This is a genomic window from Paenibacillus favisporus, from assembly GCF_040545415.1.
Taxonomy (GTDB): Bacteria; Bacillota; Bacilli; order Paenibacillales; family Paenibacillaceae; genus Paenibacillus_AQ; species Paenibacillus_AQ favisporus.
This window is the reverse complement of the sequence record NZ_JBEPLV010000002.1, coordinates 922743-980413: the sequence shown is the minus strand read 5'-3', so window position 1 is coordinate 980413 and position 57671 is coordinate 922743. Positions and strand designations below refer to the sequence as shown.

General features: G+C 56.9%; 50 protein-coding genes (2 of these 50 cut by a window edge). 6 read left to right on the top strand and 44 right to left on the bottom strand.

All coding sequences use genetic code 11. The annotated features are described in order from the left end of the window. The 7 genes from ABID47_RS12420 to ABID47_RS12390 all read right to left on the bottom strand — a co-directional run. Positions 1 to 2189, bottom strand: the 5' portion of a protein-coding gene (locus tag ABID47_RS12420; RefSeq protein WP_354497061.1) for a beta-galactosidase. It extends 661 nt beyond the left edge of the window; the window shows 2189 of its 2850 coding nt (coding positions 1-2189); its start codon is at positions 2187 to 2189; the stop codon falls past the left edge of the window. A 129-nt stretch (positions 2190 to 2318) separates the two neighbouring features. Continuing rightward, on the bottom strand, positions 2319 to 3818 hold the full coding sequence (locus ABID47_RS12415) for a glycoside hydrolase family 30 protein (RefSeq protein ID WP_354497059.1): 1500 nt from the start codon (positions 3816 to 3818) through the stop codon (positions 2319 to 2321). Positions 3819 to 3830: 12 nt separating this feature from the next. Beyond that, entirely contained in the window at positions 3831 to 4676 is an 846-nt protein-coding gene (locus ABID47_RS12410; protein ID WP_251674288.1) for a carbohydrate ABC transporter permease, read from the bottom strand. After that, positions 4669 to 5556, bottom strand: coding sequence for a carbohydrate ABC transporter permease (locus tag ABID47_RS12405; protein WP_089546390.1), 888 nt, complete (start codon positions 5554 to 5556; stop codon positions 4669 to 4671). Before ABID47_RS12405 ends, ABID47_RS12410 begins: the two co-directional genes overlap by 8 nt. Positions 5557 to 5631: 75 nt before the next feature. Then, positions 5632 to 6918 carry an ABC transporter substrate-binding protein gene (locus ABID47_RS12400; RefSeq protein WP_354497056.1) on the bottom strand — a complete coding sequence of 429 codons (1287 nt, stop codon included), beginning with the start codon at positions 6916 to 6918 and terminating at the stop codon, positions 5632 to 5634. Between the two features lie 201 nt (positions 6919 to 7119). After that, positions 7120 to 8148, bottom strand: coding sequence for a LacI family DNA-binding transcriptional regulator (locus ABID47_RS12395; RefSeq protein WP_116231404.1), 1029 nt, complete (start codon positions 8146 to 8148; stop codon positions 7120 to 7122). A gap of 321 nt (positions 8149 to 8469) precedes the next feature. Then, complete coding sequence (locus ABID47_RS12390; RefSeq protein ID WP_354497053.1) at positions 8470 to 9948, bottom strand: alpha-N-arabinofuranosidase; 1479 nt, start codon at positions 9946 to 9948, stop codon at positions 8470 to 8472. A 118-nt stretch (positions 9949 to 10066) separates the two neighbouring features. Here ABID47_RS12390 and ABID47_RS12385 point away from each other — a divergent pair, with 118 nt between their 5' ends. Together ABID47_RS12385 and ABID47_RS12380 are read left to right on the top strand one after the other, a co-directional pair. Continuing rightward, a complete protein-coding gene (locus ABID47_RS12385; RefSeq protein ID WP_116231406.1) occupies positions 10067 to 10846 on the top strand; it encodes a helix-turn-helix domain-containing protein in 780 nt (259 codons plus the stop codon). Between the two features lie 81 nt (positions 10847 to 10927). Then, positions 10928 to 11962 (top strand): FUSC family protein, encoded by a 1035-nt coding sequence (locus ABID47_RS12380; protein ID WP_354497051.1) that lies wholly within the window; start codon positions 10928 to 10930, stop codon positions 11960 to 11962. Here the strand turns inward: ABID47_RS12380 and ABID47_RS12375 are convergent. From ABID47_RS12375 to ABID47_RS12320, 12 genes are all read right to left on the bottom strand, one after another. Continuing rightward, a complete protein-coding gene (locus ABID47_RS12375; RefSeq protein WP_354497049.1) occupies positions 11911 to 12558 on the bottom strand; it encodes a nucleotidyltransferase family protein in 648 nt (215 codons plus the stop codon). The two genes, ABID47_RS12380 and ABID47_RS12375, sit on opposite strands and share 52 nt — an antisense overlap. Next, positions 12545 to 13591, bottom strand: coding sequence for an XdhC family protein (locus ABID47_RS12370; protein WP_354497047.1), 1047 nt, complete (start codon positions 13589 to 13591; stop codon positions 12545 to 12547). Before ABID47_RS12370 ends, ABID47_RS12375 begins: the two co-directional genes overlap by 14 nt. A gap of 14 nt (positions 13592 to 13605) precedes the next feature. Continuing rightward, positions 13606 to 14124, bottom strand: coding sequence for a (2Fe-2S)-binding protein (locus ABID47_RS12365; protein WP_354497045.1), 519 nt, complete (start codon positions 14122 to 14124; stop codon positions 13606 to 13608). Then, positions 14121 to 14954: an FAD binding domain-containing protein gene (locus ABID47_RS12360; protein ID WP_354497043.1), complete on the bottom strand. Its 834-nt coding sequence runs from the start codon at positions 14952 to 14954 to the stop codon at positions 14121 to 14123. Before ABID47_RS12360 ends, ABID47_RS12365 begins: the two co-directional genes overlap by 4 nt. Next, positions 14941 to 17214, bottom strand: coding sequence for a xanthine dehydrogenase family protein molybdopterin-binding subunit (locus tag ABID47_RS12355; RefSeq protein WP_354497041.1), 2274 nt, complete (start codon positions 17212 to 17214; stop codon positions 14941 to 14943). Before ABID47_RS12355 ends, ABID47_RS12360 begins: the two co-directional genes overlap by 14 nt. A 580-nt stretch (positions 17215 to 17794) precedes the next feature. Then, on the bottom strand, positions 17795 to 21328 hold the full coding sequence (locus ABID47_RS12350; RefSeq protein WP_354497039.1) for a putative Ig domain-containing protein: 3534 nt from the start codon (positions 21326 to 21328) through the stop codon (positions 17795 to 17797). A 330-nt stretch (positions 21329 to 21658) separates the two neighbouring features. Beyond that, entirely contained in the window at positions 21659 to 22828 is a 1170-nt protein-coding gene (locus ABID47_RS12345; protein ID WP_354497037.1) for a glycoside hydrolase family 88 protein, read from the bottom strand. A gap of 7 nt (positions 22829 to 22835) precedes the next feature. Then, entirely contained in the window at positions 22836 to 23666 is an 831-nt protein-coding gene (locus ABID47_RS12340) for a carbohydrate ABC transporter permease (protein WP_354497311.1), read from the bottom strand. A gap of 2 nt (positions 23667 to 23668) precedes the next feature. Then, on the bottom strand, positions 23669 to 24604 hold the full coding sequence (locus ABID47_RS12335) for a carbohydrate ABC transporter permease (RefSeq protein ID WP_354497035.1): 936 nt from the start codon (positions 24602 to 24604) through the stop codon (positions 23669 to 23671). Positions 24605 to 24634: 30 nt separating this feature from the next. Then, positions 24635 to 25972: an ABC transporter substrate-binding protein gene (locus ABID47_RS12330; RefSeq protein WP_354497033.1), complete on the bottom strand. Its 1338-nt coding sequence runs from the start codon at positions 25970 to 25972 to the stop codon at positions 24635 to 24637. 371 nt (positions 25973 to 26343) lie between these two features. Next, positions 26344 to 27936: a response regulator gene (locus ABID47_RS12325; RefSeq protein WP_354497031.1), complete on the bottom strand. Its 1593-nt coding sequence runs from the start codon at positions 27934 to 27936 to the stop codon at positions 26344 to 26346. Continuing rightward, on the bottom strand, positions 27908 to 29692 hold the full coding sequence (locus tag ABID47_RS12320) for a cache domain-containing sensor histidine kinase (protein WP_354497029.1): 1785 nt from the start codon (positions 29690 to 29692) through the stop codon (positions 27908 to 27910). Before ABID47_RS12320 ends, ABID47_RS12325 begins: the two co-directional genes overlap by 29 nt. 213 nt (positions 29693 to 29905) lie before the next feature. Here ABID47_RS12320 and ABID47_RS12315 point away from each other — a divergent pair, with 213 nt between their 5' ends. The 3 genes from ABID47_RS12315 (at position 29906) to ABID47_RS12305 (ending at position 32704) form a co-directional block, all read left to right on the top strand. After that, positions 29906 to 31087, top strand: a complete 1182-nt coding sequence (locus tag ABID47_RS12315; RefSeq protein ID WP_354497027.1) for a DUF4272 domain-containing protein — start codon at positions 29906 to 29908, stop codon at positions 31085 to 31087. 234 nt (positions 31088 to 31321) lie between these two features. Continuing rightward, positions 31322 to 32026 (top strand): YwqG family protein, encoded by a 705-nt coding sequence (locus ABID47_RS12310; RefSeq protein WP_354497025.1) that lies wholly within the window; start codon positions 31322 to 31324, stop codon positions 32024 to 32026. A 24-nt stretch (positions 32027 to 32050) separates the two neighbouring features. Continuing rightward, positions 32051 to 32704 carry a hypothetical protein gene (locus ABID47_RS12305; RefSeq protein WP_354497023.1) on the top strand — a complete coding sequence of 218 codons (654 nt, stop codon included), beginning with the start codon at positions 32051 to 32053 and terminating at the stop codon, positions 32702 to 32704. A gap of 49 nt (positions 32705 to 32753) precedes the next feature. Here ABID47_RS12305 and ABID47_RS12300 read toward each other — a convergent pair whose 3' ends face one another. The 18 genes from ABID47_RS12300 to ABID47_RS12215 all read right to left on the bottom strand — a co-directional run bounded on the left by ABID47_RS12300 (position 32754) and on the right by ABID47_RS12215 (position 49516). Continuing rightward, on the bottom strand, positions 32754 to 33152 hold the full coding sequence (locus ABID47_RS12300; protein ID WP_354497021.1) for a VIT1/CCC1 transporter family protein: 399 nt from the start codon (positions 33150 to 33152) through the stop codon (positions 32754 to 32756). Then, entirely contained in the window at positions 33043 to 33453 is a 411-nt protein-coding gene (locus ABID47_RS12295) for a VIT1/CCC1 transporter family protein (RefSeq protein WP_354497019.1), read from the bottom strand. The genes ABID47_RS12300 and ABID47_RS12295 overlap by 110 nt, the downstream gene beginning before the upstream one ends. Before the next feature lie 253 nt (positions 33454 to 33706). After that, complete coding sequence (locus ABID47_RS12290; protein WP_354497017.1) at positions 33707 to 34960, bottom strand: C40 family peptidase; 1254 nt, start codon at positions 34958 to 34960, stop codon at positions 33707 to 33709. Then, a complete protein-coding gene (locus ABID47_RS12285; protein ID WP_354497015.1) occupies positions 34960 to 36060 on the bottom strand; it encodes a mandelate racemase/muconate lactonizing enzyme family protein in 1101 nt (366 codons plus the stop codon). Before ABID47_RS12285 ends, ABID47_RS12290 begins: the two co-directional genes overlap by 1 nt. 16 nt (positions 36061 to 36076) lie before the next feature. Next, a complete protein-coding gene (locus ABID47_RS12280; protein WP_354497013.1) occupies positions 36077 to 37072 on the bottom strand; it encodes a S66 peptidase family protein in 996 nt (331 codons plus the stop codon). Then, positions 37069 to 38649 (bottom strand): peptide ABC transporter substrate-binding protein, encoded by a 1581-nt coding sequence (locus ABID47_RS12275; RefSeq protein ID WP_435530621.1) that lies wholly within the window; start codon positions 38647 to 38649, stop codon positions 37069 to 37071. Before ABID47_RS12275 ends, ABID47_RS12280 begins: the two co-directional genes overlap by 4 nt. Before the next feature lie 237 nt (positions 38650 to 38886). Beyond that, entirely contained in the window at positions 38887 to 39927 is a 1041-nt protein-coding gene (locus ABID47_RS12270; RefSeq protein ID WP_251674253.1) for an ABC transporter ATP-binding protein, read from the bottom strand. Between the two features lie 6 nt (positions 39928 to 39933). Then, complete coding sequence (locus ABID47_RS12265; protein ID WP_163877306.1) at positions 39934 to 40851, bottom strand: ABC transporter permease; 918 nt, start codon at positions 40849 to 40851, stop codon at positions 39934 to 39936. 3 nt (positions 40852 to 40854) lie between these two features. Further along, positions 40855 to 41787, bottom strand: a complete 933-nt coding sequence (locus ABID47_RS12260) for an ABC transporter permease (RefSeq protein ID WP_354497008.1) — start codon at positions 41785 to 41787, stop codon at positions 40855 to 40857. Between the two features lie 100 nt (positions 41788 to 41887). Beyond that, positions 41888 to 42712: a M55 family metallopeptidase gene (locus ABID47_RS12255; RefSeq protein WP_116231420.1), complete on the bottom strand. Its 825-nt coding sequence runs from the start codon at positions 42710 to 42712 to the stop codon at positions 41888 to 41890. A gap of 420 nt (positions 42713 to 43132) precedes the next feature. After that, positions 43133 to 43471, bottom strand: a complete 339-nt coding sequence (locus ABID47_RS12250) for a DUF3870 domain-containing protein (protein WP_145157466.1) — start codon at positions 43469 to 43471, stop codon at positions 43133 to 43135. Between the two features lie 192 nt (positions 43472 to 43663). Next, positions 43664 to 44197 (bottom strand): DUF6220 domain-containing protein, encoded by a 534-nt coding sequence (locus ABID47_RS12245; RefSeq protein WP_354497006.1) that lies wholly within the window; start codon positions 44195 to 44197, stop codon positions 43664 to 43666. A 16-nt stretch (positions 44198 to 44213) separates the two neighbouring features. After that, positions 44214 to 44738 (bottom strand): DUF2269 family protein, encoded by a 525-nt coding sequence (locus ABID47_RS12240; RefSeq protein ID WP_354497004.1) that lies wholly within the window; start codon positions 44736 to 44738, stop codon positions 44214 to 44216. 173 nt (positions 44739 to 44911) lie between these two features. Further along, positions 44912 to 45604 carry a response regulator transcription factor gene (locus ABID47_RS12235; protein ID WP_354497002.1) on the bottom strand — a complete coding sequence of 231 codons (693 nt, stop codon included), beginning with the start codon at positions 45602 to 45604 and terminating at the stop codon, positions 44912 to 44914. Continuing rightward, the gene (locus tag ABID47_RS12230; protein WP_354497000.1) at positions 45601 to 47064 is read right to left on the bottom strand and encodes a sensor histidine kinase; all 1464 of its coding nucleotides are present in this window, start codon (positions 47062 to 47064) and stop codon (positions 45601 to 45603) included. The genes ABID47_RS12235 and ABID47_RS12230 overlap by 4 nt, the downstream gene beginning before the upstream one ends. A 12-nt stretch (positions 47065 to 47076) precedes the next feature. After that, positions 47077 to 47820 carry an ABC transporter permease gene (locus ABID47_RS12225; RefSeq protein ID WP_354496998.1) on the bottom strand — a complete coding sequence of 248 codons (744 nt, stop codon included), beginning with the start codon at positions 47818 to 47820 and terminating at the stop codon, positions 47077 to 47079. Further along, positions 47789 to 48547 carry an ABC transporter ATP-binding protein gene (locus ABID47_RS12220; protein ID WP_354496996.1) on the bottom strand — a complete coding sequence of 253 codons (759 nt, stop codon included), beginning with the start codon at positions 48545 to 48547 and terminating at the stop codon, positions 47789 to 47791. The genes ABID47_RS12225 and ABID47_RS12220 overlap by 32 nt, the downstream gene beginning before the upstream one ends. A gap of 63 nt (positions 48548 to 48610) precedes the next feature. Then, positions 48611 to 49516 carry a hypothetical protein gene (locus ABID47_RS12215; protein ID WP_354496994.1) on the bottom strand — a complete coding sequence of 302 codons (906 nt, stop codon included), beginning with the start codon at positions 49514 to 49516 and terminating at the stop codon, positions 48611 to 48613. A gap of 298 nt (positions 49517 to 49814) precedes the next feature. On the opposite strand from ABID47_RS12215, the gene ABID47_RS12210 reads away from it, so the two are divergent. Next, a complete protein-coding gene (locus ABID47_RS12210; RefSeq protein ID WP_354496992.1) occupies positions 49815 to 50747 on the top strand; it encodes a carbohydrate deacetylase in 933 nt (310 codons plus the stop codon). 103 nt (positions 50748 to 50850) lie between these two features. On the opposite strand, the gene ABID47_RS12205 is transcribed toward ABID47_RS12210, so the two are convergent. From ABID47_RS12205 to ABID47_RS12175, 7 genes are all read right to left on the bottom strand, one after another. Further along, positions 50851 to 53190 carry a X2-like carbohydrate binding domain-containing protein gene (locus tag ABID47_RS12205; protein WP_354496990.1) on the bottom strand — a complete coding sequence of 780 codons (2340 nt, stop codon included), beginning with the start codon at positions 53188 to 53190 and terminating at the stop codon, positions 50851 to 50853. A 91-nt stretch (positions 53191 to 53281) separates the two neighbouring features. After that, positions 53282 to 54187, bottom strand: a complete 906-nt coding sequence (locus ABID47_RS12200) for an AraC family transcriptional regulator (RefSeq protein ID WP_354496988.1) — start codon at positions 54185 to 54187, stop codon at positions 53282 to 53284. Between the two features lie 251 nt (positions 54188 to 54438). Then, positions 54439 to 55779: an LLM class flavin-dependent oxidoreductase gene (locus ABID47_RS12195; RefSeq protein ID WP_354496986.1), complete on the bottom strand. Its 1341-nt coding sequence runs from the start codon at positions 55777 to 55779 to the stop codon at positions 54439 to 54441. Beyond that, complete coding sequence (locus ABID47_RS12190; RefSeq protein ID WP_076168781.1) at positions 55776 to 56321, bottom strand: OsmC family protein; 546 nt, start codon at positions 56319 to 56321, stop codon at positions 55776 to 55778. Before ABID47_RS12190 ends, ABID47_RS12195 begins: the two co-directional genes overlap by 4 nt. Before the next feature lie 259 nt (positions 56322 to 56580). Continuing rightward, positions 56581 to 56769 carry a hypothetical protein gene (locus tag ABID47_RS12185; RefSeq protein ID WP_116231432.1) on the bottom strand — a complete coding sequence of 63 codons (189 nt, stop codon included), beginning with the start codon at positions 56767 to 56769 and terminating at the stop codon, positions 56581 to 56583. A 229-nt stretch (positions 56770 to 56998) separates the two neighbouring features. Beyond that, positions 56999 to 57403 (bottom strand): nucleoside-diphosphate kinase, encoded by a 405-nt coding sequence (gene ndk, locus ABID47_RS12180; RefSeq protein WP_145022465.1) that lies wholly within the window; start codon positions 57401 to 57403, stop codon positions 56999 to 57001. Positions 57404 to 57465: 62 nt separating this feature from the next. Continuing rightward, positions 57466 to 57671 carry the end of a sensor histidine kinase gene (locus tag ABID47_RS12175; RefSeq protein WP_354496983.1) on the bottom strand. 916 nt of this gene lie beyond the right edge of the window, so 206 of the gene's 1122 nt are visible here — the last part of the coding sequence; its start codon lies beyond the right edge, outside the window — the gene reads right to left on this strand; the stop codon is at positions 57466 to 57468.

Below are 57671 nucleotides of genomic sequence, written 5' to 3'. Positions count from 1 at the left end.
GCTGCCCCGTCTTTGCCGCGCCAATCCCGGCGAAGGTCCAATACGCGGCCGCCCCGATACACCGGGCCGGTGAGCCCTTTGGTTTCGCCAAGATAAGGCGAGAAGTTTAACCGTCCCATGTGCTGCACCAGAATCTGCAGCCGGTTGGACCCTTGGACCGTCTTCAACGGGACGGCCGCAGCCCCGACCTGGCGAACGAGCGCCTGCTCCTCCCCGTTGTTGTACACCCGCGCCGTGTCCTGAAGGTCCGGCAGGATCAGGCAGTCTTCGCCCGCCTGTTCACTGTCAAAATCGCAGGCATACAACAGGTAGCCGTAGTCCTGCCCAAACCGTCCAAAATCCAGCGGATCCCCCGTAAGGACAGCGCCCTCCTCTGCCACCACCGTCTGCAGCTCAATCGGCGAACTCTCCCATACAGCAGCAGGGAGCTGGGGCAGACCGGACCCGGACGGCTCCCGCATCTGGAGCTCACCGGCGGTGACACAGCGCTCGCCACCGGCCCAATGCCCCAGCAGCAGCACGCTGCTTTCCGGATCGGCTGCGGTGCCTTGAACCCGGCCGTCCTTGCCAACATCGATATCGTCAAGGCCGACGGCATAACGAACACCTTCGCCGGAACGCCCCTCGATCCGCCACGTCCGGTCGAGAACATCGCCGGTCAGCACAACAAAGCGGATGCTTTGTTCCCCCGCCGAGATGCGGATGATGCCAGGCTCTTCGAAATGGCACATATCGAGCCGCAGCCCTCTGCCGTCGGCAGTGCTTTCGCTCAGGGCGTTAGCACCGTTATCCGTGATGGCGACGGGTTCGGCCGCCTCAATCACGACACAGGAGCGCTGGCCCCGGTCCGCCGCAACGAACAAGGTCAGCTCCTTCCCTACGATTTCGTTTCCTATGATGAGAGAACCCGACGTGAGATGAATCGCCTCGCCAATCGGGATCCGGTCCAGCACTGGGGCGATTTCTCCAGGATGGACAGAAACCGGGACAGTGACGCCTCCTTCCAGCGTCATATGTACCGTTTCCCGCTCTTCCTGATGGCTTTCCACAAACCACATGTTCCCCTTGCTGGAACCCCGTCCCCGGACCAAATACCCGCCGGGATGCCGCGGAAACGTAACCTCCTGCTCCGTCAATGCTTCGGCCTGCAGCAGAAATGCGCGGAAGGCGTGCAAAAAGTAAGATAGCTTTTTGACCGAGGCATACTTCTCCGTGATTCTGCCGTACTCATTCAGCGGGGCATCATAGTCGTACGAAGTAACCATATAAATATCGCTGGCACCTACCGTTCTTCCGCCATATCCGCCGAAGTTGGTTCCGCCGAAAAACATGTAATGGCTGATTCCCGTAAAGCCGGCGCGGACAATTTCCATTATCCGCTTTTCGAGCAGCGGAGCGGTTTTCTGCGTGGCCGACGGCCCGCCCCAATGCTCGAACCAGCCTGTCCAGAACTCCGTCACCAGCTTCGGTGTATCGGGCTGCTTTGCCCGCAGTTCCGCATAATGCCGGTCCGCTCCCGACCAGAAATTGGCTCCCTCGACCGTGCCTTCCGTCCCGCCCACGCAGGTGATCAGCGGCACGTCTATGCCCCGTTTGAGCAGGCCATTTCGCAAATACTGCATGTGTGCCCTGCCCTGCTCATCGTCCGCCAAGTAGCCGTATTCATTCTCCACCTGCACCAGAATTACCGTTCCGCTGCGGCTGATCTGACGGTCCCGGATGACCGGTACGATGCGGTCGAAGTACAGGTCGGTGTAGTGCAAATAGGTTTCGTTAACCTGGCGGAACCTTATCCCTTCCTTCGTGCCGAGCCACCACGGATATCCGCCGAAGTCCCATTCGGCGCAAATAAAAGGACCCGGCCGTGCAATGACCCACAGTCCAAGCTCGGCGCACAGGTCCAAAAATGCCCCGCAGTCGCGGTCGCCCGCAAAATCCCATACCCCTTCCTGCGGCTCATGCACATTCCAGGCGAAATACGTATCGATACAGTTCATGCCGGCGAGCTTTGCCTTCATCAGCACCTCCCGCCATTCGCTGCGGGGCATGCGGAAATAATGCACGGACGCGCTGTTTACAAATATCCTCTCCCCGTTCAGCATAAAGCTGCGCCGGTCATACACCAGCTCCGGCGCAGCCGCTTTGCGCCGCGGATCGGTCAACCATGCGGTCGATTGTTCTGCCACCATAAACCCCTTCTTTCTTCTAGCTTCTCTTCTATAGATGCTGTCACTGTTCTGACGCTAGCCGGGTTTCTTTTCGCATGATGAAGTCCCCCGGCATCCTCCGCGGCAATTCGTTCGGGCCGGAAATATCCGTTACGGGTTCAGCTTGGGTGAAACGCCGTCAATCACGACGGTGGTAACGGAGTTATCCGCTGCGGTGATTTCCAGACCGGCGGCTGATGTCTTCAGGTCATCAAGCCGCTCCAAATTGCTGTCCGCCGAGGTTTGGTATACTTCCGCCACCGCTGATGCCGGATAGGAGTATCCGCTCAAGTCAAATACTACTTTCTTCTCCGAAAGCTCGTTGCGGATGACAAGCACCAGCCTGCCGTGCTCAGCGTCGTAGGCGGCCAGCGTCCGGCCGTCGTCCGTCGGAATGACCGCTGCTCCCGGCCGGATAAACTTACTGAATTGGGCCATGCCATAATACTGTTTGGTCATCGCATACTGCTCTTTGCCGGTGAAGCCTGCATGGATAAATCCCCAGTTATTGCCCGCCCCTTCGTCCTCGACCGCCTGCCAGTACACCCAGGCTGCAGGCTTCATTACTTTCAAGTCGAACATGATGCGCTCCGCCAGCTCCTGCACCGAAGACATATCCTCATGGCTGTGCGGCTCGCTGCCCCCGGTCCCGTATTCGGACATCCATAGCGGTTTGCCCAGCTTGCCGGCAAGCTCCCGCAGCTCCTCCATCCGGCTCCCGTTATAGGAGTGGGTGTTGATCTGCGAGATGGCATCCAGCGTCTCCGGATCATAGGCCAGCAGATTTTCTACCGTTTCGTCGATGCTGTTGTCGTCGGCGGCGCTGACGCCGGTCCCGGTCAGCCCTTTGCTTGCCAGGGACGCCGCGACTTTGCGGATAAGCAGCGCCTGCTTGTCGGTTGTGAAATGGGCACCTTCCTGAATGTTCCCTTTTTTCCACCAGTTCGAAGATGGCTCGTTCAGCGGGTCGAGCGTCCGGAACGTAATGCCCCACTCGTCGCGGTACCTTTTCACCACTTCGGTCAAATAGTCCGCAAAGGCGTCGTACTGATCATCCTTCAGATTGTTGCCCCCGTCGACGGCTCCGGTCACCGATCCGCTGACCGTCATCCAGTAAGGCGGCGAATTGGAGAACGCCTCGGCGATCGTCACCCCGCGCTTCAGCGCTCCCTGCAGCACCGACCGCTGGTTGGCGTCGGCCTCCCAGTCCCACTGCCCCTTTTCCGGCTGAAAACCAGGCACGTCGCCCCCTGGGCGAAGCTCCTTCAATTCCGGATTCTCTCCGCCGCCGATGTTATAACGAACGATTGTGAGGCCAAGCCCCCGATCCGGATCGAAGAGCAGGTCCATCACCTCGTTTTCCTTCTGTTTGTCCTTCCAGCCGCCGAGCACGTTGGCCCACCAGGCCAGCGACGTTCCCCAGCCTTCAAAACCTTCGTATGCTTCCTCCGGCTTCAGATGCACCGGCTCGCTTTCAAACGCTGCCGGCTGCGTGCCGCCGATTTCCTTTGCCGACTTCATCAGCATGCCTCCTCCCGCGATGACCGCCAGCACCAGGCCGGCGGCTGCCAATCCTATCATTCGTTTTCTTTTCCAGCCGGGCTGTGGCACACGCCTTCCCCCTTACTTGATGCCGCTGCTGCCGCCGCTGATGTTAGCCTCGTACACGAACCGCTGGCCGAACAAGTACACCAGCACCATCGGAATCGTCAGAAACAGCGAGGCGACCATGACCAGGTTCCACGGCGGCATCTGCCCGCCGCCAACCGTCGTCAGCAGCTGCACGCCCAGCGCGAGCGGCATTTTTTCCGGATCGTTGATATAAATGAGCGGGCCCATGAAATTCCCCCAGTTCCAGGAGAACGAGAAAATGGCGATGGCCGCCAGGATCGGGTAGGTCAGCGGCATAATGATTTTCCAGTAGATGCCCGGATGGCCCATACCGTCGATCATCGCCGCTTCGTCCAGCGATTTGGGAATGCCCATCACGAACTGCCGGATCAGGAACACATTAAACGCCCCGGCGAAAAAGCTCGGTACGATCAGCGGATAGAACGTGTTAACCCAGCCCAGGTTGCGGAAAATGATAAACTGCGGGACCATCGTCACTTCGCCCGGAATCATCATCGTGCTCAGCAGCACCACGAACAGGAGTTTGCTGCCCTTCGCCTTGATCCGCGCAAAGCCGTAAGACACGACCGAGGCGGACAAGACCGAGCCGATGATCGTAATCACCGTAATGATAAGGGAGTTTTTCAGATACAGGCCCAGATTGTTATTGGAAAAGATCGTCACGAAGTTCGACCATTCGAACTCGGCCGGGACGAACGTAAAAGCCGATTTGACCGTCGTCTCGTCGCTCGCCAGCGCAATCGAGATCATGTACAGAAACGGAGAGGCCAGCAGCACGCCCACAACGATCAGAAAAACGTAGGCTATCGCTTTTTCTATATGGGATATCTTACTCATTGGCTTTCCCCTCCTCGTAATGCACCCACAGCGCCGATGAGCGGAAAACGAGCAGCGTCAGCGCCATGATCATAATGAACAGCACCCAGGCGATGGACGAAGCGTAGCCCATTTTGTAGAACTGAAAGGCGTTCTGGAACAGGTACGGCACCACCATCTGGCTTGAGTTGTCCGGTCCCCCGGCGGTCGTGATGAACACCTGGGCAAAGGTCTGCAGCGCCCCGATGATCCCGGTCACCAGGTTGAAGAAAATCACCGGCGTCAGCATGGGGAACGTAATGTGGAAAAAGGACTGCGTGCTGCGCGCCCCGTCGATCGCGGCCGCCTCGTACAGCTCCTGGGGCACTCCTTTCATGCCAGCCAGCAGCAGCACCACGCCGCCGCCCACGCCCCACAGCGACATCACGATCAGCGCGGGCTTGACCCAATGCGGGTCCAGCAGCCAGGCCGGACCGTGGATGCCGAAGATCGCCAGCCCCTTGTTGATCAACCCTTCGGTCGGCGCAAGCAGATGGATGAAGAGCAGCGAGCTCGCTACCACTGGCACGACGGACGGGAGATAGAACAAGATGCGGAAGAACGTAATGCCTTTCAGCTTTTTGTTGAGGTAATAAGCAATCCACAGCGAGATGGCCATCCCGACCGGTATCGAGATCAGCGCATAGAAGAAGGTGTTCCCTACCGATTTCCAGAACAGCGGATCGTCGGTCAGCAGCGTCTTGTAGTTGCCGAAACCGATAAAATGCGGCGACTGGAACAGGTCCCAATCCGTGAAGCTCATGTAAATGGAAAATAAAATCGGGCCCAGGGTAAGTCCGATGAACCCGATCAGCCATGGCGAAATGAACAGGTAAAACCATTTTCCTTCCCGTTTTCCCACGTCAAGCCCTCCTGTGATGAAGGGAGAAGGCTGCCCCGGCGGCTGCCGGAACTTGCCTGCTCCCCAGCTGTCTTTCTACTTGTAAATTTTCTCAAGGCCGCTCTGAATCGAGGTCACTGTGTCGTCCAGCGAAGCTTTGTTGTTAAAGTACACGCCAAGCTTGTCGTTAATGACCTTCATCATTTCGTTCCACTGCGGATTGAGAGGCTCCGCGTAAATTTTGGATTCGCTGAAGGCCGCCATGTTGATCTTCTTGCCGCCGTATTCGGCGTTCAGGAATTTGTCGCTGGACAGCCCAGCCTTCGTAGCCGGAGCATCCTGGCCTTTTTCGATCATCGGCATTTGCGCATCGAGCGTGGTCAGCGCCTCGATCACTTTGAAGGCTTCTTCCTTATGCTTGGATGCGTTCGTGATCGTAAAGCCGTTGAAGAAGGCGTTGGTCTCACCCCAGATCGGCGCGATATCCCAGTTGTTGCCCTGCACCTTGGCAAGCGAGCCGATGTTCCAGAAGCCGGTCGTTTCCATGGCGATTTTGCCTTGGGCGAACAGCGGATCTGCACCGATATTGCCCATGTCGGCGATCTCGGTCGGCGTCGGGCCGGCGCCATACTTGAAGGTCAGGTCATTCAGGAATTGCAGCGCCTTGCGTACCGGTTCGCTGTCAAAGGTCGGCTTGTTGTCGGCATCCAGCAGCGAGCCTCCATTCTGGTAAATCAGCTGCATCCACTGCGGCCACCAGGAACCTGGGTAGTAACCCCACTGCACGGTTTTGCCGTTTTCCTTGATGGTCAGCTTCTGGGCGGCGTTCAGGAGGTCTTCCTGCTTCCAATCCTTCGTTGGATAGGAGACACCGGCTTTATCGAACATGTCTTTGTTGTAAAAGAGAACCATGGCTCCTGCCCGGTCCGGCATGCCGTACTGCTTGCCGTCGTATTTCATCAGGTTCGCAATATCGTCTGTGTACCGCTCGGACATATTGACGTTGTTTTTCTGAATCAGCTCATCCAGCGGAATGATTTGATTCTTGGAGGCATAGGCCTGGTAGTTCTCCGCGATCATCATGATGTCCGGTGCGGTTCCGCCCGCAATCATCGTCTGGACCTTCTGGTCGTAATCCCCGGCCACGAGATTCAGTTTGACGTTAATGTCGGGATAGGTTTTCTTCACGATATCGAGGCGTTCCTGATAAATCTTCTTCTCATCCTCGGAGCCCCAGATCGTCATGGACAAATCGACCTTCTTGCCGCTTGTCCCAGCCCCGCCCTCCGCCGAAGTCCCGCTGTCCTTGCTTCCGCACGCGGTCAGACCGATCAGCATCGACAACACCAATAAAGAAATGATTCCAAAGCTTCTTCTTTTCACCCGTTACTCCCCCTCAAATAAAGTTCAACGACAACAGACGGAACAAATGACCACATTGAAACCCATTTCATGAAATGGGTTTCATAAAGCCTGAATAGAAAACCCGATCCAATTTAATGAAAGGGGTTTCATTCCTCGATCATTATATTCCAGCATTTCCCCGGATGTCAACGCTTTCTTTTTGAGGGCCATTCGCGAGCGTTACCGGCGGGCCGGCCCGGTGCTTTGTCTGATGATCAATTCCGGCTGAAGCGCTGTCTGCTTTTTGGTCTTACCTCCGCCTATGAGGTCATGAAGCAGATCGACCGCCAGCTTACCCAGCTGATACGTGTTTTGAGAGACGGTTGTCAGCTCCGGTATGACTGCGCTCGCCAGCGGCGTGTCGTCATATCCGACGATGGATATGTCGCCCGGGATGGACAGCCCGTGCTCAATCGTCGCCTTGATTGCTCCGATGGCTGTATAGTCGTTGACGCAAATGACCGCCGTCGGCGGATTTTGCTGTTCCAGCAGCCTGGCCATTTGCTCTTTTCCCGAATCGATGGAAAAGTCGCCAAGCAGCAGCCGCTCTTTCGGGATTTCCAGCCCGTGCTCCTTCAGCTTTTTCTGGATGGCCTTCACTTTGACCATGGTGGTAGCCATTTCCTTCAGCCCGCCTACAAAGGCGATTTCCCGGTGCCCGAGGTCAAGCAGATGCTGGGTAGCCAGGACGGCTCCAGCCGCTTCGTCGGTGTATATACGGTGCAAGCCGCTCTTGGCAATGTTTCCGTTCACGAGCACAATCGGCAGATGCTTGCCGGCTTCAATCAATTCCTGCGCCATCTCTTCAGGACAGTGCTGCAAATTGATCCTGCCGCCGAGAAAGATGATGCCGTCGACCCGCTTTTCCCGGAGAATCGTCAAATACTCGGATTCCCTGCTGTGATCCCCGCCGGTATTGCACAGGAAGAACGTATACCCTTTGTCCCGCGCCTCGTTCTCCGCTCCCCAGAACACTTCCGGAAAAAACGGGTTCGTGATGTCCGGCAGAATGATCGCAATCGTTCCGGTCTCTTTCTTGATCAAGCTGCGGGCAAGCGCGTTCGGCTGAAACTGATGCTTCTCGATGATCGCCATCACCTTTTCCCGTGTGCTGGCACGCACCGGCGCGGTATCGTTTAGCACCCGGGATACGGTGGATACCGATACGTTGGCTTCTTTAGCGATATCGTAAATGGTGATTGGTGTCATATGCGAAACCTTCCTCTTTCTGAAATAGTCAATGCGATATGGAATGAACTAAAGAAATGAATGATATTGCCCGTATTGGTCCGTTATAAAAGGGAAGCTCAATGCTTAACTTTAGTTCAACCTATGTAATCATAACAGATCCCTCACACCGATGAAACGGATTTCATCAACATCCCTGATCTCAGCCGCCAGGGCTCCCTGCAATGCAAAAAAGGCCGAATTTCCGAACATATCGGAAAAATCGGCCTTGATTTTAATCTTGAATGTCGTTATTGGTCCTTCTTGGACCCTTTATTCGCGGCAAGCCCAAAGCAGATTTACTTAGACCAGTTCGAGCACAGTCACCGACTTGGAAGGCAGCTCGACGACCAGGTGCGTCCCATCCGTCTTGAACGCATCGAACGGCTTCGGCGCGATCCGGTCGGGCTGTTCAAACGTGTTATGCGCATCCAGCTCCTCCGAGGTCAGCGTCGTTCCGGTCACCGTCAGCGATGCCGCCGAAATGCCGCGCAGGTCGATCGTTACGGTCGAAGCGCTCTCGTCGTTCAAATTGCACAGGCTGATATGGATTTTTCCTTCGGCGTCCCGCGAGGCGGTTCCCGTCACTTCCGGAATGGACCGGCCGAAGGCGCTGTATGTACCGCTCTCCAGATTCAGATCCAGCAGCTCCGCATCCTGATGCACTTTATACATATCGAACACATGGTACGTCGGGGTCAGGGCGATTTTTTCGCCTTCGGTCAAAATGACCGCCTGCAGCACGTTGATCGTCTGGGCGATGTTGGCCATCCGCACCCGGTTGCAGTGCTTGTGGAAAATGTTCAGTGTTAGTCCAGCCACGAGCGCGTCCCGCAGCGAGTTTTGCTGATACAGGAATCCCGGATTGGTTCCCGGTTCCACGTCATACCAGGTTCCCCATTCGTCGACGATCAGTCCGATCCGTTGATCAGGGTCATATTTGTCCATAATCGTGCTGTGCTTGGTAATGAGCTCATCCATAAACAGCGCCTTTTCCAGCGTGGTGAACCATTCTTCGCGGCTGAATCCGGTAGCCGGCCCCTTGTTCCCCCATGTTCCCGGGACGGTATAATAGTGCAGCGTAATGGAATCCATATACCGTGCAGCCTCGCGCATCAGCACGTCCATCCAGTTGTAATCGTCCGAGTTCGGGCCGCAGGCGATGCGGTGGATGCGGTTGTCCCCGTAGTTGCGGACATACGTCTGGTACTGGCGGTACAAATCCGCATAGTATTCCGGCCGCATGTTGCCGCCGCAGCCCCAGTTTTCATTGCCTACGCCAAAATAGGTGACCGACCAAGGCTGTTCGCGCCCGTTCTCTTCGCGCAGCTCTGCCATCGGCGATACGCCTCCGAAGGTCAGGTACTCCACCCATTCCGACATTTCCTGCACGGTACCGCTTCCAACATTGCCGTTAATATAAGGCTCACAGCCGATTTGGGCACATAATTCCATGAATTCATGCGTACCGAAGTGATTGTTCTCCACCACACCGCCCCAGTGGGTATTAATCATCCGTTTGCGGTTTTCCCGCGGTCCGATGCCGTCCTTCCAATGGTACTCGTCCGCAAAACAGCCGCCCGGCCAGCGCAGCACCGGTACCCGGATTTGCTTCAGCGCATCCACGACGTCATTGCGGATGCCGTTCGTGTTCGGAATCGGCGAATCCTCCCCGACCCAGATGCCTTCGTAAATGCACCGCCCCAAATGCTCCGAGAAGTGTCCGTAAATGTTTTTATTGATTTTGCCTTTAATCGTGTCCGCGTTTAATACGCTGCTCATCCAATAGCCTCCTCTTTCCCGGTTTTCTCCCACACAGTATAGTAGCTTGTACGTTCTGCCACAATGATTTATACTGGCCAAAAACTGACCTATCGTGCTTTTTATGGAGGAGGCATATATGATTCAATTAGTCAGCTGCGGGCACAACTTCGTTCACTCGGACGGGATCCGGATCGACCGCAGCAGCGGAGCCGGAAATTACGCTTTTGTCCTTTTTCGGAGCAAGGCGGAAGTGGTGATTGACGGCACGGCTTATACCGTGGATAACAATGCCTACATCTTGATGCAGCCCAGCACGCCTTACATGTACCGGGACTTGGAGAAGCCCTTCGTCAACGACTGGTTCCACTGCGAAGGAACGGAGCTAGGCGCATATCTGCAGCAGCTTCAGCTTCCGCTTGACCGTCCGGCCGAAGCGGCTTACCCGGCGTCCGTGTCCCGGGGCATCATGGAGCTTCAAAACGTGAACTGGCTGGGCGGGCCCCACCGTTTGGAAATTATCGACCTGGACCTGCGCAGCCTGCTGATGAAGCTCGCCAATTGGCGGCATCTGCCCCCTGCCCAGGGAAATGCCGGCCGGTATTTGCACCAGCTGTCGGAAATCCGCAGCGAGCTGTACCGTTCACCGCAGACGTCCTACTCCTTGGACGAGCTCGCAGCAAGCGTCAACCTGAGCAAATCTTATTTTCAGCATCTGTACAAGGATTTGTTCGGATGCTCCGTCTCGTCCGACATGATCAACAGCAGGCTGGAGTATGCGAAGTATTTGCTGGATAACAGCTCCCTCTCCATTGGCGGCATCGCCAAAATGTGCGGATACGAGAACGAAACCCACTTCATGCGGCAGTTCAAAAAATTCGTATCAGCCACTCCGAGCGGCTATCGGAAAAGAAAGTAGCGCACCTGCCTTGCGAGTTTACTCCCCTGATTCCATGGGAACAATAGCAGGAACAATAAGGAAAATGGGGCTGCACAACGAATGAGTAACAATCTATGGAATACGATCAAAAACAGTGGTGTCGTCTGGAAAATGCCGCTGGCTGCGGCGCTGTCATGGGAGGCTGCAAAGTGGGCGGGCTCTTCACATCCTTATCTCGCCCCGCTGACCGCGATTTTGTCCGTACAGGCCACGGTCAGCCAATCGATGCAGTTCGCCTGGCAGCGAGTTCTGGGAACGGTTGCCGGCGTCCTGCTGACGCTCTGCGTAACGCCCTGGCTCCCCCTGAACGGATGGAGCATCGGGGCGTGCCTGTTTGTCGCAGCCTTTGCCATCCAGCGCCTGAAGCTGGACCATACCATGGTCACACAGGTGGCCCTCAGCATTCTGCTCGTGCTGTTCTTTCAGCACAAAATGCCCAGCTATTCGCTCGACCGGATCCGGGATACGATCATCGGCGCCGTGTTAGCGGTACTGGTCCAGGCGCTGCTGTTCCCGCCGGATTCCATCCCATCCGCCAAGCAAAAAATGACCCGCTTCGCGGACCATTTGGCAAGTCATTTTATCAAAGCCGGGCAATGGGTGGAGAAGGGATGTCCTCCAAGTGAAGCGCAAACGCTGAAATGGACTTGGCAGGCGCTGTTTCAGGAGCTGCACCAAGCGACCACCGAGCTGGACAAGGCGGCCCAGAGCTTGCGGTACCACCCTTTTGCCGCCAAGAAGCGCGATCTGCTGAACCGCCTGACCCGGCAGATGGAGCAGCTGCGTTCGGGCTACGCCAATCTGTCGGATATGATCCGGGTGCTGGGGCAGTGGTCGCGGACCGGCCATTTTACCCGGGAGCAGCAGCAGCAATGGGCCGCTCACCTGCAAGAACTCGCCCAGGTGATCAAGCGGTGGCATACAGGCCCCGGCATCTCCACAGACGGCAGCGCCGGCAAGGTCAGCTTGAGCCTTCAGGCCCCGGCGCATTGGGAGCAGGAGCAGTACCCTCTCGCCCTGTATATGAATGCCGGGCAGCTGCTTCAGGATTTTGGCGGGGAATCCGCGTTCTCCTTGTCCCGCAGCAGTCCGTAGTCCTCCGGCGTGTCCACGTCGAGGAACAGATCCGGCGATCCGAAAGGGACAGAGATCCCCGGCCTTCTGTGACGGATCAGCTGCCGGGCTCCCTGGTCCCCTTGCAGCCGGAGCAGCTCCGGAAACATCCGCCGGTGGCAAATGACCGGCGGTCTCGCCAGACCGCCGAACTCCGCGGCGGCGAAATGAATCTCTTCCTGTTCCGATGCCTGATCGTAGCGGCAGAGCAGTTCGTTGATCATTGCAGCCGTGACGAAGGGCTGATCTGCGAGCAAGATCATAACCGCTTCGGCCCCCGTGGTCATCACCGCCTTCACCCCGCACCGGATCGAATGCGCCTGTCCTGAATGCGCATCCGGACAGCGGACAAGCGTCCATTTCGCTCGAAAGCAGTCATTGCCAAGGGCTGCGTCCAACCAATCCGCCTTCCCTTCGGCGGTCACGATCCATACATGCGCCAAACCGGCCTGCAGGGCGGCAAGCAGAGCGTGATTGCCAAGCGCAATCCCCCTCAGCGGCAGACCAAGCTTATTCGTTCCCATCCGGCTGCTTTGTCCCGCCGCCAAATATATGCCGTGGATGCTATGTCGCTTCATAAGATAAGCGCCTCTTTCGGGAAGTCCGGTACACCTGAATTAATTCGGCCACAATGCTGAAGGCGATCTCTTCCGGACCTTCTGCCCCGATCGGCAAACCTACTGGGGCGTGCCAATGCTCCGGCAGGGAGCCGCCTTCGAGAAGCCGCTCCGTTCTGCGTTTCGAGCCCAGGAGACCGACATAAGCCAGGTTTTGGCCAGAGAGGATCCGGATGAGCTCCCGGTCCCTCTGGAAGTGATGCGTCATAATGACCACGTAATCGTTTGGCGTCCACCGCATCCGCCCGGCCGTTTCCTCCGGGAAGCCGTCAAGCAGCGTGTGGGCATCCGGAAAAAAGCTTCGGTCGCACAGGGCTGCCCTCCAATCGGCGACGGCGACCGCGAATCCGGCGGCGGCCGCAAAGGAGGCCAATGGCCTGGCATCCGGCCCGGCACCGAACAGGGTCAGCCGGGGTTTGGGGAAATACGTGTGGACGAATACTTCCTCCGCCTCTCCCGGCACGATCTGCATCCCGCTCCGCCGCCCCATCCGGGCAGCAGCCCAATCCAACAGAGCCTCGGAAAACGCCCCCGGCCATTCGCCAAACCGGAGCCCGGAGCTGGTGACAAAGCTGTATCCGGCAGCCAGGGGGTCCGCGCTATTTTTTAGAATCAGCATGACTTCGGTCTGATCGTCCAAATAATCCTTCAGCATCAGCAGATGCCTCCGCAGCGAGTCGCCGACGGCCACAGCTGTAACCTGGATCACGCCTCCGCAGCCCGGCCCTTCCCCCCAGGACAGCGGATCGGCAGCGTCCAGGTCGAAAGTATAGGTGTGCGGGACCCCGGCTGCCAGAAGCTCTGGGACGCGGGCAGCGATATCCGCTTCCATGCAGCCGGCGCTCAGCACGCCGACCTGTGTTCCGTTCTCGAACAGCAGCATGGATGCGCCCTCTTTACGGTAGGCGCTGCCCTCCACCCGGGTAATGGTCGCCAGCACGCTGCGCTCTCTGCACTGCTGAAGTGCTTCCAGAATCCGATGAATGTCTTCCAAGCGCGTTCCTCCTTTTAGCTGCTGCCGGCTGCCGGGCCGCCTTCCTTGTTCGCTGCCAGCGCCGCCATGATCGCCCCGTGAATTTCTTCATACGAGGTGCAGCGGCATATGTTCGATTCCAGCCACAGCCGGATAGTCTCCGGATCCGCGTCCGGATGGGCGCTCAGCAGCCCGTGACCGTTCATGATAAATCCCGACGTGCAGTAGCCGCATTGAAACGCCTGCTTCAGGACAAATTGTTCCTGGACCGGCGAATGCTTCAGACCTTCGATCGTGGTGATGCGCTGTCCGTCCGCCTCTACGGCGAGCATCAGGCAGGACTTCATCGGCAGCCCGTTCAGGATGACGGTACAGGCGCCGCAGTCCCCATTCTCGCAGCCTGGCTTGCACCCGGTTAAGCCAAGGTGGTCCCGGAGGGTATGCAGCAGCGTCTCCGCCGCACGGACCCAGAGCCACCTGCGCTCCCCGTTGATCTCCAGCTCCAGCGGGTAGATCGCATTCGAGTTCGAGCTTGCGCTTTCCAGGACGTTCACCTTCCTTCCAAAGCATGAATGGCGTCTTTGACGGTTTGCTTAAATAAAAAGAGCCGGTAATCGGCCGTGCCTTCCGTATTGGTCAGCGGCGGGGCCGGGAGCTGTCCCGCTGCCTGGCGTGCCCGCTCTTCTGCAGAAAGCCCGGGGGTGTTCAGCACCTGCTCGATGGCGGCTGAACGGAACGGGAACCCGCAGACCCCGCTGAATGCCGCGCGGATGCGGCTTCCCTTTCTCACGGCGACCAAGGTCACCAAGGGGTAACCGACATTACCGATCTGCCGCTTCTTCACATGAACGGACGTCAGAGATACGAATTGACGGTCCGTCACGGTCTGCAGCAGAAACTCTCCGGGCTCCAGACGGATCTGCCCGCGGAAGACTTCATGGATCGCAGCCTCCCTGACGCCGCCTTTCCCAGCGATGACCAAACGGCTGTCGGCCACAAGCAGCGGGAGTACCGCTTCCCTGTAATAGATCCGGCCGCACAGGTTGCCGCCGAGCGTAATTTTGTTGCGGGACGTCTGGTCGGCGACGCCCTGGGCCGCCCTGCCGAGCAGCGGGAAGAGGTTCGCGCCAGTAACGGCGGACAACGTGACACAGCCGCCGATGATCAGGTCATTTTCGCGGAACTCCATCACATTGCATTCAGGGATCGCTTTTAAATCGACGACCGCACCCGGGCAATCCTTGTTCAGCCTGGCCATCGTAATGATTTCCGTCCCTCCGGACCAATACATCGGATGCTTGCCCTGGGCTTGCAGCGCCTGAAAGGCGTTGACCGCCTCTTTCACCGAAGACGGCCGGTAATAATCAAAGTCAAAGGATATCATGGGCCGTCCTCCAGATCCGCTCCGGGGTAAGCGGAAGCCGATTTAGCGCGATGCCCGTTGCTGCCGACAAAGCGTTTGCCAGAGCAGCAGGCATGCCGATCACGCCATGCTCGCCGATGCCCCGCAGGCCGAAGGGCGCCTCCGCGTTCGGCGTTTCGACGAAATCGACGAAATACGCTGGCTGCTCTCCGTATCGCAACATGTGATAAGTCCGGAACTGCGGATTCAGCACCCGGGCCTCTTCATTGAACGCAAAGGCCTCCCTGCTGGCAAGGCCCAGCCCCATGCTCATGCCTCCGGTGATTTGGCCGCGGGCGAAAACCGGATTGATCACCCTGCCGGCATCAATAACGGTTGCCGCCTGCAGGATTCGGTAGCTAAAATCCCTCGTATCCAGCTCCACCTCCACCATCTGTGCGCCGACAGTCCATTCCGGGCCCGGTTTTCCTTTGCCGGTCATCGGATCCAGCTCCTTAATATCCCGCATCGCATAGCTACCGCGGCCGATGACCTGGCTTCCAATCGTTCCCCCTTCCGGAAGTTTGTATCCAAGGGCAATCTTGGTGATCTCTATGCCGATCCCCGGATCCCGCTTGCTGTAAACCCTTCCGCCTCCGATTTCCAGCTCGGCCGGCGGGAGCTGAAGTACCCGAGCGGCCGTGTTCTTCAGCTGTACGATGGCATCGTGCGCCGCCGCCCGAATCGCGTTGCCGACCAGAAAAGTGCTGCGGCTTGCGACGGTTTTCCACAGCTGCGGCTCGGTCTCTGTATTGACGTCAGTGCTGATCGATACTTTGTGCACATCCATTCGGAGCAGCTCGGCTACCATTTGAGTGAGGGACGTCCGCGTGCCCTGCCCGATCTCCACAGCGCCGCAGAGCAAATTCACGCTGCCGTCGGCATTGAAAATGATGACCGCCCCCGCACCGGCATCGGCTGGGGTATTGGAATTTTTCCACATACAGCATACGCCTCTGGCTTTGACAAAGTGGCCTTTTGCTTCAATCAAGGGCTGCTCATCCCATCGGATCATATCTTTCAGCTTGGCGATACACATCGGGAGATTGCCTACCGTACTCCGGTCCAGCAGCGTTTGCGTCGGCGTCGTGTCACCGGGCCCGATAGCATTCAGAAAGCGGAACTCCAGCGGATCCATGCTGAGGCGTGCGGCCATGACATCCATTGCCCGCTCTATGGCAAACGTCAGCTCGGGATGTCCAAACCCGCGAAATGAAGTGGAATACGGATGATTCGTATACATGCAGAGCGAATCGCACTGCAGATTGTCGATTCGGTACGGACCCGAGCAGTCGCTGGCTCCCGCCTTGCTCATGATCGGTCCCCGGTCCGAGTAGGCTCCCCCGTCATACCAGTGCGTAATTTCCGCGGCGGCGATTTTTCCATCGGCGGTACAGCCGAGCTTGACTCTCGACTCCAGCCCGATATGCACCGGGGAAGAGACCATGTCCCGCTCCCTTGAATTGACCAGCTTGACCGCTTTTCCCCCTACGGCCCTGGAAGCCAGAAAAGCGAGAAATTCCAGCTGAACGGCCGCCTTCCCGCCAAACCCACCGCCAACGAGCGGGGTGTGAACGATGATTTGCTGCAGCGGGATATGAAAGTATCTGTTGATTTGGCTGCGGATGATGTAGGGGGACTGCGACGCGGAATGGATGACGGCTTTGCCGTCCGGCAGCAGCTCCGCCGTACTGCAGCGCGGTTCCATCGCGGCATGGTCGGATTGCGGCATGCTCACCCGGACCTCGATCGTGTGGACGCTGCGGCTCCATCCTTCCTCCATGTTTCCTTTGCGGATCCGGTTGCGGCTTGCAACGTTGGTGCCTGGATCCGGATACACCTCCTCATAGTGCTTATACTCGGCCAGACGTTCATGAATGAGCGGGGCGCCCGGCTTATAGGCCTCCAGCGGGGACTGAACAAGCGGCAGCGTCTCGTATTCCACGCGGACCTGCAGCGCCGCCATTTCCGCGATATATTCCGCATCCGCCACCACCACGGCGACCGGCTCGCCAAAATATCTCACCTTTTCTAAGGCCAGCGGCGGCCGGTCTTCCAGCGGAGAACCGGTGAGCACCGGGAAATCCTCTCCTGTGATGACCGCACGGACGCCCGGAATACTCCGGGCCGCGGAGGTATCGATCGACAGCATCCGGGCATGGGCATGCGGGCTGACAGCCAAGGCGGCGTGAAGCAGACCCGGCTTCGAGGTATCTCCCGTGTAACGGGCCGCCCCGGTCACTTTCTGCCCGGATTCCTTTCTCAGAACTCCTTTTCCGATGGACGAGGCGATTTCGGCTCCCTCCTTTCATCCCCATAGTTGTGATAGATGCACATCCTCTACTGCCTATTTATATGGGAAATGCATTGTCCCTAGTATTCGGGTTTATCGCACACCCTCAGTAAAAAAGGTCTATCGATGCACATTCAATGAAGACAGACCGCGTATAGCGGCAGTTTTCCTTGCGAAATTAGGAAGCTCAGCCGCTGAAGCTTATACGTCTTATACCTAAAAAAACTGCCCGACGGACATGCATTGTCCGTCGGGCAGCGGCGGGTTCATTCCCATCCCTGTGTATCGTGATTTGCTTTCGGGCTCAGAGCTCTACCCTCGGAGCGTCCCCATCTGCTCCAATGCTTTCTTCTGTCCCATCTGGATTCGGCGGATCGCCGGACTGATCATGCGGCACCGTGACGGTGACCGTACGATCTGTTTGATTGCCCGCTAGATCGGTCGCCGTATACGTGATGGTATACGTGCGCGACTTTTCGGCGCCAGGCGGAATAACGTGGCTGCCGAACCGATTTCGGCTTCGATAAGCTCAACGCCCGAGCGAGGACTGCACCGTGCCGTGCAGCCGCAGCTCCGCCATATTGCCAAACCAGGTGCCGGCGTTGTACATCCGGATGTAGCGGTAGGCTTCCTTTCCGTTGACCGGCAGCACCTGCCAATCTGCGGTAGATTGCGCCGGCGACGTCAACGCCGTCCACTCCGTCAGGTCGTTCGATCCTTGGACGACCGTCCCTTTGATGCGGGAAAAGTAACTGTCCTGTCTTGCCATCAGCTCCACGCCGGTAAGCTGTGCTTGATAGCCCTCTTTCAAGTCAAAAACGATATATCCACCGGCCCCGCCCCCGTTCAGGCGGAAGTCGGAAATAGTGCCGGCATCGGCATCGAACAGATTCGCGACATTTTTCAGGGTGTCTGTCACCGCCCGCCCGGTAGAATCGATGAAATCGGCAGCTTGCTGGACATCGATGACGTCATCGTCCCGGCTGACGAACAGCTTGGAGTTATCCGTCGTCAAAACCTGCGGTGTTCCCGGCGTTCCGTCTGCCTTGGTATAGGTAATGTTAAACTTGACGTTCCCCATGGGTGCGTCATCCGATAACACGGTGTTCGCCGTCCAATGGCGCTGATCATCCGTACGGACTTCGGCCTCCTTACCCTGGATACTGACCTTAACTTGGCTGATTGTCTCCTTGGAAGTAAAGGATAGTTGAACCGGGTCGCCGGGAACGACCCGCTGCTTCAGGGCATGCTCCGATGCAATCGACACCGAGTCCAGATCGTTGTGGATTTCGTGGCGCTGTCCCTCGATCCGGAATTCGCTCACTTCAAGCATGGTGCTCTGCGGTGCGATCATCTGCATTTTCAAAAAGCGGAACGGCTCTTGACGGTAGGCCTCGTCTACCTCCAGCCTCTGCATATCCTCTGTGAGCCCGGTCATTGCGGACGTTAAGCGGGTCCAGGTTTCGCCGTCGTTGGAGCCGAACACCGCGATGCCCGCAATCCGCTCCGGAAAGCTTCGCCGTCCCCGGATCTGGAAGGCGTCTGCGGACACTTTGAAGCTGCTGCCGAAATCGATCGTGTGGAACAGATCGGCAGCCAGTCCATAGGCCGCAAAAGTATTATCGTCCCCATCCGTGAGACTGCTCAGGTAATCACCGAAGGAGGAAGCCACCACGATCCCCGCTGTATAATCCAGGCTTCCGTCGGGAAGATGCGGGGTTAACGGCTTCAGTTCCATCGCCGCCTGCAGAACGTCGGACAGCTTGCGGTCAAAAAGCTCATCGCTTGCGCTGCCGATGGAAGCCAAGGCATCAGCATAGGTCTGCTTAAAGTGCTCCAGGGACGAAGACACGTAGCCCGTGTTGGAGTCATAAAGCGCTGCCGCGGCATCCACGGCGGATTTCCGGTCTTCCTCCACCTCGAAGCGGACGTTCCGTGTCGCGACGGTCGTTCCGTCGGTGGCCGTGACGGTGAAGGCGTAAGTGCCAGCCTGCTCAGGCTTATAACGGAACGCGCCGGTATCTGGATCCAGCTCGGCGCCTGCCGGCAGCCCCTCCGCCTCATAGGTCACGCGATCACTTGGACCCGGGTCGGTGGCCGAAAAATCATAAGACGTTGCGGCACCCACATAAGCGACCCGCTCCAGATCGCCGCTACCCGCCTTAAATACCGGCGGCGTCAGCTGCTCTCCTGCCTTGACGTTCAGACAATCGATGCCTATCTTTGTTCCGGGACCGGTCACCTTCCAGTACACGATGCTGTGGTTGGGGTCGACCTGACTGTAAGTCACATGATCGATGCCCATATCATAAATGATGTACCTCCACTCGCCCTTGGTATCCGGCAGCGTCAGCGTATGATAAGGCGTGGAGCCCATCGCCCTGCTCATCGCAAGCTGCGCCGGGCCGTTCGTCCGGAACCTCAAGCCGACCAGGAGCGGCTTCGAGCGGTCGCCGTAAGCCACGTTCAGCGGTGCCAGCCAGCTGCCGTTCTCCGTTGCTTTGACCTCAATGTACGAAACGTCCTCGTCCTTTCGTGTCGCTGCATTTTTGTCAAATGCCGTATAGCGCTCTTCGACGTCGATCCGCGCGCTGTCCTGTTGCGTTTTGGGAACAAGCTTATCCCCTTCGGCGCCGGCCTTTTTCGGAATGTACAGCCAGAAGTCTCCGCCTCCGTCGACATTGTCCCACGCCTGTTCCAGGTTGCCTTTGTAATAATAGTTGGATGGCGGGCGCTTCTCGAACATTTCGGTCAGATAAGGAGCTTCCTTCTTCAGGTTCATGCCTTCGGTGTACTTGTAATAGAAGTAAATGTCCCAAAAATTCGTCGTGACCATTCTCCCACGGTACATTTCGGACAGCTGCTTGTAGATGATGAGCGGCTTACCGTCCGGATCCATGCTCGCGGCCACCGGGTTCCATGGGGTATCGTAGCCCAGCATGTAACGGCTGAAATAATCGGCAGCGCTCAAGATCCGGTTATTTAAAAATTGATAGGAGGTCACGGCGTTGTTGGCGGTCGAAACCGTGCCTTTGACAGGGTCCACCTTCGTTCCCTGTGCCAGCAGCAGCCGCGACAGAATGGCCGCATTGTTCAGGTCGCCGCCGCCATGGGCTTGGTCCCTTCCCATTTCGACATGCTGCACGCGCGGGGTTGTGAGCTTCTCACCGGTCACGGCATCGGTATCCACCAAGCGAAAAAGCGCTTGGATGGAGCCGTTGATGCCCTGGTCGACAGCGGTTTTATTGACGGTGAACCATTCGACGCCCTCGTTGTACCGCTCGCGGTTGTCGGTAAAAATATAGCCCGCCATCGCCCCGAGCAGCGGATACGTATGCTGATTCATGAAATGGTTGTTGTCATGCTGGAAGGTCTCAATCACCGGTGTGATCAGATGGTTCGTGAAATCGGCCGTATCCTGCTCCGTCCACTTCAGGCTCTCCGTGCGGTAACTGGTGTATCTCAGGATCTCCGCCGCGGTCACCATCCGGTTCAGCGGAATTCCCGTGTGGATGTGGGCATCCTGAAAATACTTGTATTTAGCCGGATCCATCTGGGACCAGATCCGGATGATGTGCAGCGCATTTCCACGGTATGTCTCGTCTCCAGTAATATAGTACAGCAGCGCCTGCGTGTAAGCTTTCAACCCGTCGGCAATAAATCTGGAGTTGATCCCCTGGCTGTCGAATGCGTCGCTGCCCGGCTTGGATGGATCGGCCGCGCTCTGATTGCTGGAGGTGACATCCTTCGCTGCGGACGAGGAGACAAGCATCGCCTGGTAATAGGAATACCAGGGATCCTTTTTTTCCAGGACCTGAGTCCGCACGTTTTCCAGGATCTCTTTCGTCAATCCGACGCCGGGGTGCTTGAATCCGCTGCTGACGGTTTCATGAATATCCACCCGGTAGTCTGTAATTGCAGCATTCCCATTACCGGATACAGTCTCTGCCGCCGCCCGGTTTGAAGGGAACAGCGGGATCAGCAGGGAGATCGTCAACAGCACGATGCCCGCACGCCTCCAAACCTGACTGAACGGAGCCTTATGCTTCACTTCCATGATCATCTTCCTTTCCTTCTGAAATGTACTGCCGTTTAAGTCGAATTTGCTCTGTCAACTACCCTCCTCAGCTCCAGCGCTTCGGGCTGGTATGCTTCTTCGCATTCCTCCTTTGGATATGGAAATCGATGAATCCGCTTACAAATTTGTTCTGATATAGATGACCGGCCTTCTCTTCTTATCTTAAAAAATGGCCGCCATCCCTGGAATGCAGTTTCTTTAGGCCGATGTGCCGCTTTTTTTGGCAGTTGAACAAAGACCCCGCCAACGGGTCGACAGGGTCTTTCGGTTTCTTTATTTAGAGATCGGCATTCGGATTTAATTCGCCTCTCCCGTTCACCAGATCAGGAAGTCCATTCCTTTCAGGCGGAGCACCGCCTCGATCAGAAAGTAGTCTCCGTAGATGATCGGCACGGAGTAATCCCCGTTGCGCCCGTGATACGAACCGGTTCCGCCGCCCACGATGGCGTCTTCGTCCGGGTTCCAATTGCAGAAGCGCTTATCCGTGGCCTGCAGGATGCGCAGCGCGGCATTTACGTACAGCGGCTTCTCCAGTGCCGGCAGGGCCTCGGCGATTTCCAGCAGGCCGCAGGCCGCGCACATGCCGGCGGTCGTGTCCCAGGCCACCGGCTCGGCCGGAGCCCGGAAGTCGACCAGCGGGACATAGCCCGTCGCAGCCACGTTCGCGATGAAATAGTGCGCGACCCGCTTGGCCGCCTCGAGGTACCGGGCTTCACCCGTATGACGGTGGCTCAGCGCGAAGCCGTACAGCGCCCACGCCTGCCCGCGGGACCAGGCGGAGCCGGTCCCGTAGCCCTGGCCTCCCGGCGCTTCCACAAACGAACCGTCCTCCGGGCTGAGGATGACGATGTGGTTGCACGAGCCGTCCGGGCGGACGACGTTAGCCAGCGTTGTGTCGGCATGCTGCCGTGCGATAACATCGAAGCGCGGATCGCCCGTCTCGCGGCTTGCCCAATACAGCAGCGGGATGTTCATCATGCAGTCGACGATGATCCACCCGGTGCAGTCGTCGTTCCAGGCGCGGATGAACCGGCCCGCCGGGTTGTAGCGTCCGGCGAGCAAATTCGCCGCGTGCATGCCGCGCGTTTTGGCGCGGGCGCTGCCGGTCAGGCGGTAATTGGCGACCGCCGAATGCAGCCACATAAAGCCGACGTCATGATGAAGGCCGTCGTAGCCTTCCAGCGCGGCGTCCAGCTTGCGCTCGACGCTTTCGGCCGCCGCCCGGTACTTCGTTTCCCCTGTGGCGTGATACATCTGCCAGAGCATCCCCGGCCAGAATCCGTTGGTCCACCAGTAAATATCCGTCTCAGCCTTATCTTCGCGATATGCGCCATTCTCCGGAATATACGGGATCCGGTCGCCGATCCGGTCCACTTCAGCCAACATTTTCACCTGCAGCTTATCCCATACGTCATCCAGCCACTGCCGCTCCTCCGTCGTCAATCCGGCGTGCGGCGCCGGCTTTTCCACGTTATTCTTGACCATCTATGACTCACCCCTTGATTGCGCCGGACGCGAGGCCCTTCACAAAGTACTTTTGCAGGAAAATAAACACGATCAGCACCGGCACGATCGACATCGTCGTCCCGGCAAAAATCATATCCCAGCGCGACGAAAACTCGCCGACATAATAGAAAATTTCCACGATCATCGTTTTGGGCTGCCCGGAAGGCAGTACCAGCATCGGCATCAGGAAGTCGTTCCAGATCCCCAACCCCTGCAGTACAACCATGCTTGCGGTACACGGACCGAGCAGCGGGAAGACGATGCGCCAAAAGATGCCGTATCGTGAACACCCGTCGATGGCGGCCGACTCCTCAATTTCGCGCGGAACCCCTTTGAGGAAGCTGGTGTACAGCAGACAGCCGAAGCCCACCGAGCCGGACACATAAATGGCGATCGGCCCGATCAGATTGCCGTACATGCCGAGCATTTTCAGTTCCTTAAAGAGCGGAATCATGTACGCCTGGAACGGAATCATCATCCCGGCAAGGTAGAAGACGAACACGAAACCCGTCCAGCGCTTGTTATGGCGCTCGATCGCATACCCTGCCATCGGGATGATCAGCACCATGAACAGGATCGAGAGCACGGTCAGCAGAACGCTGTTGATCATCGCTTTCGGGTAGTCCGTTTCAGTCAGCAGGTACTTAAAGCTCTCCAAATAGAACGACTTGGGGAAGGCGATGGCGTCCCGCATAATTTCCGGATTGCTCTTGAATGCGGACATGAGGTTAAAGAAAATCGGAAAGAAAAAGATGACGGCCAGAATCAAGGTCACGATAAACATGAGCACGTCGTTCCATTTGCGCCGTTGTTCCATCATTACAACTGCACCTCCCTTTTCCGCAAAAACTTCACCTGGATGACCGTAATGACCAGGATCAGCAGGAACAGCACCATCGCCATCGCGGTTCCGAATCCTTGCCGCATTTCGCCGAAACCGACTTTATAAATGATGTAGGTCAGCGTTTCCGTGGCAAATCCGGGCCCGCCGTCGGTCATCACCGCGATTTGGTCGAAAATTTTCAGCGAGCTGATCATGGACAGCACCGAGCATACGGTCATCGAACCGGCGAGCAGCGGAAACGTCACGTGCCGGAACTGCTGCCACCGGTTCGCCCCGTCTATGGAGGCGGCCTCCGTCAGATCGGCGGAAATGCTCTGCAGGCCGGCGAGGTAAATGATCATATAATAACCGGCCGATTTCCAGACCGCGGACAAAATGATCGATACCATCGCGTATTTCGGACTGCCCAGCCAATCGACCATAAGCGAGGACAGCCCAATTTTATCCAATATTTGATTGAAGACGCCGAAATTGTAATTCAGTATGATCGTCCAGATAAACCCCATGACCACCCCGCTCATCAGGACGGGAAAATAAAAGATGCTGCGGAACAGATTGCGGAACCAGCGCACCTGATCCACCATCACCGCCAGCAGCAGGGCGGCCACGTTCTCGAGGACGACGAGCGACACCGTCAGAATCAGCGTGTTCTTCAGCGCATTGTGCACCCGATCGCTGTGCCAGATCTCCACGAAGTTGGCAAATCCGATGTAGTGAACGTCGCTGCTCACGCCATCCCAGGAGGTAAAGCTGAGATAGACGCTGCTTGCCGTCGGCACGATCACGAAGAGCGTATACAAGATGAGCGACGGCAGAATGAACAGCAGGGCATAGAGCTGCACCTTTCGCTTTTTCTTCGGAATCGGCATGGTCTGAATCTGGTTATGGCTGTCGGGATAAGGCATTGCCATGCTGGGATCCTCCTTTGCTTGAGATGCGCCTTACTGCTTGTTGGCTGCGACTTCCGTATCGTACTCGGCGTCCGCCTTCTTCATATATTCCGCGACGTCGCCATTCTTCAGAACCATTTCCTGCATGAGCTTGTAATACCAGTTGCGGAATTGCGGCGGGATCTGATTCTCTCCCCACCAGTTGTTGATCGCCAGCGATTTGGTCACCGATTCGTCCTTCATCAGGTCAAGAACGGTTTGCATCTGCTCGGTTGCCTGGTATTCCACAGGTTCCTTGGTGGATGGAATGCCGTTAACCGTAGACAGATACTTCGCGTACTGCTCTTTGGAAAAGAAAAACCGGATAAACGATTTCATGGCGTCCACTTTTGCCTGATCTTTGGCCGCATCGGCGGACAAGGTCCAGCCGGCCGGCGACGGCAGACCGATAACATTGCGTTTGCCTTCCCGGTCAGGCAGCGCGTAGAAGCCGAATGCAAAGTTCGGATCCGCCTGCTGGATTTGCGTGAACATCCATGGACCGGAGAACAGCTGCGCGGCTTTGCCTGCCACCAGGATGGACGCCGTCTGGTTGTCGGCGGTGCTCAGCCAGCCCTTGTCCACATATTTGGAGAACAGCTCCTTATAGTCTGTCATCGCCTGAACCACGTTGGCGTCAGTAAAGCTCACCTGTTTGGCCGTGCGCTTGGAGTTCCAGTCCGGATCTTTGGCATACACATCATCGATCAGAAACTTGTTCAGCCAGAAGCCCATATGGAAAATATCCTTGCCGCCGACGACGATCGGGGTGATGCCGCTCGCCTTCAGCTTCTCCTGGTCGGCCAAAAACTCGTCGTACGTCTTCGGTTCTTCGGTAATGCCGGCCTTCTCGTAAGCCTGCTTGCTGTAAATAATGCCCTGCGGGGCGTTCAGCGTCAGCGGAGCGTTATACACCTTGCCGCCGACTTCCGGCAGCGTGCTGAACAGATCGTGCAGGTCGGACGGGAGCTCCACGATTTTGCCGGCCTTCAGAAAGACCTCGGTATCGCGCATTTCCACCAGATCGGGAAATTCGCCGACCGCGTCCTTCGTCTTCAGCCAGTCGAGATAAGAAGAAGTCGTCCCTTCGCTGACGTCCTTGATTTCGACGTTCGGATTGGCTTCAGTAAACGCCTTAATTGCGTCGGATATCGCTTGCTTGGATGCCGGGTCGCCGGTGGCATAGCCGATCGTAAACGAGGTTTTCGCCGCCTGGCCTCCTCCGTCTGAAGCGCCATCTCCGCTTGTTCCGGATGCGCCTGATTCCGTGCCGCCATTGCCGCATGCGGACAGAACGAGCACGAGCGCCAGCAGCAGGCTGAGCATGTGAAATTTGGATTTGTGAGCCATCTGATGTGTTGCCTCCCTTTTTGTGAATGGTACGGTTCGAATCGTGCGGATCGACGGGTTCCATGCCGCCTGGATAACTGCGCCGCGCGCGTCCGGCCCGATCCTTGGTCTTAGGTTATCAAAATGCGGAAGCCGCTAGAATGAACTTTTTCGAGTTTGAGGTGAGGCTTTTTCGAGTACTTCCTGAAGAAACATCCCCACAAAGTGGAGCCTATACCTCGGTGCATATTCCAAATACTTTGCGGGGACCCCAAAAAATTATAAATTCTATAATGCAGAAAAAAAACGCCTGACGGCGTTTTAAACCGGCGGGCCGGAGGGTGGTCCGCATCCTATGGCAAGGTGTGATGGATGACTTGGGCAGCTTGAGGTCAAGCTTTTCTTTTCTTGTCCTGGCGGTAATCGTTCGGGAGGCTTCCGTACGTTTTGCGGAAAATGTCGCTGAAATGGCGGGCGTTGTTATACCCCACCGCCTCGGCAATTTCATACACCATCAGATCGGTATGAAGGAGCAGCCGCACCGCGTGTTTCATCCGGATGCCGGTCACGTACTGCTTGAAATTGATGCCGGTCTGCTTTTTGAAAAAAAAGCTGAAGTAGCTTGGATTCATGAACGTAATGCCGGCGGCCGACTCCAGCGTGATTTCCTCCGGATAGTTCTCCTCAATATACTGCTTCACCTTGGCAAGCAGCGCTTTGTCCTTATTGACGGATTCCGCCCCGGCCATCCGGAACATCCTCTCGACCGTATCCGTTATGTCGCGCCGGAGATCGGCGTACGAGCCGCACTGCTCCAGCTTCCGCTGAACATCATGCGCATCCAGGCTGGCTTCAGGCAGAGATAGGCCGGATTTCCCCAGTTCCTGCGCCAGCAAAAGGACGGACGAAAACGCCGTCGACACCGCCAGCGACCGGCTCCCGTAGGCGCTGACGCAGATGTAGGAGAGCAAGCGGTCCAACCCTTCTGCAACCGCTTCCCAATCGTCGTCCGTAAAGCCGTTCACCACCGCCAGCTGACGCCGGTACAGCTCATCCTGCTTCGGCTTGTTGTCCATGGCCCGGTAGGTATAAATCCGGTTCGGTCCGTCAAAATACTTCAGGCCAAGCGCCTGCTCCGCCTGCCGGCAAGCCTCCGGAAGGCTGCCGAAATCGGCCGCCGCCGGACTGGTCCCGATCGTCACACTCAGCTTCAGATAGGTGCGGATGCTGCGCTTCACGTCCTGTGCCAGTTCTAATGCTCCCTCGGGACCCTCATGGCAGGCGACGTAACAAAACCGGCCGGACCGGACAAACACATGGCCTGATCCTGACCAGCGCACGACTTCCTGCAAAATGTTGCCGACGGCAAACTCCACGAGCTGCGTCTCCCTGTTATTCCACTTATCGCTGTCGCCGGGAAGCTGCTCGGCCAAGACCACCCCGGTGCTGTACAACGGGCCCGGCAGCTCGCCCGCAAGGTGTCGGTAAGGCGCGGAACCGGGCTGAAGCGTTCCCTCCATCAGCTGCGCCAGCCACGACTCCAGCTCGCCCTGACGGATCTTGTGCTCAAGCTGCTGCAGCTTTCCTTTGCGGATCGCTTCCTCCTGGTGCTCATTGATGAGGGATGCCGCCTTGCAGAGCACCGATTCGAGCTGCTGTTTGATGATCGGCTTCACCAAGTAATCGAGCGCCCCGTAAGCCACCGCATCCCGCGCGTAGGTAAATTCCTGGAAGGCGCTGATAAAGATCACCTTTATTGACAGCCTTTCTTCATGGATGCGGCGGATCATATCTATTCCGGTAAAGTGCGGCATGCTGATATCGCTGATGATCACGTCGGGCTTCAGGGCTTCCATCAGCTCCATTAACTCCCGGCCGTCGCAGGCATTTCCGATAATGTCAAAGCCAAGCGCATTCCAGTCGATCAATTTCCGTAATCCCTTGAGGATCATCGGCTCATCGTCCGCGAGCAGAACCCGAATCATCGTCATGCACCTCCTTGATAGGCAGTTCGATCGTTACGGATGTGCCGATATGGGGCCGGCTGGTCACCGACAGCCCAAATTCCTGACCGCACAGCGACCGAATCCGCTCCTGGACGTTTTTCATCCCGACGTGTCCGGACGGCGCACCTTCCTCAGCAAGCCTGGCCGTGATCCGCTCGACCTCCTCTTTTTCCATTCCGACCCCGTCATCAACAATGACGATGGCCAAGCGGTCCTCCTGTTTGCGAATGGAAATGCCGACCGTCCCTTTGCCCTGCGGCCGCAGGCCGTGCTGCACGGCATTTTCCACAAGCGGCTGCAGGAAGAGCTTCGGCACGCTCCACGACAGGCGTACATCGTCCGCAATGTGCGTCCGCAGCTCGTAACGGTTCTCAAACCGGACTTCGATAATGTAAAAATAGTCCCGGAGATGATCGAGCTCCTGCTGCAGCGGTACCCATTCCTCACCGTAATCGATGACGTACTTAAGCTGGTTGGACAGCGACAGAATCATGTCGCCGACCTCCGGCACGTCGCTGTGCACGGCATTCATCCGGATCACCTCCAGCGTGTTATATAAATAGTGCGGGCGGATCTGGCTTTTGAGCGCATTCAGTTCGGTCTGCTTCTGCTTGATCTCGGCGACATAGGCTTCGTCGATAAAAGCCTGCAGCCGCTCGATCATCCGGTTAAAGCCATGGCCCAAACGGCCGATTTCATCCTGGCTCCGGACTTCAACATGCGTGTCCAGATTTCCCGATTCCACGGTGACCATCTTCTGGATCACCTGGCGGATCGGCGCCGCCAGCCGCCGCGAGAACCAGACGCCCATGACGATCAATACCACCGCGCAAATCACGATCGCGATATACACCGCCGTGCGGGTCGTCGCTAGCTGACGGTACAGCTCCTCTTTGGACAGACGGGTCACGATGCGGCCCTGCAGAGCCGGAATCGGTTCACTAAGAGCCAGCATCTGACCATCGTCTTGATCCGATACCGTGACGGTCTTCCCCGCGTTATTCCGATGACCGAAATAGAAGCGCCCCTGTTCGTCCAGCACATACAGCTCGTCCTTCCCGTTTAATTTCATTTCGGAAAAAAATTGGTTGAACATGTCCGTGCTTACGTCAAAAAACAGCGTTCCGACCACATGCGGCTCCTTCTCAAGCGGCAGTGAGATATCGATCAGGTTTCGCCCGATCGTGACGACTTGTTTGTCCGAACGGGCAAAATAGGTCTCGTCATGCGCAGCGAAATAGGCGATGTTCCGTGGCCGTTCCTTCATGGCGCTGAGCCAGTCTTGTAATGGCAGCGCTTCCGGAATCAGCACCGCATTGGTTCGGAGCTGGTAATACAGCTTCATGTCCGAGGACCTGACAAAATACACGTTGCGGATAAAGGGATCGCTGTACAAAATCGTTTTGAGAAAGCTTTCAATCGGGACCGAATTGATCTGCTCCAGTTCGTTGACCTTGCGGGTCTGGTTTTCGTCCGATCCTTCGACGTAACCGTCATACCGGCCGGTGTACATCAGCTTGGAAATGTCGTCGTATTTGGTCAGCGCCGAGTTGACGTTATAGCTCATGTACAGCACCATCTGCCGAAGGTTATTGGTCGTATAGCGCTCCACATGCGACGTGAACGACTGCACGGCATAGTAGCTGAGCAGGGATAACGGCACAAGTCCCACGAGGATAAAGGAGGCCGAAAATTTAAAGAAAAGGCTTTGCGTTAGCTGTTTCCATCTGAGCATGAATGTCAGGTCCCTCCTCTTCCCCCTATATTAGCACAGACCGCAGGCACGTCAGGTGTACATTTTTCGAGCCGAAGGTGGGAGGTTTTCGAGGATATTGCTGATGATGAGTTTAAGCCTGGAAGTCATGCACGAATTCGGTATAAAATGGTTGATGTGTGCTTTTTGCACACTGTTACTGGTTGTTTTTTTACATGTGGGAGGAGAATCGTTGTGAAGAATTGTGCGCTGTACAGCTCAACCTTCGATCTGGATCAGATCGTGGACCTGATAAAGGCGATCGACCCGAATGGAAAAATGAGCGTCAATGAGAGCAAAACCCGGATTGAGATCGTCAGCAAGGGCTGGCTTCGCCGAAAGGCTACCGCTTTTAACATCATGACCAGCAAAACGCATCCGGATGAGTTTGCAAGCATGCGAAGCGGCATGGAGCAATTTTTTGCCCAGATCCCGGCGGAGAACGAGCCGCTGCAGCAAAAGCTGCTGATCAAGATCAGCACGCTCAATATGGTCATCGGCGTCGAAACGGAGGATGACATTTCGGAGTCCTTGTTCACCCGGCTGCTGTCGATTATCCAGCCGCTGGACGGGCTGATGTTCTGGGGCGGCGGGCAGCTGCTGAACCCGGAAGGACGGCTCCTGCTGGGTACGGACGGCCGCTCGGAAGTGGAAGATTATACTGTCACCGCCCATACGAGCTTCCTCCATGGCGAGGAGCCGGAGACAGCTTCCGGTACGGAGCGCAAAGCGCGATCCGAAGCGATTCTGTCGGCGAAAGGCTTTCAGAAGATGCCGCCGATGCCCGGACGGCTCGGCGATGAAGCCGCGGGACGAATCCGGACGCTCGCGGAAACCGCGCAGCGCGCCGTCGCCCTCTGCATTACCGCCGTCAAGGGCGAATGCATCGGTGCGGGCGAAAGCCCCGAAGATACCCGGGAGCTGATCTCGAGAATTACGGCCCAATACAGGGCGGACGGCTTCTTTTCTCCCGAGGAGAAGGCGTTTATCCAAAACGGCCATGCGGATGAATCCGAAGCGGTCCCGTTTTCCTGGCGGTATGAAGGCTTTTGGGTGCTGCTGTGGGCCTTGGGCCATGTGGACGCCTTGGGGAGCCCGACGGATATTTGCGATGTCCCCGAAGCCGTCTCCAAGCTGCAGCAGTTTGATTCGTTTGATGCCTTTTTAGCGGGCTCACGGCTGCGGAGCAGTATGGAAATTCTCGACGCCGCCGATTTGATCTACCGCTACGACTGGCTCTGCGTCGACAGCCGGATTCAAGGACAGCCGGCTCCCGGCGGCCTGAACGCAGGCGTCGTGTATGAGCGTCACCGTGCCTTGAACTGGCTGACCGGATACATGGGCCAGGAATGGGACGATGTGCGGACGGATACGTAGGGTGAAAGGAATATGGGTTACTACTTTCCGAGAGGGTAGGCAGTGGGGTCCGAACAACGGCATATTTGCCGAGCGTTAAGCAGAGGGGATCGAACAAAGACCTACTCGAGGAGGGTTTGTGAAGAAGCGGCAAAGATGCTTCGTGTACATATATGATGATATATGGATGATCTTCTTTTTTTCAGATGGACGCAGGTGTGACCTGAGCATGGGCACTTAAAGGAGGATGCAAGTATGAGTAACGAACGGATCGTAGAGCTTCAAAGCGCCTTGCAGCGCACGGTGACCCTTTTTCAAACAGGTGGAAGCAGGCCTAGCCCCTCGGTGGAGCAGTGCTGGATCGGACAAGTCAACCTGGCATTGCCCCATGAGGAACTGCCCGTCGATGTGGACGGAGAGGCGATGGCTCCCATCCTTCAGCTATATCTGCCCGCGCTGCCCTATGTTCCGGACGAACTGAAGGAAACCGAACTGCTGACCGTATTTTTGTCACCTAACGTCCTGGATCACGATGATATGAGCGGATATATGTGCATCCGAGAGTACAGCGATACCGGGAAATTGGTCTTGAAAGACTTCGGGCCTGCCTTTATGTCGATCAAACCTTTCCCGCTGTTCCCAGAGCTTTGTCAAGATGACTCCCCGCAATGGGACAGCGATGATATACCCGAAGCGTACAGACAAGAGATTCTCCGACTGGAAGAGCTGGAAGGGCTGAATTATTTCGAGGATATTGCTGGGGAAATATATCGTGTCCACAAGCTTGGCGGATATGCCGCCTTCACCCAGCCTGGCGTTGACTTTGGAGATGGATACGCTTTTGTCCTCCAAATCGCCTCAGACGCCAAAGCCGGGCTCAACATCGTGGATGACGGCAATTTTTATTTTGCCAAGCATAAAAAGGACGGCACCTGGCGCGGCTACTTCGATTTTTATTAAAGAAACTATGGGGAGTGAAACTTGATGGACGTGATGGACCAAGCGATGGCATCTTTTCTAAAATGGCAGGATCAATATAACGAGGCATATGGACTTTTTAAAGAGCAGGACATCCGCCCGTTGGCGGAGTTCTGTGACCCCGGCGTGGATATACGTATTCCGCTTTCGCCGGAACTGCAGCATTTTTACACCAGGTATGAAATAAGAAGTGGTGCTGATCATAAAACATCGCTCGGAATGAAAAGCGCCGCCGTGGAAATCGGAGATGCGGCCGTTCTTTTCTTTCCGAAGCCGGAGCATTTGTTTCGCCAGCAGCTGGGATACCGTTGGCTGGGAACGGGGGAGCCGTATCAAGCATCCCCTTCCTGGCCTCCGGAGCATGTGGTCATTGCCAATTACAACGACGACCCGCTGATCGTCGACACCGCCTCGCCGGCGTCCCCGGTGTACGGGCGGATCGATGGATCTGAAGCATTCCTCCTTGCAGACTCGCTGGCCGACTTTTTTTCGGCCCTGGCCCTCTTGATCGAAGCCGCTTTCGCAATGGAGGGGAATGTAACCAACGAAGAAACGTTTGAAATCGAGGCTGCCTTTGTGGAGGAAGTCAGGCCGAAGCTGATGCAGCTGCTGGGCGAGGAGAAGGCGGAAAATGTGATGAAGTATTTGTCGTTTTACTAGAGAACATCTCGGATTCATCCGCTGAAAACAGTCATTGACGGATAATCCTTCAAGAGATCAGTCTCGCAATGAAAAATGCGATTCCGGCGGCCGCTCCGCCTACAATGGTTGTTTGCCAGGCACTACGGAACGGACGGGTACCGGTGAACCTTCCTTTAACGTAGCCAAACACGAATAAGGCAATCATCGTGACGATCACCGAAACGGATAAAGCTGTGCCCGACTGCCTGATCAGCATGTAAGGGGACAGCGGAATCACACCCCCTATAATGTAGGATAGTCCGATCGTAAGCGAGCTGTTGCGCGCCCTCTTAGGCTCGGGCTCTTCGAGCCCGAGCTCATATTTCATCATAAATTGAACCCATCGGTCCGAGTCCTGGCAGATGGCATCCACCGCCGATTCCACAATTTCTTCGGGAAAATGCCACTCTCTCAGGATATCGGCCACTTCCTCCCTTTCCTGATCCGGTATTTCCCTGAATTTCCTCCTGCTCCCGCACGAGTTCGGATGCATAATGCTCCTGGTCCGTCCGGGCGGCAAGATATCCGCCGAGCCCCATCGCGATAGCACCCGCAGCGATTTCAGCCATCCCCGCCACAACGACCAGGCTCGTATTTGGTACGGTCCCGGACAAGCCGGCGGCAAGGGCAAACGGAACCGTTAAACCGTCCGACATTCCGATCACAATATCCCTGATCAAATCCGGTGCGTTAAAATGCTTTTCCTCATGCCTTTCCACAGTCATCATTCCCCCACCCTGCGAGCAGCTTCTGCGCTTGATTCCCTTAATATAGGTGGTTTCCGTTAAAATATACCTGAATGAGCCTGCACGGCCTGTGCTCCATTCGGGGGATATCAGCAAAAACTCCCGGCGTCATAGAACCGTCCGGGAGTTTTTGCTGCAGTGATGTGTTCATTGTGATTCTCTGAAATCTGTAATCTGGGAGCAGCTTACAGAACGCATCGATTTGAATGCGATGCCCGGGCAAAGCCTTGCCTCGTTATGTCCAATAACGACGGGAAACGCAGTGCTCGTCAGCAAGCTTATATCCTTTCAGTGGAATCAGCTCCACAGAGCTGGCCGAATCCGGCGAATGGATCATGTGCCCGTCCCCGGCGTAGATGCCGACATGATGGACGCGTCCCTTGCCCTGCTCATAGGCAAAGAACAGCAGATCCCCCGGCTGAAGCTCCTCCGGCGGGACGCTGACTCCGTGCAGCGCCTGGACAGAGGCGTCCCTTGGGATGACGATGCCGCAGGCGAGATGCATGGAGTGGGCAAACCCGGAGCAGTCGTAGCCCCAGGCTGACATGCCCCCCCACAAGTAAGGCAGTCCCAGAAAGCGCTTGGCCTGCGCCACGATGGCCTGGCCCTTATTCTGCCCATCCGGAAGAACCGCCGGGTATTCCCCTGGCTCAGCCGCCACCTGTACGTCTGCCCGTCTGATCCGGGCAAGACCGTGCGGGGTCTGTACGACGACAAAGGAATCCCCACGAGAATTCACCCCTGCCCCAACACCATCTATCGGAATACTCCCTGCTTGGGGAAATGCTCCAGCATCGGGTCCTGCTACCGATTCGGCTTGAAAACCCGTTTCGGCTTGAGCTTCATCGCTGGGTTCTACCTCAAGCACCGTACCCCGCTCTTCCTCGGTTGCCAGCGGCAGCCTTGTCAGGAAGCTGATACGCATTTTCGCCGATGAGGACAACAGCTCCAAGTCCGTCGTAGGTGCCGTAACGATCGCAGAAGCTGGAGCATCAGCGGCGCCGGGAACGCTTCCGCTGCTGTCCAGCAGCCGACGTACTTCCTCCTCACTCAATGGCAGCAGCTGCTCCGTCGGAATCCAGCCGGGATATCCATTCTCATCCTTGGGCGAGAGCTGGCCCGGAATGGCGACCCGGCTCCAGCCGTCCTGCTCTTCGTAGGCAAGGACGGGCGTGCCGTACAGCGCCTGGGTCTGCACGCGGTTGGCCGCGCACAGATCGAGCTTATCCGGTACCGTCATGGCGGCGAGCCATGCCTCGATACCGCTCCCCCGTGCAATCCCCGGATCGCTTTCCATCTCCAACGGATTCCCCGAATCAGATTGGCCCTTGGCCTCCCGTTTGGCACTCCCAGGTTCACTAGGGGCGAACCCAGCCAGTGCCGGTTCGTCCAGCGCCCGCGGCGAGGACGGGCTGGTCCAGACGGTAGCTACCGGAACGCTGACCACCCGCCATGCCGGGGATACGGCCTGATCGTCTCGATCCGCCATCACCATACCCCCACTTCGTCCGTCGTGCGCACATCGGTTATGCCCAGACCCGGCGCATCCGAGAAGGTCATCACCCGGCCGTCATACATGACGCCGCCGACGACATCATCCTGATGCAGCATCAGCGGCGCGTCGAAGTCGTAGCGGGTGACGTTCTTTTTGCTGGCGGCGAAATGGGCAGCGGCGGTCACTGCCAATCGGGATTCGATCATGCTGCCCACCATGCACTCGACGCCGTATTCTTCAGCCAGCTGGTTAATCAGCTGCGCCTTGTAAATGCCGCCTGCCTTCATCAGCTTGATGTTGATCAGGTCTGCCGCGTGCCGCTGCAGCACCTCCAGCGCCTGCACTGGAGAAAAGACGCTTTCGTCGGCCATAATCAGAGTGTCCACCGCCGCGGTCACCTGCTGCAGCCCATAAATATCCCCGGCCCGGACCGGCTGCTCCACCAGTTCGATGTTCAGTCCCATGTCCTCCATCTTCCGGATGGAGCGGATCGCCTCCTTGGCCTGCCAGCCCTGATTGGCGTCCAGCCGGATCTTGACGTCGCTGCCGATGCGCTGCCGGATTTCCCGGATGCGGCGGATATCATGCTCGATGTCATCCTTGCCGACCTTGATCTTCAGCACGGTAAATCCCGCCTGAACGTATTGGGCCGCGTCTTCTCCCATTTCCTCGGGCGAGTTGACGCTGACCGTAAAGTCCGTTTCGATCCGGTCGCGGTACCCGCCGAGAAACTGGTACAGCGGAATACGCCCGTGCTGGGCCACCAAGTCATATACGGCCATGTCGATGGCCGCTTTGGCACTGGTACAACCGACCATGGCCTGGTGGACCGACTGCAGGATCTGCTCGTAAGCGAGCAGGCTTTGGCCGATCAGGAGCGGCTTGAATGTATGCACAATGGCGGACTGGATCGCCTCGAGGCTGTCGCCTGTGATGACGACGGTGGCCGGCGCCTCGCCCCAGCCCACTTTTCCGTCGTCGGCCGTCATTTTCACCACAATCGATTCGGCTTGATGAACCGTGCGCAGCGCCGTCTTGAACGGTTTGGTCAGCGGCGTGTACTTGCGCAGCACTTCGATATCATGTATTCGCATTTGCCGGTTGCCTCCTCTATATAATGGCTGACTCCAGCGCTTCCACCTTTTTGTCAGCCGTGTTCAGCTCGGCTTCCATCCCGTGCGGAACCGCGACGTTGGGCGAGCCGTGCCCGATCCCGAAGCCCATCAGGGAAGGTCTGCCCGCTTCGGTCACATAATGCCGGATGACCTCCTCTAAGGTAAAGGAGACCGGGCGCTTGACCGGCTCGCAATCGCGGAAGTCGCCCACCAGGATACCGGCCGCCTGCTCCAGCTTGCCCGCCATCCGCAGCTGATTCAGCATACGGTCGATCCGGTACGGCTCCTCCCCGATATCCTCGATAAACAGGAGGCAGCCCCGGGTATCGATCTCAAACGGCGTACCGAGCGTACTCGTCAGCAAAGTCAGGTTGCCTCCGACGAGCGGGCCCTTGGCTTTGCCTTCCACCAAGGTATGCAGCGGGGTGATGTCCTCGGTGTAGCGGAACGGCTTGGGCCGGACGAGCTGGGCGAAGCTCTGCCGGGTCAACGGGTGCACATCCTTGTCTCCCAGGCAAATCATCATCGGCCCATGCACCGTGATCAATCCGGTCATCTTCCAGATGGCGGCATGCAGGAAGGTGATGTCGCTGTACCCCCACAATATTTTGGGATGCTGGCGGATCTGATCGTAATCGAGCTTCTCCGCAATCCTGGCGGTGCCATAGCCTCCCCGGGCGCAAACGATGGCCTGAATGCCGGGATCCGCAAACATGTCGTTCAGCTCGGCGGCCCGCTCGGCGTCGGTTCCGGCGAGGTAGCCGTGGCCGCGGTTCAGCGAATCGCCGAACCGGACCTTCAGGCCAAGCTCTTCAAACACTTCGGCCGAACGGCGGATCGCCTCCGCGTCCCCGCGGCTCGCCGGGGCGGTGATGCCCACCGTGTCCCCCGGCTTCAATCGGGCCGGCCGGATCGGCCTTCTCCCGGCACCGGCCTGCGCCCCTTCTATGCCCGAATCGGCAGCATGAATGAACGGTCTCAGCCTTCTCATTTCAAATCAGCCCACTTAAAGTCCATGTAGCCGTATGGATGGCGTACCACGTCGACGAGCTTGTCGCTTTGCAGATATGCGGAATCATAGAAATACATCGGCATGATCGGCGCCTCGTCCATCAGGATTTTTTCGGCCTGGTGCATCAGGTCATAGCGCTTCACCTCGTCCGTCTCTTGGTAAGCGGCCTGGATCAGCTTGTCGTATTCGGCATTGCTCCAGCCCGTACGGTTGTTCGGACTTTTGCTTTGGAAGATGTCCAGAAAGTTGATCGGATCGGCGAAATCCGGCAGCCAGGACGACCGGGAAAACTGCAGCTGAAGCTGCTTCTGCTCCGCGGTGAGGACTTTGCCTTCTTTGCCCGCGAGCTTGACGTCGACACCCAGGTTTTCCTTGAACATGGCCTGCAGCGTTTCGGCGATTTTCTGATGCAAATCGTTTGTATTGTAAGTCAGCGTCACTTCGGGCAGCGTGCTGTATCCTGCTTCCTTCATGCCTTCCGCAAGCAGGCTCTTGGCCTGCGCCGCGTCAAACGTAATCAGGTCGCCGCCCACCTCGCGGAAATCACGTCCGTCCGGCTCCTTGAGTCCGTAGGATACGAACCCCCCGGCCGGCTTTTGCTTCTGCTTGACCACCAGGTCCACGATTTTCTGACGGTCCACCGCGAGCGTAAAGGCTTTGCGGATTTTGGCGTTGTCGAACGGCTTCATGGTCGTATTGAAGCGGTAAAAATACGTACCTGCCGAATCCTGAACGTTCACCTTGCCTTCCGAGAACAGCTGGTCGCTCATATCGGCGGGAACGCCGGCAATGTGCAGCTCGCCGCTTTGGTACAGCTGGTATTCCGTGTTGGAATCGTTGATCATTTTGAACGTGACGCCGTCCAGCTTCACGTTCGCTGCATCCCAATATTTATCGTTCTTCACCATTTTCAGCTCGGAATCGTGATTCCACTGGGAGATGCGGAACGGGCCGTTGCTGACGAACGTATCCGCCTCTGCCGTCCAGTTCGGATTGGACTCCACGGTCTTCTGCGGCACCGGGAAGAAGGCCGGATTCGCCAGCATGCTCAGCAGCCAGGGCGCCGGCTGGGCCAGCGTCACTTCCAGCGTCTTGTCGTCAGCAGCCTTGACCTGCACGTCGTCCGCCGTCCCTTTGCCGGAGTTAAAAGCCTCCGCTCCTTTGAACACATAGGCCAGCGTCGCGGCCGAAGACGCCGTTTTCGGATCGAGCATTCTTTTCCAGGCAAACTCGAAGTCGCTCGCCTTTACCGGCTCGCCATTGCTCCACTGTACGCCGTCGCGCAGCGTGAACGTGTATTTGAGTCCGTCTTCGGATACCTTCCACTCGGACGCCATGGCCGGCTCCGGAGACTGGTCCTTGCCGAGACGCGTCATGCCCTCCATCGCATTGTTCAAAATGTCATAGGAAACCTGGTCGAAGCCGATCGGCGGATCGAGCGAAGTGGGCTCGCGAACGTTGTTGTACAGGAGGATTTTACTTCCGGTATCTCCTCCACCCCCGCTTGCTTCTTCGGTTCCGCCGCCGCATGCGGCCAGCAGCAGGCTGAGCAGCATACACGTCAGCAGCGCCAGTATTAACCTTCTTTTCACAGCCTTGTTCACGACAGCCTTTTCCATGAGACCCTCTCCCTTAATCCCGAATTGGTTGGTTGCTGCAAATACAAGCTATTCCGTTATTCATGAGCTTGCGCTATTCAAGACGCTGATCTATGGTCAAGTCCCAAGGCTTGCAGAGCAAACCTGAAGCAGGATCCTGTTCCCGCAAAATGATAAAACTATGCTCTCCATGCCTTATCCCTGGCTGGCCGATGCGGTTTCAACCTGCGCCGGCCCTCTCGGCGGCATCGTTCTGGCCCGGGCGTCCTGCAGCCAGCAAGCTACGGCGTGCTCTCCGTCCAGCTTCACGCTGTCCGGCGGGAACAGGCCGCATACCTCCATCGCGTGAGGACACCGGGCGGCAAACGCACATCCCTTCGGAGGTGCGAACAGGTCCGGCGGCGTGCCCGGGATCGCGTCCAGCTTCGCCCCTCTTGGCCGGTCCAGGCGCGGGATGGAATCGAGCAGCCCCCGCGTATACGGATGCTGCGGATTCCGGAACAGCTCCTTGACCGGTGCGGATTCCACAACTTGCCCCGCATACATGACATTGACGCGGTCGGCGATGCTGGCGACGACGCCGAGGTCGTGCGTAATCATGATCAGCGAAGCCTGGGTCGTGCGCTGCAGCATGCGGAAAAGATCCAGGATTTGCGCCTGGATCGTGACGTCCAGCGCGGTGGTCGGTTCGTCCGCGATCAGGACGGCGGGACTGCAGATCGCCGCCATCGCGATCATGATCCGCTGCCTCATGCCCCCGCTGAACTGATGCAGATGCTGCTTCAGCCGGAGCTCCGGGTCGCGGATGCCCACGAACTGCAGCATCTCGACCGCCCGCTTCCTCGCCTCCGTCCGGGACAGCCGCTGGTGGCGGATGACGCCCTCCATCAGCTGCTCCCCGATCGTCATCGTCGGATTCAGCGCGGTCATCGCGTCCTGAAAGATGATCGCGATGTCCGAGCCGCGCACGTCGCGCATCTGCTTTTCGCTCAAACGCGTCAGCTCGCGTCCGTTAAAACGGATGCTGCCCTCCGTAATTTTCGAGTTGTTCTTGGGCAGGAGCCGCATGATGCTGCGGGCGGTGACGCTTTTGCCGCAGCCGGATTCGCCGACGATCGCCAGCGTCTCTCCCCGGTGCAGGCGGAGGCTGACGCCCCTGACGGCCTTCACCTCCCCGCCGTAGGTGGAGAACGAAACATGCAAATTGTCCACTTCGAGCAGCGCGTCGTTGTTCATCTTCCGTTACCTCCTTTGCTTCGGATTAAAGGCGTTCAAGAGTCCATCTCCCAACAGGTTGAAGGCGAGCATCGTCACCGAAATGAAAAAGGCCGGGAAGAACAGCCGCCACCAGTTGCCGGACAGAATGGTCGGCAAGGCATCGTTGGCCATCGTTCCCCAGCTCGCCAGCGGCGGCTGGATGCCGAGACCGAGGAAGCTGAGGAACGCTTCGGCGAAAATGGCCGATGGCACAGAAAACGTCACCTGCACGATAATGACCCCGACGGCGTTGGGAAGCATATGCCTGCGGATGATGTACCACGACCCGGCTCCCAAGGTCCGGGCGGCCAGGACGTACTCCGACGATTTCAGCTGAAGCACCTGTCCGCGGACGATCCGCGCCATCCCGATCCACCCCGTTGCCGTCAAAGCCAATATAATGGTCAGTAACCCGGGGCCCATTACGACCATGAGCAGAATGACCACGAGCAGATAAGGTATGCCGTACAGCATATCGACGAAACGCATCATCGCGTTATCAACACGCCCGCCGAAATATCCGGCGATGCCGCCGTAAATGATACCGATGAAAAAATCGATCAAGGCCGCGGCCAAACCAACCGTAAGCGAGATGCGCGAACCGTACAAAATCCGGGCGAAGACGTCCCGCCCAAGGTCATCCGTTCCGAACCAATGCGCGCCGGACGGAGGCTGGTTCGCGCTCAGCAAGTTCTGGCCGGAGTAGCTCTGATCCGTCAGAAGCGGGCCGAACACAGCCAGCAGTGCCAGCAGCACGATCAGGAAGAGTCCGCAGCAGGCAAGCTTGTTGCGGAGCAAACTGCGGACGGCCTGCTGCCATAACGACTGGCGCGGCCTGACGATCCGCTCCTGTTCTCCGGCCGTTCTGTACATCGGGGTAAACAAATGGTCCGGTACCTGCATGCGTCAGGCCCCCTTTCTATGCAGCTTGATACGGGGATCGATGAACCCGTACACGATATCCACAATAAACATCATGAAGATGAGGAGTGCGCTGTAAAAGACTGTCGTGCCCATGATGACGGCGTAATCCCGGTTGTTGATGCCGTCCACGAAGTATTTCCCCATGCCGGGGATCGCGAAGATTTTCTCGATGACGAAGCTCCCCGTCAGCACGTTGGCCAGTAGCGCGCCGAGCAGCGTCACCACGGGCAGCACCGCATTGCGCAGCGCATGCTTGACGATCATCCTCGCCGGTGACAGCCCTTTGGAGCGAGCCGTCTCCATATAGTCCTGGGTCAACACCTCAATCAGATTGGCCCGGGTCAGGCGCGCGATCGTGGCGATGGGCCCAACCGAGAGAGCGAAGGCCGGAAGCACGACATGCTTCCACGTTCCCCACGAAGCGACCGGCAGCAGCCCCCATTTGACGGCGACATATTTGATCAGGAGCGGAGCAATCACGAAGCTCGGCACCGCGATGCCGATGACGGCCAGCACCATAGCGATATAGTCGATGATGCCGTTCTGCTTCAGGGCAGCCACCGTACCCAGTGCTATTCCGGCTGCAATCGCCAGCAGAATGGCCGCCGCGCCGAGCTGGAAGGATACCGGGAAGCCGCGGTCGATCATCGTATTCACCGTTGTCGGGTAATGGGATATCGATGGCCCGAGATCGAAGGTCAGCAGCGATTTGAGATACAGCAAATACTGGACGCCCAGCGGCTTGTCCAGATGGTAGAACGTCATCATGTTCTGCACGACCGCTGCGCTTGCTTCCTTCCCGTCGCGGTCAAACGGAGAGCCGGGAATCGAGTGCATCAGGAAAAAGGTGACCGTGACGATCAGCCACAGCGTGACCAGCATGGATAAGAAACGCTTCAAAATGTATTGCGCCATGAATCTCACCCTCTCTTTACTCGGCATATGGTGAATTCTTTCGGGCCCATCTACCTCGGATAAACCTGACAGCGTATTTTGGGAAAACAGGCGGCCTTCGTCAGCAGAAGGACGTCCGCATGGCCAGCTCGGTCATGACCAGCATAGCCTGGTACGCTTCAAGAATATCTTTGGCCTGGAACGAGACGACAGGGGATCCCTGTTCGATCGTGGTGCCTGGCATCAGATGGGCCCATTCCGCCTGCCCGTAATTCGCGAATTCGATCGTCAGCTGCGGGCGTTCCGGAGGAACGAGCGGCTTGACGCGGTCGCGCCCGGCAATCGCTTCAGCCATCTTCTGGCGGAGCAGCCGTCCGCTCTTCTCCGGTGACAGGCACAGCGCCGACGTGCGGGAAATACGCTCCTTGACGATCGCCGTCGTCACGCCGGGAAGCAGACTTTCGGCCTCGATAGCCGTCTCGTCGTCACCGGCCACCATCAGTACCGGCACGCCGTAATGTCCCGCCACGTAGGCGTTAAATCCCAATTCGCCTACGGAGACGTCGTTGATATACATGTTCCGGACGCCGAAAATCATCGTATGGCTGAGGACGCCTTTTCTGGCAGCCATCGCGTGATAGCCGAGAAAGACGGCTCCCGCATAACTTCCGTCAAGCCCCTGCATCATCGAAAACGGTTTGACGTCGCCGGAAATCAATTTGCTGTCCGGGTGGAGATTTTCGATGATCAGGTTGTTCATTTTCGAGTGGCTGTCGTTGACGATCACCTCGCTGAACCCTTCCTCAAAAGCGGTTTCGATGACGTGATTCGCCTCGGCCGTCATGATATGCTGGCCCCGGGTGTAGTTGTAGCGGCTGGAATCGACGAATGTCGCGTCCACCAGACCGGTTATGCCCTCCATATCAATGGATATGTACAATTTCATCTTCAAGTCCCTCCGATTGTCGTATTTGGGGTATTAGAAAAACATCTATCGACGTACCTTCACAGAAGACAGACCGCGTTTAAAGGTAATTTTTCTTGCAATATCAGGAAGCTATGGCTCTGGAGTTTATACTTTCTGATATTATAAGAAAAACGTCGATCGACTTACCTTCACAGAAGACAGACCGCGTTTAAAGGAAGTTTTTCTTGCAATATCAGGAAGCTATAGCTCTGGAGTTTATACTTTCTGATATTATGAAAAAAACCCGGCAAACGTCATATGCCTGCGCTGCCCGGGCGTGCATATGTCATTTGCTGGGTTTTATTTACGCGTATGTCGCCATACTGATAAACAAAGCAGCGGTATACAATTGATGGATCACGGAAAAACACGGTAATGAATCGTTCTGAATAGCTCTGCTCATGAATCCGGCGAAGTTTCCCTCGACGAAAGCGCCAATTTGTACTTCTTCTGCGCATCCTTGAACGCCACGATGATCGCCTTCTGCGAAGAGCCGTAATACCTTGTCCGGATCTCTTCCGCTACCGGCTCAAGGGAAAGCATGCTCTTCCCGAGAAAGATGGAGCGTACAAACTGCGACGTGAGTGGTATCGTGGAGGAACAGGCGGCATCCACGATTTTGTGGCTGACGGTGTCCACGACCAGTCCGATAAAAAAGGCGCTGTACTGCTGGGTTATTGGATTATTCACCGAGGTCTGTGCATCGCCGACGATGTAGATCGTGTCTTTATCGTACAATTGACGCATCCCCCGTCTCCTCGCTCTCCTTCTGAACCCATAGGGATGTTCGATGGGCGGCATCGGACGACCTATAAGCCGCAAGGACAAGCTGATTTGTTATTTATTCTAACAAGGGACCCGCGTTTTTGTAAATACAAAGTTCATGCAAGCGCTTAATATTTTTTATTACGTCAGAAAACATAACATGTACTAGACTTTCATATCTTCGGACCCTGACGCACTTGCCTTCCCGGCTCGGTTCGTACCCAGCAGCCAAGGCCAGGAACGTCTAGCCAAATGGACCGACAATCCGAACAGCAGCAGCGCATCCACCGCATGAAGCGCACGCAGCGAACCTGTCACATTTTGAATGGTGATGTGCTGCAGCGCAGTCAAGGCGAACAGCGCGAGCGGCCACCATCTTGGACCACCCCGGATATCCCCCAAGAAGGACAGGACAAACATTACAATAGGAACGAACTCAAAAACGTTCGCAAAGACACGATGCAGCTGCAAATCGCCGGGATCCACCAAAATGCCGAGGCCGGCGAAAAACACCTGCACAACAACACAGGCGAGGTAACCCGCCGCCAACAATCCGTAAATCCACCTTACGGTTCGGATCCGGACCGGCTTCGTTGCAGCTCCTGCATCACCGGAGTTGAACTGCCACCCAGGCTCCGATTTAGTGCCGAATCCTCCTTTTGCTTCATTTTTTCCCTGCTTTTCGTTCCTGCCACTCATTCCTTACCGCTCCCTTTCATTTTTTAACATGGAGTCTTGCTTTGTCCCGCCTTGCTCCCCACGGTTTGAATACCGAAATGATAAATAACCCTGCCAGCGAAACGATCTGCAGAATGATCCCGGTCCACAGCTGTACGTTGTTCACCGTAAATTCCGGGCTGAGGATACCCTGCATTCCCGGCTCGGAGACATATTGTACAGCTTGCAGCGTCCAGAAATACATGCCGACGGGCCCGAGAATGACCAGAAGCAGCGTCAGGATTTCCTTGACGATGATCCAGTAATATTTGAACAATCCCCACGGCGTCCAGACCGACAGCATGATGCCGGTGACGAGCGTTGCGATCGTGGACACGCGCACCGTCTTTTCGGACAGCATATGCATGATGCTGTAGCATGCGCGAAATACGCCCTCATCCTCTGTGACGGCTGCCGTAATGCTCAAGAACAAGAAAATAACAGCCGTGCCCAGCATGACGGCCGAAAACAGCAAGTGCAGGGTCAGCAGCCATTTCCGCTGCTTCACCGTCATTTTTTTCATCCGATTCACCTCCTTCTTCAGCATAGATCCCGTTTCTAAACCGGCTCTAAACCGAATCTAAAAAAAGTATAAAAACGCGCTCGGGCCTCCAAGCTTCGAAAACGCAAAAAGGCCTTTACCGACAGTAAAGGCCTTCCCAAAACGCGTTATTCGGGTCCATTGCGCATCTTCATCTATACATTAAAGCGGTAACCTACGCCCCAAATCGTCTCGATATATTGCGGCTTGGAGGGGTTCGCTTCGATTTTCTCCCTTAATTTGCTGATATACACCGTGACGGTGGCGTTATCCCCCATAGCATCCAGTCCCCAAATTCGTTCGAACAGGTCGTCCTTGCTGAAAACCCGGTTCGGGTGGTTGCACAGGAACAGCAGAAGATCATACTCTTTGGAGGTCAGCAGCACCTCCTGTTCGTTCACGAACACCTTGCGGGACAGCTGGTCGATCCGGATTCCCCGCAGCCGCAGCTCGCTCTTCGGCTCTCGCCGGTGCTCCGAAGTCAGCCGGTCGTAGCGGGACAGATGCGCTTTGACGCGTGCCACAAGCTCGCCGACGCTGAAGGGCTTCGTAATATAATCGTCCGCACCGAGGCCGAGTCCCCGGATTTTATCGATATCCTCCTTGCGGGCGGTCACCATCAGGATCGGAATGTTCCTCGCCTCGCGGACCTGGCGGCAGATTTCGTATCCGTCCACCTTCGGCAGCATCAAATCGAGGATGATCAAATCGTACTCCTCTTCCAGCGCCTTCTTCAGGCCGGTATCCCCGCTTGCCGCGACGTCGACGGCATATCCGCCCGCCTCCAAATAATCCTTTTCCACTTCCGCAATGACCAGCTCATCCTCAATGATCAAAATGCGCTTCACGCCCGCTCACCGCCATCTCTTGTCATCTTTGGCAACGCAAAATAAATGCTCGTTCCTTCATCAGTCTGGCTCTCCGCCCAGACTCTGCCTCCCATGCCCTCGATCATTTGCTTAACGATCGCAAGCCCGAGGCCGCTCCCGCCGGTATCCGTATTTCGCGACGGCTCGGCGCGGTAGAAACGGTCGAAAATATGCGGCAGCGCCGCTTCATCAATCCCGGAGCCGTTATCCTTGATCCGGATCACAGCCTCATCCGGCCCGTCACTCAGGTTTACGGACAGCTCCTTGTCCGCCTTATCCAAATACTTCAGGCTGTTGTCGATAATATTCAGGATTACTCTCCGCAGCTTCTCCCGGTCCGCCATCACCTGAACGTGCTCCCTATCAGGCAGCTCACACTCGATCTTCACGCCGGACATCCGGGGATCGAGCCGCAGCTCCTGAACACAGTCCGTAACATATCCCTTCAGATCGGTCGGCTCCATATGAAAAGGCAGCTTCTTCAGATCCAGCTTCGAGAACAGCAGCAGTTCTTCAATCAGCCGGTCCATATCCTCCGTCTTTTTCGCGATCATCCCCATGTACTTATTCCGCATCGCGTCGGTATCGGCAATCCCGTCCTGAAGGCCCTCCACGCAAGCTTTGATGCCAGTAATCGGCGTCTTGAGATCATGGGAAATGCTCGCGATCAGCTCCTTGCGGTTATCCTCGTACTGCAGCTGCAGGCGGATCGATTCGCTCAGACGGCTTCGCATTTCTTCAAACGCCTCCCCCAGCTCCCCGATCTCATCCTTGCGCTTCAGCGCGATTTCGTGGCTCAGATCCCCATCCTTGATCTGCTCTGCGGCATGCTTTAATGCATACAGCGGCTTGATCAGGCTCCGGGAGACCGAGTAGGTCAGAATCCCGTTGGTCAATCCGATGACCAGAAGCAAGGTTAGCATCATCAGCGGGAATAACTTTTTGGCTTCCGCAAAAAATGTGCTCATATCCGTCAAGACGTAGACCGCTCCCGTATGCTGGCCGCTGAACGCGACATCGAATTTCTCCACGGAGAACCGGCCGCTTCCTTTCGCTCCCCAGCGGTGCCAGGACATTGCCGGCTGCCACTTCTGAATTTCCTTCTCCACATCGACGCCGCGGAGCAGATCCGAGGCATACGTGATCCGGCCGTCTTCCGTTACGACGATCCCCGCATCCAATCGGGTCAGCTGTTCGTCCGCTTTGGCCACGAAGGAGGGATCGGCGAACCGCTCGGGTTCGGTCTGGATCATAAACTTGAGGCCGGCGGCCATTTCGCCGCGGAGGCTTGCCTTTTCCCAAATGGCAGGGGTGCCGCGGCCTTCTCCGATGTTTTTGAACAATACAGTATACAGCCCTCCGGCAATCACAGCAAACAGAACGACCGGGATGAAGGTCATCGCAATATAAGAAAGCAAAAGTCTTGTTTTGATGGACATGGGCCAATCTCCTTAGAGCTGTTTTCTCGCGAACATCATGAGTCCTGCCGCATAAGCCATTATAATATAAGACAGCAGCAGGAGAAACGTATTGAGCAGTGTACCCGCCGGCGCCCCGCTGCCGGTCCACAGCACATCCCAGCGTGTGTAGGAAAAGACAGACCAGGCAGACAGCTGCGGCAGCAGCAAAGGCAGCGCTTTGGCCGCGGCGTAGATCAGCACGAAGGTCATTAAGGCGCTGGTTCCGGACGAAAACAGCTGCGCAATAAATACGCACACCAGGCCGATGGCCATCATCGGCACAAAGGAAGCGGCGTACGCCTTCAGGCTGTCCGCCATGCCGCCTGCCGTTCCCCCGACCGCCCACGCCGATACGGTTGAGGCGATCCAGAGCACGCCAAGGCATAGAGCGGCAAACACCGCGATGGCGATCACTTTAGACGCGTACGCCCGGGCACGCGTAACGGGCCGCAGCAGAACCAGCTTCATCGTGCGGGCCGCCACCTCCCCGGCAAACGAGTGGGCCGCCGCAGCCGCCATGTAGAGCGGAATGATCGCAAAGGTGAACAAGTGAAGCATGGCCACCGGGAGGCTTCCCTCCAGTCCAAACAGCATGCCTGCCCTTATCTTCAGAAGGCTGGACAGCAGCACCGTAACGACCGGAAGGATCAAAGCCAACAGCAGGAAACCCTTCGTCCGGCGCTGCCGCCAGAGCTTCTCCGTTTCATTCAGCAGATTGGCGTATAAGCTGTGCATCGCGCTCCCCCTCCTTGGACTCCAGCAATTTAAAGGTGACGTATTGTTCCAGCGACAGGCCTGCCCCGTTCCACTCGTCTTCCCTTCCCAGGCTGATCAGATGACCCTCACGCATCACGCCGACACGGTCCGCGATCAAGCTCAGATCGTGGATCAGGTGGCTGGAAATGAGGAAGGTGGTTCCTTGGTCTGCCAGCTGCCGGACCGTGCTGCGAAAATCGGCCATCCCTTCGATATCAAGACCGTTCGTCGGTTCGTCGAGCAGCACCAGCCGCGGAGCGGACAGCAGCGCCGAAGCCAGCCCCAGCCGCTGCTTCATTCCCAGCGAAAAGCCGCGCACCCGTTCATGGCGGTATGGCTTGAGACCGACCTTCTCCAATACTTCGTCAATCCGGCTTGCCGGCAGATCCCTATAAAACCGTGCCGACAGCTTCAAATTATCGCGGGCGCTCATGTATTCATAAGCTTCCGGGGTCTCAATGATACACCCGGTATGGCTGACGGCCTGTTCAAAACGCTCCGCGATATCATGCCCCATGATCCGGACGTTTCCCCGATCCGGTTGGATTAAGCCCGTGATGATTTTGAGCACCGTCGTCTTACCCGCGCCGTTGGGCCCGATGAATCCGAATACTTCGCCCTCCGAGGCGGTAAATGACACATCCTTGACCCCGCGGTGGTTACGGAAAAGCTTGGTGATTCCCTCCACTTCAAGTACGCTGTTCATGCGTTCAATCCCTCCTTCTAAAAAAGGGCGGCCGGACCTTCTCCTGTCCGGCCGCCTTCCTGCTTAGTGACGATGCCAGCCGTTTCGTTCCCATCGGTTATCGACCTTCTCGGTCTGTTTACCCGCTAGATCGACCCGATCGGGCGTCGTTGCGTCATACCCCGAGAAGCCTGCGTTCAGCTGGAAGGTGAGCACATGCGCTGCTCCTGCCGCATCTTTCCCCGTAGCCCGGATTTCCGCCGATTGGTTTTCCAAGACGTCGTTTTTGCCGATTTTGGCATCCAAATCGACCTGCTCCACCTTGATCTCATCCGTCAGCTTCGGCAGATTCACCTTCCATTCCGAATTTCCGGCCGGCAGATGACCCTGAACCGCCGCACCGTGATTCCAGCCATCCGCGCTGCCGGCCTTGGAAGCGATGAGTGAGCCTACGGCATTCACCACGGCCGGAATCTGGCTGCCCGATAAATGGAGCTCCGCCTCCTTCGTACCGTCGATGCCCGTCTCCACTGTCGCCAAATCCTTGATGTTCCCCATCAGCGCTTCCATTACCTGCTCCGCGGCTTGCGGCATTTGGGCCGCTTTACCGTCATGCTGCCACTCTGGCGCTTGGTCCATCACCCGATATACTTCCGAATCGCTGCTCTTTAGAATCATCTTGCCGTCCTGTCTGTAAGTCTGCATCGTATGTGTCCGTGTACCGTCGTCTACCACCGCCGTCATGCTCATCGCCTGCTTGGCGTGATTGACCTTCATGTCCGCCGTACCGGACAGCACCTTCGTACCGTTATCGCTCAAACTCCATACGACATGGGAAGCCATGCTGTCAGCGCCCTTCGTATGCGTAAACGCTGATTTGTAAGCTTCATATCCGGATGTGTTCGCCATGACGGAATACCCGCTTGCGAACAGCATAACCGCGCCCAGCCCGACAACCGCTCCAGCCGACAACCATTTTTTTCTCATCATATCCTCCATTGTTTCAAGAATTAGAAAGCCCGGGTCCCGGGATGGCAGCTGCCGTCCGCCTTCGGAGCGGACTCGCCCTGGCCCTCTAATCACCATCTTATCCCCCGTCTCTAAAACGCCTCTAAACCAAATCTAAAAAAAGTATAAAAATGCTCCCGGTCACCGCTGTCCCGGCGCGATGCAGGAAAACCTTCCCAGCCGGGCGTCCGTACGTTTCCAAACGCCTGCGTACCGCATTAAGCTGTATCATCGGTTATTTATGGCCAGATTCTATGAACGATGGAGGGAGTGCGCTGCGATGAACCGGCAAGTCATTATCAATGCGGACGATTTTGGCCTGTCACCTGCCGTGAACCGCGGCATTATTGAGGCATACCGGGCCGGTGGAATCACCAGCACCTCGATGATGGTCAATATGCCCGGTTTGGCGGACGCTGTGCATGCAGCACGCTCGCTGCCCGGTCTCGGCGTCGGGCTGCATTTTAACCTGACATATGGACGGCCCTTGTCGGACCCGGCTGCTGTCCCTTCGCTGGTGAGAGAGAATGGGGTATTTCTTGACGGTAAAATCAGACGCAGCCGGAATGCCGCCGATGTTGCCGCCGAGCTGGATGCTCAGTGGAACCGGTTCCTGGGAACGTCCCTGTTCCCCACACACCTGGATTCACATCAGCTGCTGCACCAGGACGACCCTGTGATCTACCGAGTGATGGCTGAGCTGGCGTGCAGGCACCGGATCCCGCTCCGGAGATCGCAGATTGAACATCCTCATCTATCCCCGCCTGCTCTGAAAATGACAGACCGGGTCCTTCTGGACACCTATGGCGACAGCGAAGGCCTGCAGCGGGTGCTGCGCTATATCCGCTCTGCTCCGGATGGGATTACCGAGATTATGTGCCATCCCGGTTACGTGGATAACGTGCTGCGAGGCTTGTCCGAATGGACAGAGATCCGGGAGCGCGAGCTTCGGGTATTTACCAATCCCGAAATTGCTTGGACGATGCAAGCATGTTCCATTGAACCGGTGAACTTTAACGCCGTGAGGGAGCGCCCCGTTTTATCCGATGACGGAGTTTCATACGCAGCCCCGCTTAAGCAAACCGCCGTCCCGCGAAGCTCTTTTGCGAAAAGGAGATCGCGCTCGTCGATCACGCAAACCGGCAGGCACGCAAACCATAAGCGCCGGCGCAGGCGTTCCGGAACCCCCTCCGGGAAGCCTACCCTGCCGTAACATGCCGAAAGCCCTCCATGTGGAGGGCTTTCCATCGCATGATAAACTTCAGGGAATGTGCAAAAGGATTCAGCAGTTCATTCCTGCATTCTCTTGGAACGAATCACTGCTGCGAGTGGACGTCCACCGTCACAAACGCATCGTTGCCTGCGCTGAAGGTCAGCCGGAGCGGCTGCGGCCCGTCGGAAAGCTGCGACAGATAAGCCTTTTGCAGCACAAGGACAGATCCTTCAAGTGTGTAATCCGTCTCTTTACGTAACTTCCCGGATTCATCCTGGACCGATACCAGCCGGTTGCCGTTCAAGCTCATCTGAAATTCAGCCTGGTCTCCGCCCCGGACGTAAGCCGCGGTCGCTGCCGATACAGCCGACTGCGCCGGAGGCAGGCCGGATGCCTGAAGCCCCATTTCGCCAAATGGAATTCCTTTAAGCTCCGGAATCCGGCTGAGCGTCTCGGCATTCCGCTTCAGCTGCAGGCCGCCTGCCGTTCCGTCCACCGGAACCAGTTCGGTCAGCTTGCCGACTGAGATGTTGTTCTCAAATGTCCCCAGTGCCATGTTCTGCTCGACCTCTCCCGTGATTGGCCCGCTGCCCACAAAAACATTATTCCGCACCACGTTCCGCTTCGGAAGGAGCGGCTCGTCGTTCAAAATGTCCGGGAGCGTCGGGTAGCGTTTGCTCCAGATCTCGCCTTGATAAGGGACCTGATCGAACTTGCCCATCAGCGAGTCGTAATTCTTTTCTCCCGGCTTATAGTTCCGCGCCATAAATGCAATCGCATTTCCGGCATGGATGACAAGGTTGTTTTCGACGACGTTTTCCCGCCCATTGGCCAGCTTGAACGCCTGCTTGCCGATATCGGCGATGACGTTGCCGCGCATTTCCACGCCGCTCATATAGTCGTCCAGATAAATGGCCGCGGTGGAGACCCGCAGATTGCTGGCCTTGATGTCGTGGATGTAATTATAATTGATGGCATTGCCGCGCCATACGAAGCTTCTGCCCGAGTAGATGGCTGAGGCGTCGGCCGTTTCCTTGACCACGTCGTAAATCTCATTGTACGCGATCGTATGGTCGTTCCCCCGGAACTGAATGGCAAAATGGGGAGCATTATGCATCTTGTTATGCGTCACGCGGTTGCCGACCCCGTTGATTTCAACGGCCGAGGCGTACGTCAATTTGATCCGCGCATAGTTGCTGATGTCGTTGTTGTCCGCGTAATTCCCCGCGGCCGTCAACGTGGCGGCGTCTCCCCCGTTCAGGATTACGCCCCCGTTCCCCATGCTGTAAATGCTGCAGCCGGATACGCCGTTGTTTTGTCCGCCGTCGATTTTGACCGCATAGCCGCCCATTTTGCTGATCTCCATATGAGAGATGAGGTTGTTACCGCCGCCGGTCATCGTGATCGCGTTGCCCCGGCTTACTTCCAGGGCCATCCCTCTTAACGTCACGTTCGATACGTGATCCATCCGGATCATATCCTGCGTGAAAGCGGACAGCTGGATTTTGATGCTATTCAGCGGGGCCGGCGGATACAGGTACAGCATGCCGTTCTCCCGGTTCAAATACCATTCGCCAGGCCGGTCGAGCTCTTCGAGGACGTTGTAGAAATAGAAACGCTGTCCGGCTTTCATCGCATAGCTGCTGCCCTTGAACGTTTCGATCCGCTTCTGCACCTGGTCGATCGATTTGATCTGCAGGTCATTGGCGAACCAGTCATTCCCCCAATACCCAAGCATCCAGGCATCCCGGAACGACTGCCAGGCATGCGGCATCTCATCCTTGAACGTAAAGGTGTAGCCCTTGCCGGCCGCTTCGTCCGCTTTGTCGACGACCTGATCGACTGTTGTGAAACCCGTGTTCGGCCACCGCGCCAGCGTCATGGCATTGCCGTTCACCCATAATTCCGGGGCGACGGCAAGGTTGTTCCCCAGCTCACCGTAATCCGTAATGTCAAGGGACTTCAGGTCCAGCTGGACGATTTTGCCCCGGCCCTCCTGCGGAATTCTGCCCAGCACCTCAGGATCGGTTACCGGGCGAAACTCCGACGGATTCAGCGTATCCCCGCCGACGAGGCTCACCTTCTCACCATTGTAGGCCTGGTACGTAATCGGCCCATCCGTCGTGCCCGAATCCTGCTCGTTCAGCTCAAACGTCCGGCTGAGACGGTACTCGCCGCCGCGGATCAGGACAGAAGCCCCTCCAACGGGGAGCGTGTGATTCCGGATCATTCCGCGGATGACATCCCTGGCTTTTTCCAATGTCGCAAAAGGCTTCTGTTTCGATCCGTCATTGGCATCGCTGCCATTTTTGGCCACATACAGCATGGCCTGATGCTTCGCAGGAGCAGGGGCAGCTGCTGTATGTACCGAAGGAACAGACAAGCCACTGCCGAACATTACGCCAATCGCCATCAATATTTTCAAGCCGGCGACCATTCTCATGAACTCCACCTCACATTTGCCCGGATTCCGCCGGTTGCCGGCGGTACTCCTCATCATACAGCGCTTACAAGAGGAACCGAAAGGGATCAGCCTAACCTGAATTGTTCTCAAACAAACAACTTGGTTCGGGCACGTCAGACTGTGCTTCAGGCATGAGGTCGGCATGGCCGTTCATCAGCAGATTCCGGTATTCGGTAGGGGAAGCGCCGTACTTTTTTTTGAAGGCCGCGGAGAAGTGGGACAAGTCTTTAAAGCCGCTCTGGCCGGCGATTTCGGTAATCGCCAAATCGTGCGTCTCCAGCAGCTGCTGCGCATGCTCCAGCCTTCGCTCCTGAATATAACGCATTGGCGTCATGCCGAGGTGCCTTTTAAACATCCGGATAAAGTAGTTGGGGTGGAAATGCGCCTGGCGGGACAGCTCGTCGATCGTAAGCTCCCCCGACAGATGCTGGTCGATAAAATGGAGCGTCTCCATCAGTTCCCTTGGCGAGACGGAAGCGTATTTCGCCCGCGGAAACCGCAGGGCCCGTTCCATGTAGAAGGCGATGATCGACAGCAGCGCGGATTGAATCCGGAGAGGACCGGCGGGCCCCGGATTCGACCGGTGCTCTACCAGCTCTTGAAAGCTGCTGCTCAGATCGGCGGAATCCCCTGCCCAAACGGCATGCGGAAGGCCGTACAAATGGAACAACCGCCTCAAAGGGACATTGGACCGAAAATGGCACCAATACTTCGTATACGGCGGTCCGGCGGTCACGGAATACGATTGTTCCAATCCGCCCGGGATCAGCACCAGCTCCCCCGGCTTGGGCCGAAGCTGCTTGCGGCCGACCTGAAGCCATCCTTCCCCGTCGCATATGTAATACAGCTTGTCGTACGTTGGGGTAAACCGGAGCCGCTGCCAACCGGCATGGCAGACGGACCTCTTGGCAAGGAGCAGCTGAACGCGCAGCTGGGCCAGCTGCCGGCTCATGAATTGCTGGTGAATCGGATCCATGCTCATCCCCCTTCATCCGCAGGTTTAAGGTTCGTTTAATAGCATAAACCCGCTTCAGGGGACGATACAGGTGTTTTGTTATGGATTTGGAAGGAACGGCAAAAAAGGAGAAGAAAGCATCTTCTTCTCCTTAGTTCACGGCGGTCAACCGAACGAATCGGCAGTAGATATGCTGCAATGAAGCGACTGCGAACGTTCGAAGGTACTTTCCGTACACAGATGCAGTGCCAAGCATGCCGGTGCAATGACGACTAAGCTTCGTGGACTGCCTTAGCCAGGTTTTGAGCCGCGTACCGGTTGGCCGGGACCGGCAGCCCGAGATTCCCGCGCAGCGTATCGCTTTCGTACTCCGTCCGGTACAGGCCCCTCGCTTGAAGGATCGGCACCACGTGATCGACGAAATCGGCCAGACCATTCGGCACCACAGTCCGGACATTGAAGCCGTCGGCCGCCCCTTCTTCAAACCATGCCTGAATCAGGTCGGCGACCCGATCCGGCGTACCGATAAATGAGGTGCGCGGGGTCGAAGCCCGCAGCGCCACTTCGCGGAGCGTGAGCCCCTGCTCCCTGGCTTCCTGCTTGATTTTGTCCGTCGTGCTCCGGAAGCTGTTGCTGCCCAAATCGCCGATGTCCGGGAACGGCTCGTCCAAGGGGAATTGCGAAAAGTCGAAATGGTCGAAATAACGTCCCAAGTAATTCAGCGCCTGATCGATCGAAACGAGCTCTGCAATCTCGCGGTATTTCCGCTCCGCCTCCTCCTCAGTGCGGCCGACGATCGGCCCGATGCCCGGGAAGATCAACAGCTCCTCCGGCTTGCGGCCATACGATGCGGCTCGTGCTTTGACGTCTTGGTAGAAGGCGCGTGCCTCCTCCAGCGTCTCGTGCGCGGTATAAATCGCATCCGCTGTGCGGGCCGCCAAATCCTTGCCGGACTCGGAGGATCCGGCTTGAAAGATGACCGGATGCCCCTGCTTTGACCGTGCGATGTTGAGCGGCCCCTGCACGGAAAAGTGCTTGCCTTGATGGTGCAGCGTATGCAGCTTGGACGGGTCGAAAAATACCCCTGCCGCCTTATCCCCGACAAACGCGTCATCCTCCCAGGAATCCCACAGCCCTTTGACGACCTCCACATGTTCCTCGGCGATTTCGTACCGCAGGGAATGCTGGGGGTGCTCTCCCTTGCCGAAATTGAGCGCAGAGCCCTCCAGCGGCGAGGTGACCACATTCCAACCCGCTCTACCCCCGCTTAATTTATCGATGGAAGCGAACTGCCGGGCTACGGTAAACGGCTCGCTGTAGGACGTGGACAGGGTGGCTACGAGGCCGATATTCGTCGTCACGGCCGACAGGGCGGACAACAGGGTCAGCGGCTCGAACCGGTTCAAAAAATGAGGATTGGATTTCTCGTTAATGTACAAACCGTCTGCGATGAACAGCAAATCGAATTTCCCCTCTTCCGCCTTCAGCGCCTGCTGCTTGTAAAACTCCAGGCTTACGCTCGCATCGGTGGGGATAGAGGGATGCCTCCAGAAAGAAATGCTGTTGCCGACACCATTGAGATTTGCACCCAGCTTTAATTGCCTTTTGGTCATCGTACAGCCTCCTCCGGCCGGCTGAGGACCAGCTCGCCTTCGATCGCCTGGGGATCGCGGAGCAAATTGAAAATCGGGCAGACCCGTTCGACAGCCTCGTGCAGCGCCTGCAGCGTCTCCTCGCTTTCGTCCGATTCAATGATCAGCCGGTAGCGGATGTCATGCGGGTAGATAGGAATATGCTCGTATCCGGGTCTTCCCGCCAGCGGATGCATCTGCGCCTCCACTTCAACTTCCAGGCTGTGCAGGGACACCTCGCGTTCCGCGGCTTGAATGAGCGTAATATGCGTCAGGCAGCTGCCGAGCACGCCGAGCTGAAGCTCAGGTGACGAAGGCCCCAGGTCATAGCCGGCGAAGTCAGGCGGACTGTCGCTGATCACCCGGTAATCCCGGATCCGGATTTCGCGCACCCCGCTTCTTCCCTTGGCCGACACTTTGGCACGCAGCGTGTTGACGGCCTGCGCCGGCTCCGCTTCGGCCTTTGCTCGCCGGAGCAGCAGCGCATTCCTCTTTTGCTTCAAATACTCATTCAGATCAGCCATATTGGACTTCGCCTCCCACTGATTTTTTCCGCCATGCCACCAACGGAATTTTCTATAAATCCTATAAGAAAAGTAGTAATTATAAATATAGGGGAACTCCAGCGGCTTGTGTAATAGAAAAATCCAATTCGCGCATGCAAAATTTAAATCCAAACAAAAAAGGCCGCCGAAAACGACGACCCAATGATCTAGCCTATTTGGGATAAACCTTAATTTTAGAGCAATAGCTTTCTCAGGGTGTTCACCCGCCATGCTCGGCCTAAAGTGCGTATTCCTTCAAAAGCTTTTCCGTCGTTTCGGCATCCGGCTTCTCTTCAACACCCGTATGCTGCGCCTTCCAGCAGGCCAGGCATTGCTCTTCGGTCGTGCACTCGTAAGCTTTCGGACAAGTATAGCAGCAGTGGATCATAAACGTCGTCAGGTCGCGGAGTCGATTGATCTCGGTCATCACCGTTCACCTCTTCTCGTGATAGGACTGCTCATCCAGGTCATGATGCGAAAGACTGCCAGAGTTGTGAAACACTTCACATCATCGGGCGGAAGAGGCCGGGCCTCCAAAGTTACAATGCTTGAAAGTCCGGCATACCATGCTCTTTTCGGCTTCCCCCTGCAGTTTCATTATATATCCGAACATGAGCTGAAACTGTGACCTATTTTACACTTGCGGCGATCAAACGCTATTTTTCGAAAAATAACCGGATTTCCCTGCGCGCGTGCTCCGGCGAATCGGATCCGTGGATGACATTCTCTTCAACGGCCAGCCCGAAGTCGCCGCGGATCGTGCCGGGAGGCGCCTCAGCCGGATTGGTGGGACCGATGAGGGAACGCGCGTTAGCCACCGCTTCCTTCCCTTCCACGATCATGGCAAAAACCGGTCCGGACGTAATGTAATCGACCAGTTCTTCAAAGAACGGCTTGTCCTGAAGATGGCCGTAATGCACGCGCGCCGTTTCCTGGGAAATCTCCATAATCTCGCCGCGCAGCAGACGGAGTCCCTTCTTCTCAAAGCGGCTGACGATTTCGCCGACCAGCCCCCGCCGGACGCCGTCGGGTTTAATCATGACGAATGCTTTTTCGCTCATCGTTGTCATCTCCTTCTTGCCCCCATCTTACGGGTTAGGCCGAAAAAAAGAAGTGAGCTTTCTCACAGTTTCGCCGTTGATTTCGGCAGCGTCAACGTTACCGTTGTCCCGCTTCCCGGCGCGGAGTCGATCCGGAGACGGCCGCCGGCAATCCGGGCCCGCTCCGCCATACTGAAACGTCCCACCCCTTGGGTTGGCAGAGACGGCTCGAAACCGGCCCCCTGGTCGCTGATGCGCACGGCAACCTCCTCTTCTTGCTCCCTGATCT

Bases quoted from the DNA above. Each gene is read 5' to 3' on its own strand.
- ABID47_RS12240 (WP_354497004.1), bottom strand. From the start codon at position 44,738: ATGAAAAAAATGACGGTGAAGCAGCGGAAATGGCTGCTGACCCTGCAC.
- ABID47_RS12270 (WP_251674253.1), bottom strand. From the start codon at position 39,927: ATGAACAACGACGCGCTGCTCGAAGTGGACAATTTGCATGTTTCGTTC.
- ABID47_RS12265 (WP_163877306.1), bottom strand. From the start codon at position 40,851: ATGCAGGTACCGGACCATTTGTTTACCCCGATGTACAGAACGGCCGGA.
- ABID47_RS12285 (WP_354497015.1), bottom strand. From the start codon at position 36,060: ATGCGAATACATGATATCGAAGTGCTGCGCAAGTACACGCCGCTGACC.
- ABID47_RS12390 (WP_354497053.1), bottom strand. From the start codon at position 9,948: ATGAGCAGCGTATTAAACGCGGACACGATTAAAGGCAAAATCAATAAA.
- ABID47_RS12215 (WP_354496994.1), bottom strand. From the start codon at position 49,516: ATGATGAGAAAAAAATGGTTGTCGGCTGGAGCGGTTGTCGGGCTGGGC.
- ABID47_RS12205 (WP_354496990.1), bottom strand. From the start codon at position 53,190: ATGAGAATGGTCGCCGGCTTGAAAATATTGATGGCGATTGGCGTAATG.
- ABID47_RS12310 (WP_354497025.1), top strand. From the start codon at position 31,322: ATGAGTAACGAACGGATCGTAGAGCTTCAAAGCGCCTTGCAGCGCACG.
- ABID47_RS12335 (WP_354497035.1), bottom strand. From the start codon at position 24,604: ATGGCAATGCCTTATCCCGACAGCCATAACCAGATTCAGACCATGCCG.
- ABID47_RS12185 (WP_116231432.1), bottom strand. From the start codon at position 56,769: ATGACCGAGATCAATCGACTCCGCGACCTGACGACGTTTATGATCCAC.
- ABID47_RS12375 (WP_354497049.1), bottom strand. From the start codon at position 12,558: ATGAAGCGACATAGCATCCACGGCATATATTTGGCGGCGGGACAAAGC.
- ABID47_RS12320 (WP_354497029.1), bottom strand. From the start codon at position 29,692: ATGCTCAGATGGAAACAGCTAACGCAAAGCCTTTTCTTTAAATTTTCG.
- ABID47_RS12350 (WP_354497039.1), bottom strand. From the start codon at position 21,328: ATGATCATGGAAGTGAAGCATAAGGCTCCGTTCAGTCAGGTTTGGAGG.
- ABID47_RS12260 (WP_354497008.1), bottom strand. From the start codon at position 41,787: ATGGCGCAATACATTTTGAAGCGTTTCTTATCCATGCTGGTCACGCTG.
- ABID47_RS12290 (WP_354497017.1), bottom strand. From the start codon at position 34,960: ATGGCGGATCGAGACGATCAGGCCGTATCCCCGGCATGGCGGGTGGTC.
- ABID47_RS12380 (WP_354497051.1), top strand. From the start codon at position 10,928: ATGAGTAACAATCTATGGAATACGATCAAAAACAGTGGTGTCGTCTGG.
- ABID47_RS12340 (WP_354497311.1), bottom strand. From the start codon at position 23,666: ATGGAACAACGGCGCAAATGGAACGACGTGCTCATGTTTATCGTGACC.
- ABID47_RS12225 (WP_354496998.1), bottom strand. From the start codon at position 47,820: ATGCACAGCTTATACGCCAATCTGCTGAATGAAACGGAGAAGCTCTGG.
- ABID47_RS12345 (WP_354497037.1), bottom strand. From the start codon at position 22,828: ATGGTCAAGAATAACGTGGAAAAGCCGGCGCCGCACGCCGGATTGACG.
- ABID47_RS12410 (WP_251674288.1), bottom strand. From the start codon at position 4,676: ATGAGTAAGATATCCCATATAGAAAAAGCGATAGCCTACGTTTTTCTG.
- ABID47_RS12385 (WP_116231406.1), top strand. From the start codon at position 10,067: ATGATTCAATTAGTCAGCTGCGGGCACAACTTCGTTCACTCGGACGGG.
- ABID47_RS12190 (WP_076168781.1), bottom strand. From the start codon at position 56,321: ATGGCTGATCTGAATGAGTATTTGAAGCAAAAGAGGAATGCGCTGCTG.
- ABID47_RS12200 (WP_354496988.1), bottom strand. From the start codon at position 54,187: ATGGATCCGATTCACCAGCAATTCATGAGCCGGCAGCTGGCCCAGCTG.
- ABID47_RS12210 (WP_354496992.1), top strand. From the start codon at position 49,815: ATGAACCGGCAAGTCATTATCAATGCGGACGATTTTGGCCTGTCACCT.
- ABID47_RS12245 (WP_354497006.1), bottom strand. From the start codon at position 44,197: ATGAGTGGCAGGAACGAAAAGCAGGGAAAAAATGAAGCAAAAGGAGGA.
- ABID47_RS12305 (WP_354497023.1), top strand. From the start codon at position 32,051: ATGGACGTGATGGACCAAGCGATGGCATCTTTTCTAAAATGGCAGGAT.
- ABID47_RS12280 (WP_354497013.1), bottom strand. From the start codon at position 37,072: ATGAGAAGGCTGAGACCGTTCATTCATGCTGCCGATTCGGGCATAGAA.
- ABID47_RS12230 (WP_354497000.1), bottom strand. From the start codon at position 47,064: ATGTCCATCAAAACAAGACTTTTGCTTTCTTATATTGCGATGACCTTC.
- ABID47_RS12275 (WP_435530621.1), bottom strand. From the start codon at position 38,649: ATGCTGCTCAGCCTGCTGCTGGCCGCATGCGGCGGCGGAACCGAAGAA.
- ABID47_RS12360 (WP_354497043.1), bottom strand. From the start codon at position 14,954: ATGATATCCTTTGACTTTGATTATTACCGGCCGTCTTCGGTGAAAGAG.
- ABID47_RS12325 (WP_354497031.1), bottom strand. From the start codon at position 27,936: ATGATTCGGGTTCTGCTCGCGGACGATGAGCCGATGATCCTCAAGGGA.
- ABID47_RS12255 (WP_116231420.1), bottom strand. From the start codon at position 42,712: ATGAAATTGTACATATCCATTGATATGGAGGGCATAACCGGTCTGGTG.
- ABID47_RS12220 (WP_354496996.1), bottom strand. From the start codon at position 48,547: ATGAACAGCGTACTTGAAGTGGAGGGAATCACCAAGCTTTTCCGTAAC.
- ndk (WP_145022465.1), bottom strand. From the start codon at position 57,403: ATGAGCGAAAAAGCATTCGTCATGATTAAACCCGACGGCGTCCGGCGG.
- ABID47_RS12295 (WP_354497019.1), bottom strand. From the start codon at position 33,453: ATGATGACTGTGGAAAGGCATGAGGAAAAGCATTTTAACGCACCGGAT.
- ABID47_RS12330 (WP_354497033.1), bottom strand. From the start codon at position 25,972: ATGGCTCACAAATCCAAATTTCACATGCTCAGCCTGCTGCTGGCGCTC.
- ABID47_RS12195 (WP_354496986.1), bottom strand. From the start codon at position 55,779: ATGACCAAAAGGCAATTAAAGCTGGGTGCAAATCTCAATGGTGTCGGC.
- ABID47_RS12395 (WP_116231404.1), bottom strand. From the start codon at position 8,148: ATGACACCAATCACCATTTACGATATCGCTAAAGAAGCCAACGTATCG.